This is a genomic window from Pseudobutyrivibrio sp. JW11 (genome assembly GCF_900115355.1).
GTDB classification, from domain to species: Bacteria; Bacillota; Clostridia; order Lachnospirales; family Lachnospiraceae; genus Pseudobutyrivibrio; species Pseudobutyrivibrio ruminis.
The window spans coordinates 57,672-115,342 of record NZ_FOWB01000007.1 but is presented as its reverse complement, the minus strand read 5'-3'; the positions used below and the strand labels follow the sequence as shown (position 1 = coordinate 115,342).

Annotated in this window: 50 protein-coding genes (2 of these 50 cut by a window edge); 49 read left to right on the top strand and 1 reads right to left on the bottom strand. The window is 43.3% G+C overall.

Translation table 11 applies throughout. The features are described from left to right. The 48 genes from leuA to BM102_RS08175 form a co-directional block, all read left to right on the top strand. Positions 1 to 1,376, top strand: partial view of a 2-isopropylmalate synthase gene (gene leuA / locus BM102_RS08410; protein WP_090480922.1) — the 3' portion only. 310 nt of this gene lie to the left of the window's left edge; only the last 1,376 of its 1,686 coding nucleotides appear in the window; its start codon lies off the left edge, out of view; its stop codon occupies positions 1,374 to 1,376. Between the two features lie 39 nt (positions 1,377 to 1,415). Beyond that, a complete protein-coding gene (gene rfbD, locus BM102_RS08405; protein ID WP_090480919.1) occupies positions 1,416 to 2,276 on the top strand; it encodes a dTDP-4-dehydrorhamnose reductase in 861 nt (286 codons plus the stop codon). A 123-nt stretch (positions 2,277 to 2,399) separates the two neighbouring features. After that, positions 2,400 to 3,485 (top strand): dTDP-glucose 4,6-dehydratase, encoded by a 1,086-nt coding sequence (gene rfbB / locus BM102_RS08400; protein ID WP_044938855.1) that lies wholly within the window; start codon positions 2,400 to 2,402, stop codon positions 3,483 to 3,485. A 1-nt stretch (position 3,486) separates the two neighbouring features. Then, positions 3,487 to 4,632 carry a UDP-galactopyranose mutase gene (gene glf / locus BM102_RS08395; protein ID WP_044938851.1) on the top strand — a complete coding sequence of 382 codons (1,146 nt, stop codon included), beginning with the start codon at positions 3,487 to 3,489 and terminating at the stop codon, positions 4,630 to 4,632. Continuing rightward, on the top strand, positions 4,633 to 5,511 hold the full coding sequence (gene rfbA, locus BM102_RS08390; protein ID WP_044938848.1) for a glucose-1-phosphate thymidylyltransferase RfbA: 879 nt from the start codon (positions 4,633 to 4,635) through the stop codon (positions 5,509 to 5,511). A gap of 28 nt (positions 5,512 to 5,539) precedes the next feature. Next, positions 5,540 to 6,121, top strand: coding sequence for a dTDP-4-dehydrorhamnose 3,5-epimerase (rfbC, locus tag BM102_RS08385; RefSeq protein WP_044938844.1), 582 nt, complete (start codon positions 5,540 to 5,542; stop codon positions 6,119 to 6,121). Positions 6,122 to 6,145: 24 nt separating this feature from the next. After that, entirely contained in the window at positions 6,146 to 9,013 is a 2,868-nt protein-coding gene (locus tag BM102_RS08380; protein ID WP_090480916.1) for a GH25 family lysozyme, read from the top strand. Positions 9,014 to 9,023: 10 nt separating this feature from the next. After that, entirely contained in the window at positions 9,024 to 10,406 is a 1,383-nt protein-coding gene (locus tag BM102_RS08375) for an exopolysaccharide biosynthesis polyprenyl glycosylphosphotransferase (protein WP_044938841.1), read from the top strand. Continuing rightward, positions 10,393 to 11,568, top strand: a complete 1,176-nt coding sequence (locus tag BM102_RS08370) for a glycosyltransferase family 4 protein (protein WP_177194937.1) — start codon at positions 10,393 to 10,395, stop codon at positions 11,566 to 11,568. Before BM102_RS08375 ends, BM102_RS08370 begins: the two co-directional genes overlap by 14 nt. A gap of 29 nt (positions 11,569 to 11,597) precedes the next feature. Beyond that, entirely contained in the window at positions 11,598 to 12,692 is a 1,095-nt protein-coding gene (locus BM102_RS08365; RefSeq protein ID WP_090480910.1) for a glycosyltransferase family 4 protein, read from the top strand. Next, the gene (locus BM102_RS08360; RefSeq protein ID WP_177194936.1) at positions 12,664 to 14,106 is read left to right on the top strand and encodes an oligosaccharide flippase family protein; all 1,443 of its coding nucleotides are present in this window, start codon (positions 12,664 to 12,666) and stop codon (positions 14,104 to 14,106) included. The genes BM102_RS08365 and BM102_RS08360 overlap by 29 nt, the downstream gene beginning before the upstream one ends. A gap of 2 nt (positions 14,107 to 14,108) precedes the next feature. Further along, entirely contained in the window at positions 14,109 to 15,536 is a 1,428-nt protein-coding gene (locus BM102_RS08355; protein WP_090480904.1) for a capsular polysaccharide export protein, LipB/KpsS family, read from the top strand. Next, on the top strand, positions 15,529 to 16,509 hold the full coding sequence (locus BM102_RS08350) for an NAD-dependent 4,6-dehydratase LegB (protein ID WP_090395162.1): 981 nt from the start codon (positions 15,529 to 15,531) through the stop codon (positions 16,507 to 16,509). The genes BM102_RS08355 and BM102_RS08350 overlap by 8 nt, the downstream gene beginning before the upstream one ends. A gap of 11 nt (positions 16,510 to 16,520) precedes the next feature. After that, the gene (locus BM102_RS08345) at positions 16,521 to 17,687 is read left to right on the top strand and encodes a LegC family aminotransferase (protein WP_090480901.1); all 1,167 of its coding nucleotides are present in this window, start codon (positions 16,521 to 16,523) and stop codon (positions 17,685 to 17,687) included. A gap of 5 nt (positions 17,688 to 17,692) precedes the next feature. Continuing rightward, positions 17,693 to 18,739, top strand: a complete 1,047-nt coding sequence (locus BM102_RS08340; RefSeq protein ID WP_090480897.1) for a sugar phosphate nucleotidyltransferase — start codon at positions 17,693 to 17,695, stop codon at positions 18,737 to 18,739. Between the two features lie 19 nt (positions 18,740 to 18,758). Beyond that, a complete protein-coding gene (locus tag BM102_RS08335) occupies positions 18,759 to 20,444 on the top strand; it encodes a DUF2142 domain-containing protein (RefSeq protein WP_090480893.1) in 1,686 nt (561 codons plus the stop codon). Positions 20,445 to 20,469: 25 nt separating this feature from the next. Continuing rightward, on the top strand, positions 20,470 to 20,709 hold the full coding sequence (locus BM102_RS08330; RefSeq protein ID WP_044938818.1) for an acyl carrier protein: 240 nt from the start codon (positions 20,470 to 20,472) through the stop codon (positions 20,707 to 20,709). Then, positions 20,709 to 21,122 carry a MaoC family dehydratase gene (locus BM102_RS08325; protein ID WP_090480890.1) on the top strand — a complete coding sequence of 138 codons (414 nt, stop codon included), beginning with the start codon at positions 20,709 to 20,711 and terminating at the stop codon, positions 21,120 to 21,122. Before BM102_RS08330 ends, BM102_RS08325 begins: the two co-directional genes overlap by 1 nt. Before the next feature lie 11 nt (positions 21,123 to 21,133). Then, positions 21,134 to 21,868 (top strand): SDR family NAD(P)-dependent oxidoreductase, encoded by a 735-nt coding sequence (locus tag BM102_RS08320; protein WP_044938812.1) that lies wholly within the window; start codon positions 21,134 to 21,136, stop codon positions 21,866 to 21,868. Between the two features lie 33 nt (positions 21,869 to 21,901). Next, positions 21,902 to 22,525: a NeuD/PglB/VioB family sugar acetyltransferase gene (locus BM102_RS08315; protein WP_090395157.1), complete on the top strand. Its 624-nt coding sequence runs from the start codon at positions 21,902 to 21,904 to the stop codon at positions 22,523 to 22,525. Positions 22,526 to 22,537: 12 nt separating this feature from the next. After that, the gene (locus BM102_RS08310) at positions 22,538 to 23,734 is read left to right on the top strand and encodes a glycosyltransferase family 4 protein (RefSeq protein ID WP_177194935.1); all 1,197 of its coding nucleotides are present in this window, start codon (positions 22,538 to 22,540) and stop codon (positions 23,732 to 23,734) included. 593 nt (positions 23,735 to 24,327) lie between these two features. Then, on the top strand, positions 24,328 to 25,152 hold the full coding sequence (locus BM102_RS08305; protein ID WP_090480882.1) for a glycosyltransferase family protein: 825 nt from the start codon (positions 24,328 to 24,330) through the stop codon (positions 25,150 to 25,152). Continuing rightward, complete coding sequence (locus tag BM102_RS08300) at positions 25,142 to 26,191, top strand: N-acetylneuraminate synthase family protein (protein WP_090480878.1); 1,050 nt, start codon at positions 25,142 to 25,144, stop codon at positions 26,189 to 26,191. Before BM102_RS08305 ends, BM102_RS08300 begins: the two co-directional genes overlap by 11 nt. Positions 26,192 to 26,290: 99 nt before the next feature. Beyond that, on the top strand, positions 26,291 to 27,052 hold the full coding sequence (locus tag BM102_RS08295; RefSeq protein WP_207646569.1) for an acylneuraminate cytidylyltransferase family protein: 762 nt from the start codon (positions 26,291 to 26,293) through the stop codon (positions 27,050 to 27,052). Continuing rightward, the gene (locus BM102_RS08290) at positions 27,052 to 28,215 is read left to right on the top strand and encodes a DUF6077 domain-containing protein (RefSeq protein WP_090480872.1); all 1,164 of its coding nucleotides are present in this window, start codon (positions 27,052 to 27,054) and stop codon (positions 28,213 to 28,215) included. The genes BM102_RS08295 and BM102_RS08290 overlap by 1 nt, the downstream gene beginning before the upstream one ends. Beyond that, positions 28,194 to 29,741, top strand: a complete 1,548-nt coding sequence (locus tag BM102_RS08285) for a ComEC/Rec2 family competence protein (RefSeq protein WP_090480870.1) — start codon at positions 28,194 to 28,196, stop codon at positions 29,739 to 29,741. The genes BM102_RS08290 and BM102_RS08285 overlap by 22 nt, the downstream gene beginning before the upstream one ends. 15 nt (positions 29,742 to 29,756) lie before the next feature. Beyond that, the gene (locus BM102_RS08280; RefSeq protein ID WP_090480867.1) at positions 29,757 to 31,007 is read left to right on the top strand and encodes an O-antigen ligase family protein; all 1,251 of its coding nucleotides are present in this window, start codon (positions 29,757 to 29,759) and stop codon (positions 31,005 to 31,007) included. Positions 31,008 to 31,124: 117 nt separating this feature from the next. Next, positions 31,125 to 32,204, top strand: a complete 1,080-nt coding sequence (locus BM102_RS08275; RefSeq protein WP_044938793.1) for a Gfo/Idh/MocA family protein — start codon at positions 31,125 to 31,127, stop codon at positions 32,202 to 32,204. Positions 32,205 to 32,219: 15 nt separating this feature from the next. Further along, on the top strand, positions 32,220 to 33,185 hold the full coding sequence (locus BM102_RS08270) for a hypothetical protein (RefSeq protein ID WP_143085475.1): 966 nt from the start codon (positions 32,220 to 32,222) through the stop codon (positions 33,183 to 33,185). Between the two features lie 24 nt (positions 33,186 to 33,209). Next, complete coding sequence (locus BM102_RS08265) at positions 33,210 to 34,154, top strand: glycosyltransferase family 2 protein (protein WP_090480861.1); 945 nt, start codon at positions 33,210 to 33,212, stop codon at positions 34,152 to 34,154. Between the two features lie 1,612 nt (positions 34,155 to 35,766). Further along, positions 35,767 to 37,122, top strand: coding sequence for a sugar transferase (locus tag BM102_RS08260; RefSeq protein WP_090395146.1), 1,356 nt, complete (start codon positions 35,767 to 35,769; stop codon positions 37,120 to 37,122). A 167-nt stretch (positions 37,123 to 37,289) separates the two neighbouring features. Next, the gene (locus BM102_RS08255) at positions 37,290 to 38,447 is read left to right on the top strand and encodes an N-acetyl sugar amidotransferase (protein ID WP_090480858.1); all 1,158 of its coding nucleotides are present in this window, start codon (positions 37,290 to 37,292) and stop codon (positions 38,445 to 38,447) included. A gap of 5 nt (positions 38,448 to 38,452) precedes the next feature. Next, the gene (gene hisH / locus BM102_RS08250; RefSeq protein WP_090480855.1) at positions 38,453 to 39,064 is read left to right on the top strand and encodes an imidazole glycerol phosphate synthase subunit HisH; all 612 of its coding nucleotides are present in this window, start codon (positions 38,453 to 38,455) and stop codon (positions 39,062 to 39,064) included. Between the two features lie 21 nt (positions 39,065 to 39,085). Continuing rightward, positions 39,086 to 39,856, top strand: coding sequence for an AglZ/HisF2 family acetamidino modification protein (locus tag BM102_RS08245; protein ID WP_044935133.1), 771 nt, complete (start codon positions 39,086 to 39,088; stop codon positions 39,854 to 39,856). Positions 39,857 to 39,871: 15 nt separating this feature from the next. After that, complete coding sequence (locus BM102_RS08240; protein WP_090480852.1) at positions 39,872 to 41,107, top strand: glycosyltransferase; 1,236 nt, start codon at positions 39,872 to 39,874, stop codon at positions 41,105 to 41,107. After that, positions 41,088 to 41,648: an acyltransferase gene (locus BM102_RS08235; RefSeq protein ID WP_090395142.1), complete on the top strand. Its 561-nt coding sequence runs from the start codon at positions 41,088 to 41,090 to the stop codon at positions 41,646 to 41,648. The genes BM102_RS08240 and BM102_RS08235 overlap by 20 nt, the downstream gene beginning before the upstream one ends. A 12-nt stretch (positions 41,649 to 41,660) precedes the next feature. Then, positions 41,661 to 42,821, top strand: a complete 1,161-nt coding sequence (locus BM102_RS08230) for a glycosyltransferase (protein ID WP_090480849.1) — start codon at positions 41,661 to 41,663, stop codon at positions 42,819 to 42,821. Positions 42,822 to 42,838: 17 nt separating this feature from the next. After that, a complete protein-coding gene (locus BM102_RS08225; protein WP_033152086.1) occupies positions 42,839 to 43,801 on the top strand; it encodes a GNAT family N-acetyltransferase in 963 nt (320 codons plus the stop codon). Next, positions 43,798 to 44,880 (top strand): WaaS/CpsH family glycosyltransferase, encoded by a 1,083-nt coding sequence (locus BM102_RS08220; protein WP_090480845.1) that lies wholly within the window; start codon positions 43,798 to 43,800, stop codon positions 44,878 to 44,880. The genes BM102_RS08225 and BM102_RS08220 overlap by 4 nt, the downstream gene beginning before the upstream one ends. A gap of 3 nt (positions 44,881 to 44,883) precedes the next feature. Continuing rightward, positions 44,884 to 45,711 carry an NAD-dependent epimerase/dehydratase family protein gene (locus BM102_RS08215; protein ID WP_044935147.1) on the top strand — a complete coding sequence of 276 codons (828 nt, stop codon included), beginning with the start codon at positions 44,884 to 44,886 and terminating at the stop codon, positions 45,709 to 45,711. A gap of 10 nt (positions 45,712 to 45,721) precedes the next feature. After that, entirely contained in the window at positions 45,722 to 46,684 is a 963-nt protein-coding gene (locus BM102_RS08210; protein WP_090480842.1) for a glycosyltransferase family 2 protein, read from the top strand. Next, complete coding sequence (locus BM102_RS08205) at positions 46,665 to 48,074, top strand: hypothetical protein (RefSeq protein ID WP_090480839.1); 1,410 nt, start codon at positions 46,665 to 46,667, stop codon at positions 48,072 to 48,074. Before BM102_RS08210 ends, BM102_RS08205 begins: the two co-directional genes overlap by 20 nt. Next, positions 48,071 to 48,742 carry an acylneuraminate cytidylyltransferase family protein gene (locus BM102_RS08200; RefSeq protein WP_033152072.1) on the top strand — a complete coding sequence of 224 codons (672 nt, stop codon included), beginning with the start codon at positions 48,071 to 48,073 and terminating at the stop codon, positions 48,740 to 48,742. Before BM102_RS08205 ends, BM102_RS08200 begins: the two co-directional genes overlap by 4 nt. Positions 48,743 to 48,759: 17 nt before the next feature. Further along, positions 48,760 to 50,319, top strand: a complete 1,560-nt coding sequence (locus BM102_RS08195; RefSeq protein WP_090480836.1) for an aldolase catalytic domain-containing protein — start codon at positions 48,760 to 48,762, stop codon at positions 50,317 to 50,319. 159 nt (positions 50,320 to 50,478) lie between these two features. Continuing rightward, positions 50,479 to 51,042, top strand: coding sequence for a hypothetical protein (locus BM102_RS08190; RefSeq protein WP_090480833.1), 564 nt, complete (start codon positions 50,479 to 50,481; stop codon positions 51,040 to 51,042). A 130-nt stretch (positions 51,043 to 51,172) separates the two neighbouring features. Continuing rightward, entirely contained in the window at positions 51,173 to 52,891 is a 1,719-nt protein-coding gene (locus BM102_RS08185) for a glycosyltransferase family protein (RefSeq protein ID WP_090480832.1), read from the top strand. Further along, complete coding sequence (locus BM102_RS08180; protein WP_090480829.1) at positions 52,891 to 54,513, top strand: glycosyltransferase family protein; 1,623 nt, start codon at positions 52,891 to 52,893, stop codon at positions 54,511 to 54,513. The genes BM102_RS08185 and BM102_RS08180 overlap by 1 nt, the downstream gene beginning before the upstream one ends. Continuing rightward, positions 54,503 to 56,011 (top strand): glycosyltransferase family 39 protein, encoded by a 1,509-nt coding sequence (locus BM102_RS08175; RefSeq protein ID WP_090480826.1) that lies wholly within the window; start codon positions 54,503 to 54,505, stop codon positions 56,009 to 56,011. Before BM102_RS08180 ends, BM102_RS08175 begins: the two co-directional genes overlap by 11 nt. A gap of 38 nt (positions 56,012 to 56,049) precedes the next feature. On the opposite strand, the gene BM102_RS08170 is transcribed toward BM102_RS08175, so the two are convergent. Continuing rightward, positions 56,050 to 57,237, bottom strand: a complete 1,188-nt coding sequence (locus BM102_RS08170; protein ID WP_090480823.1) for a glycosyltransferase 87 family protein — start codon at positions 57,235 to 57,237, stop codon at positions 56,050 to 56,052. Between the two features lie 115 nt (positions 57,238 to 57,352). Between BM102_RS08170 and BM102_RS08165 the strand changes: the two genes are divergently transcribed. Next, positions 57,353 to 57,671 carry the 5' end (the start) of a hypothetical protein gene (locus BM102_RS08165; RefSeq protein WP_090480819.1) on the top strand. It continues 1,160 nt past the right edge of the window, so only the first 319 of its 1,479 coding nucleotides appear in the window; the start codon lies at positions 57,353 to 57,355; the stop codon falls past the right edge of the window.

The following is a 57,671-nucleotide window of genomic DNA, read 5'->3' as shown; positions in this document are numbered from 1 at the left end:
GTGAGGAACTGATTGACCGCACATTCGAGGCTATACAGGGAATACCAAATGTTATTTTCCACATTTACAATTCCACATCAACTCTTCAAAGAGATGTGGTTTTCAATGCAGACAAAGACGAGATTATCAAAATTGCCAAAGCAGGCACACAGATGGTAAAGGACAGACTTGACCGTTACAGCGGCAACCTTCAGCTGGAATATTCGCCAGAATCATTCACAGGCACAGAGGTTGAGTTCGCCCTTGATATTTGTACAGCTGTTCAGGATACATGGGATCATGCAACAGATGCACCTATCATCTTCAACCTGCCAGCCACAGTAGAGATGAACACACCAAACGTTTATGCTGATCAGATTGAATGGATGAGCACTCACTTCAAAGACAGAGATAACATCATCCTTTCAATTCATCCTCACAACGATAGAGGTACAGGCGTTGCTATCACAGAGCTTGGCCTTCTTGCCGGTGCAGACCGCGTGGAAGGTACACTTCTTGGAAATGGTGAGCGTACAGGTAATGTAGATATTCTTACAATTGCTTACAACATGTTCTCTCAGGGTGTAAATCCTGAGCTTGAGCTTGATGATATAAAAGAAATCGTGGAGGTATGTGAGAGAGTCACAAAGATGCCTACCGATGCAAGACATCCTTATGCAGGCGAGCTTGTATTTACAGCTTTCTCTGGTTCACATCAGGATGCAATCAACAAGGGCGTTTCTGCAATGCGCAGTCGCCAGAATATGTATTGGGAGGTGCCATATCTTCCAATCGACCCAGCCGATATCGGAAGAAAGTACGAGCCAGTGGTTCGTATCAACAGCCAGTCTGGAAAGGGCGGCGTTGCTTTCGTTATGGATACAGTTTACGGCTACAAGCTTCCAAAGAAGATGCAGCGTGAATTTGCTGATGTTGTTCAGTATATTTCAGAAAAGCAGGGCGGCGAGGTTACACCTCAGCGCATTATGGAGGCATTCAAGTCTCAGTACTTGGAAAACAAGGAGCCACTCACACTGGAATATGTTGTTATCAAGGACGACAAGGATACCGACGATACAGTTGCTATTCTTGACTTCAGCTACCACGGAGAGAAATTCCACTCAGAGGCTGAAGGAAACGGTCCTATCGATGCTGTTAAGCTTGCAATTAAGCAGTGCGTACCAGAGCTTGACTTCTCACTTATTGACTACACCGAGCATACACTTGCTCAAGCACAGGGTTCTGGAGCAAAGGCTGCAGCATACATCGAGATGCGCGACGAGCGTCATGGCAACACCACATTTGGCGTTGGCGTAAGCTCAAATATTACTCGTGCCTCAATTCGCAGTATGTTTAGTGCTTATAATCGTCTTATAGCGAAAGCTAAAGACATTTAAAATAGCAAATTATTTGCATAAAGTTAAAGAGGAAATAAAATGAGAAAGATTTTAGTAACAGGATGCAACGGCCAGCTTGGTCGTGCCATTCAGAAAGAGTATGGAAATGAAGTAGAATTCATACTCACAGACGTAGTAGAAGGAGAAAAGATTTCTCCACTCAACATTATGGATTTGGAAGAAGTTCTTAGCTTCGTAGAAGATAAGAAGCCAGATGTCATCATCAACTGCGCAGCAGCTACAAACGTAGACGGCTGTGAAAAGGACTGGGATTTTGCTTACAAGCTTAATGCACTTGGCCCTAGAAACTTGGCTATCGCTGCTTCAAAGGTTGGAGCAAAGCTTGTGCATGTCAGCACAGACTATGTCTTCCCTGGCAATGCAACAAAGCCTATCACAGAGTTTGATCAGCCAGCACCAATCAGTGCTTACGGCAAGACAAAATACGAGGGTGAAAAGTTCGTTCAGCAGTTTGCAGACAAGTGGTTTATCGTACGTACAGCTTGGCTTTACGGCGATGGCAAGAACTTCGTTAAGACTATGCTTTCTCTTGCTGAGACACATGACGAGCTTTCAGTTGTTTGCGACCAGCTTGGTTCGCCAACATCTGCAGTAGAGCTTGCCCGCATGATTCATCACCTTGAGCCTACAGAAAACTATGGTATTTTCCACGCCACATGCGAAGGTGATACAAACTGGGCAGATTTCACAGAGGAAATTTTCAAGCTTAAGGGCATCAATGTAAAGGTCAACCACGTTACTAGCGAGGAATACAAAAAGATGAATCCAGCTAGTGCCGACAGACCTCACTACAGCATCCTCGACAACTACATGCTTCGTCTTACAAGCGGCTACAAGATGGCCGACTGGAAGGACGCCCTCCGCGAGTACCTCGCATAAACCGTTAATGGACGCATGAAACCTTTTTCACGCGTTTAGTAAATATATTATTATTAATGTGATTTAAATCGGGCAAATATCATAGAATATCTAGGGGATTTGCCCGCCAAAAAGGAGATTAAAATGAGAACATATTTAGTGACAGGTGGAGCTGGTTTCATCGGCTCAAATTACATTCATTACATGTTTAAGAAATATGATAATGAAATCCGTATCATCAACGTAGATAAGCTTACATACGCAGGTAACCTTGAGAACCTCAAGGACGTTGAAAACCGCGATAACTATACATTCGTAAAGGCTGATATCTGCGATAAGGAAGCTATCCGCAAGATTTTTGCTGAGAACGACATCGATAGAGTTGTTCACTTCGCAGCAGAGTCACACGTTGACCGTTCAATCAAGAACCCAGAAGTTTTCGTACAGACAAACGTACTTGGTACAGCTGTAATGCTTAACTGTGCAAAGGAAGCTTGGGAGCTTGAAGATGGCACATTCAAGGAAGGCAAGAAGTTCCTTCACGTTTCAACAGACGAAGTTTATGGATCACTTCCAGATGATGACAACGCTTTCTTCTATGAGACAAGCCCATACGATCCACATTCACCATACTCAGCTTCAAAGGCTTCATCAGACATGCTTGTAAAGGCTTACATGGATACATACAAGTTTCCTGCAAACATTACAAACTGCTCTAACAACTATGGCCCTTACCAGTTCCCAGAGAAGCTCATTCCACTTATCATCAACAATGCGCTTCAGGGCAAGGACCTTCCAGTATACGGTGATGGAAAGAACGTACGTGACTGGTTATACGTAGAGGATCACGCTAAGGGAATCGATATGGTTCAGGAGCAGGGTGAGCTCTTCCAGACATACAACATTGGTGGACACAACGAGAAGCAGAACATCCAGATCATCCACATCATCCTTGATACACTTCAGGAGATGCTTCCAGAGGGAGACCCACGTAAGGAGCTCGTTTCTGAGAACCTTATCAAGTATGTTACAGACCGTAAGGGACATGATCGTCGTTACGCTATCGCTCCAGACAAGATCAAGGCTGCAGTAGGCTGGTATCCAGAGACATGCTTCGAGGAAGGCATCAAGAAGACAATCAAGTGGTTCTTCGAGCACGAGGAGTGGATGAAGAACGTAACATCTGGCGATTACCAGAAATACTATACAGATATGTATTCAGGAAAATAATATGAAAAAATATGATTATTTAGTAGTAGGCGCAGGGTTGTTTGGTGCAACCTTCGCCTACGAAGCTATGAAAAGAGGTAAGTCGGTTCTAGTAATCGACAAGCGCAACCACATAGCCGGAAATATATATACAAAAGAAGAAGATGGAATCAATGTGCACGTTTATGGCGCACACATCTTCCACACTAGCGACAAAAAGATTTGGGAATACATGAACCAGTTCGCTGAGTTCAACAACTACATCAATTCCCCAGTTGCCGTTTATGGCGACGAGCTTTACAATCTTCCATTCAACATGAACACATTCTCAAAGATGTGGGGCATCAAGACTCCTGCAGAGGCTAAGGCCAAGATTGCAGATCAAATTAAGGAGCTTAACATCACAGAGCCAAAGAATTTGGAAGAACAGGCACTTTCTCTTGTAGGAACAGATGTATACGAAAAGCTCATTAAGGGCTACACACAGAAGCAATGGGGACGTCCATGCGACGAGCTTCCAGCTTTCATCATCAAGAGATTGCCACTTAGATTTACATACGACAACAACTACTTTAACGATAGATTCCAGGGAATCCCAATGGGCGGTTACACTCAGATCGTTGAAAAGATGCTTCAGGGCGCAGATGTTGTACTTGAGCAGGATTTCTTCGATATGGTTGGCGGCGTAGAAAACGCACCAAAGTCTACAGAGGGAACTCTCAACGACGGTAGCCAGGTTTCTTGGAATAAGCTTGTTTTCACAGGCCAGATTGATGAGTATTACAATAGCTGCTATGGCGATTTGGAATATCGCTCAGTTCGATTTGAGACAGAAAAAATCGATTGTGACAACTACCAGGGCAACGCAGTTGTAAACTACACTGCAGCCGATGTGCCTTACACTCGTATCATCGAGCACAAGCACTTTGAGTTCGGCACACAGCCAACCACAATCATTTCAAAGGAATACTCAAGCGAGTGGCAGCCAGGCGTTGAGCCTTACTACCCAGTAAACAACGATAAAAATAATGCAGTTTACGAAGATTACGCAAAGCTTGCATCAAGCGAGTCAGGAGTTATCTTCGGAGGACGTCTTGGTCAGTACAAATACTACGACATGGACAAGGTGGTCATGGCTGCATTGGATTGCGTAAAGGAGGAATTTTAAGTGAAAGGAATTATATTGGCTGGAGGTTCCGGCACAAGATTATACCCATTAACTAAAGCTATCTCTAAGCAGATTATGCCAATTTATGATAAGCCAATGATTTACTATCCATTGTCTACACTTATGCTTGCAGGCATCCGCGAGGTTCTTATCATCTCTACACCAAGAGATCTTCCTGTATTCAAGGAGCTTCTCGGTGATGGTAGCCAGCTTGGCATGGATATTCAGTATGCTGTTCAGGAGCAGCCAAACGGACTTGCTGAGGCATTTATCATCGGCGCAGATTTCATCGGAAAAGACGCTGTAGCACTTGTACTTGGTGATAACATTTTCTATGGCCAGTCATTCTCAAAGGTGCTTCAGACAGCAGCACACCGTACAGAGACAGAGCCAGGCGCAACAATCTTCGGTTACTATGTTCGTGACCCAAGAGAGTACGGCGTTGTTGAGTTCGACGAGAACGGCGTAGCTATTTCTATCGAGGAAAAGCCAGCTCAGCCAAAGAGCAACTACGCAGTTCCAGGTCTTTACTTCTACGACAACTCAGTTGTAGAAATCGCAAAGACTATCAAGCCATCAGCACGTGGTGAGCTTGAAATCACAGCTGTTAACAACGAATACTTAAACCGTGGAAATCTTCACGTTGAGACACTCGGACGTGGATTTGCATGGCTTGATACAGGAAACCACGACATGCTTCTTGCAGCTGCTGAGTTCGTCAGCACATTCCAGAAGCGCCAGGGTATGTATGTATCATGCATCGAGGAAATCGCATTCAAGCGTGGCTTCATCAACAAGGAGCAGCTCCTCAAGCTTGCTGAGCCACTCATGAAGACAGAATACGGTAAATACTTAGTAGACGTATCAAACGGTTTATAAAAAATTAGAAAGAGTATAGATAAAGAAAATGGCAATTACAGTTGAAAAGAACGTAAATGGTATTGAGGGTCTCTGCGTTATCACACCAAAGGTTTTTGGAGATGAGCGTGGTTACTTCATGGAGACATACAACGAAAATGATATGAAGGCAGAAGGACTTGATTACGTCTTTGTACAGGACAATCAGTCTGCAAGCAAGAAGGGTGTACTTCGTGGCCTTCACTTCCAGAAGAACTTCCCACAGGACAAGCTTGTTCGTGTAATCAAAGGTGAAGTTTATGATGTAGCAGTTGACCTCCGCCAGGGATCAGCTACATTTGGAAAGCACTACGGAATTCTTCTTTCAGAGGAGAACAAAAAGCAGTTCATGATTCCAAAGGGATTCGCTCACGGATTCTTAGTAGTCAGCGACTATGCAGAGTTCTGCTACAAGGTTACTGATTTCTATCATCCAAACGATGAGGGCGGTCTTATGTTCAACGATCCAGATATCGCTGTTCAGTGGCCAATCCCAGAGGGTATGACTGAGGCAGATTTAATCCTTTCAGACAAAGATAAGGTAAACGCATCTTTCAAGGATTACTGCGCAGAGAGAAATATCAACGCTTAAGATTTAATTTGGGAGAATTATAAAATGGAAGAATTATGGGAGAGTTTGAAATTCTTTATAGCATCGCATAAGGCGGCCAGTATCGCCGTTGCCAGTGCTGTTGGTGTTACAGCGGCAGGCGCAGGCGGCTATGGTGTTTATAATCTTGTGACTGACGATGAAGAGCCAGTTGAGGTTGTAGAGGTCACAGAGCAGGCTGCCAATAATGATGTCTATATCCCAGAATTTGTTAATGTAAAAATAACAAGTGAATCATTAGAGAAGGATTTGACAATCTACATCTCAGATGAGAACGACAATCCTATCACAGGAATTCCTTTTGAAGTAAAGCTTTTGACTGAGGAAAATGCGGAAAGCCTTCAGTCATATGTTGATGCAATCAAGGATATCGATGCTCAGATTGCTGAGTACACAAAGGATTACGACTTCTCAACAGACACAGAGGAAACAGGTTCTGAGGAAGAAAGCGATGCCCTCCCAGTGGATGGAGAAGAGATTGATTTCTCTAAGGATGATTCAGAAGAATCGGAAGATACTTCAGATGATACAACAGAGACTGCAAGCAATGAGGCAACAGTTACAATACCAACTAACTCATTCCAGATTATGCAGATCCTCCAGGATAGAAACGCAGCAGTCACAGTTACAGATGAAAACGGTGATGTGGTTGAGACTCAGACTGGAGATATCAGCTCAGATCCATTGTATCTTTTATATCTTGATAAAGAGACAGCAGTTCAGGCTTACACAGTAGCTGTTAATGAGGCAGAAGGTACCGTTTATACAGATGATGATATGGACGGTGTAATCACTCAGACAGATATGGAAGCTGGCGACTATGTACTTTGCTTAGTAAACGACTTGGATACAGAAGTTAGCTACGAGCCTGTAACATACACTACTGCAGCCAATGTAAAGGACAAGGTAGAGTACAAGGTTCAGAAGGAAATCACAAAGCAGATTAAGAAGGATGTGGCTTCCGAGGATGGACAGAAGGCTGCCGCTGCAGAGGTTCCAGTAGAGAACAAGCTTACAGATACAGTTGAGTACGTTGAATCTAAGAAGGTTGAAAACGGCTCAGGTGAGGTTAAGCAGGCCGAGGCAGTTGCTCCAAAGAGCACAGCTACAGCAAGCAAGAGCAAGGCAACAGCAAAGAGTGGTGGTATCACAAAGGTAACACACGATGTTGTTAAGACAGCTTCAAGATACTTACGTACAAAGGGCTATGTAGCTGCAGCAAGCAAGCTTGATTATATCGATGCCCTTATGATGAAGGCTACAAAGGTGGCTACCACAAATGATGGTTCATCAGAGGATACTACTAAGACTGGAGAAGATACTTCTAGCAACAGTAATGCAGGTTCTGGAAGTACAGATAGTTCATCTTCAGGTTCATCTAGTAGCGAATCAGGTTCAGGCTCAAGTTCGGAGTCAGGTTCAACAGGTGGAAGTACAGATAATTCAGGATCAAATTCAGGCTCTACAGGTGGAAGTACAGATAACTCAGGATCTAATTCAGGTTCAACAAGTGGAAGCACAGATAACTCAGGATCAGGCTCTGGAAGTCAGACTCCAGCTCCAGCTGAAAAAGCAAAGCATACAATCACTGTTAAGTATGTAGATGAATCAGGAAATGAAATTTCTGGTTACAAAGCATTCACTGAGACAAAAGAAGAAGGTGCAACATACAAATATGATGCAGCAACAATTAATGGTTATACATTAACATCAACAACACCAGTAGAAGGTACAGTTGGAACTAGTGATGTAACAGTTACATTCACATACAAAAAGACAACAACTACCAAAACAACAGAAGAAGCCACCCTCGATATGAGCTATTCAGCTGGCACATTCACAATCAAGGCTTCAGCAAATGTTGGTAGCGTCACAGTAAATGGTACAGCTGTTACAATGTCAAACGGCAGTGGTACTTTCAAGGTTACAAAGGATGGCGACTACACACTTAAAGGTGTAGCAACATTCTCAGACAAAGCAACAGATAACACACTTGCTGTTACATATACAGTATCAGGATACGGCTCAGGCGATTCTACAGAAAAGCTTAAGGACGCAGCTGGCAACCAGCTTTATCTTGATGAGCAGTGCACAAAGGAAGCAACTGCAGCTGATTATGAAAAAGGCAAAAAGTATTATTACAAAGAAGCTAGCTATACATACTATGGTTGGCAGTCAATTGATGGCAATACATACTACTTCGACAAGAACGGCAACAAGGTAACAGGCACTCAGGTAATCCAGGGTGTTAGTTACGATTTTGGAACAGATGGCGTTTTAGCAAACAAGGGAACAGGTATCGATGTTTCTAAGTATCAGGCAAACATCGACTGGTCACAGGCTAAGTCAGCAGTTTCATTTGCAATCGTTCGTTGCGGTTACAGAGGTATGTATGATGGACAGCTCCACGAGGATCCATATTTCTACAAGAATATGTCCGGAGCCAAGGCCAACGGAGTAAGCGTAGGTGTTTACATTTACTCAACTGCCCTCAACGAGGCAGAGGCTGTTCAGGAAGCATCAATGGCAGTAGCTATGGCTCAGAAAGCAGGCGGATGTTCATACCCAATCTTCATCGATATGGAAGATAAGGTACGTGGACAGGGCTCACTTTCAACAGCTCAGCGAATGGCAATCCTTAACGCATTCGTTTCAACAGTTCAATCATCTGGCTATAAGGCAGGTGTTTACTGCAGCAAGAACTGGATGACAAGCTTGATGGATGCAAATTCAGTACCAAGCTCATGCAGCGTATGGATTGCACAATACAATACATCATGTACATATTCAGGAAGAAAGAACATGTGGCAGTACTCTAGCAAGGGTTCAGTTCCAGGAATCAAGGGATATGTAGACATGAATAAGAGTTTCTAGTAGGAGTATTATGAATCAAAACGTAAGAAATATAGAAACTGGCAAAAGAATGTTTCGCTTCGTAAGTAGCGTGGTTTTAGTCGCAGTACTAGCCACGCTCTTTGGCGTTATGTGGTATATGCGTTTACAGATGCTTATGTCACAGCGATTCTTGAGTATCGGTAACTATTTAATGATCGGCCTTTATGTGGTTTTGACAGTTCTCATGATCAACACATTCAAAGGCTTTAACATCGGAAGTGGAAGAATATCAATCCTTACAATGTCTCAGGCCATTGCCATGGGACTTGTAAACATGCTTGAATTTGTAATCGTAATTTTGATGACACGTATCAAGCAGTTGATGTGGATGACATTGGCTTACATCATTGTGCTTACAATTGCAGATGCTATTGCAGTGCTTGTGATTACATATGTCAGCACAAAGCTTTACCGCGCAGTGTTCCCACCTTTCACAATTTTAAATATCTACGGAGAATACGAAAACGACCTTGTTCGCAAGATGAATCGTCGTGCAGACAAGTATCGAATCACTGGCGAAATGAGCTGCATGGAGCCACTTGATAAGATTATCCGTGAGCTTGAAAACTACGACGCAGTTCTTGTAAATGACGTTCCATCGGAAATCCGAAACGACATTGTAAAGGCATGCTTTGCAACAGATAAGCGCGTATACTTCACACCAAAGATTTCAGACATCCTTATCAAGGGCGCTGAGGAGGTTAACCTTTTCGATACACCTCTTTACCTTTGCAAGAATGTTGGAATGGATGGCATTTCAGCTACACTCAAGCGTCTTGGTGATATTGTGATTTCACTTATCGGAATTATTATTTCTTCACCAGTTATGCTTGTGACAGCTATACTTATCCACAATTATGACGGCGGCCCAGTCTTTTATAAACAGACTCGCTGCACTATAGGTGGAAAAGAATACAAAATCATGAAGTTCCGTTCGATGATTACAGATGCGGAGAAGGATGGAAAGGCACGTCTTGCCAGCGAAAACGACGATAGAATCACCCCAATTGGACATTTTATCAGAGCGACTCGTATTGATGAGCTTCCACAGTTCTTCAACATCCTCAAAGGTGAGATGTCAGTTGTTGGCCCTCGTCCAGAGCGTCCAGAAATCATTGCAGAATACATAAAGGATGTGCCAGAGTTTGCATTCCGTACTCACGTAAAGGCCGGCCTTACAGGCTATGCTCAGGTTTACGGCAAATACAACACCACATCTTATGACAAGCTCAAGCTGGATATGATTTACGTTGAGAAATGTTCAGTATTCTTGGACATCCAGCTCATCCTTATGACCCTTCGTGTTATCTTTACAAAGGATGCTACTGAGGGCGTTGCTGAAGGCGAGGTTAATGCAAATGTCCGCAAGTAAAAAAGCTTTAATGCATGCACACACTGCATACATGGTGACTCAATTCAATATTGATAATATTAAGATTTTGCAGGACCTTGGCTACACAGTGGACGTAGCTTGTTGTTGGGCAGATGATGATAGCGCACTTTCTCCCGAGGCTATGAAGGCTCGCAGAAAGATGCTTGATGACCTTGGCTGTCGCGTGATTGAGACAGCCAGCCTTAGAAAGATTTTCAACATTTCAGAGCTTTCCAAGGCATATAAGCAACTAAAGCACGAGGTGGAGACAAACAGGTATGAAATTGTCCACACCCAGTCGCCAATCGGCGGAGTTATCTGCCGCCTGGCCTGCAGAAAAGCTAGAAAGCTTTACGGTACAAAGGTTATTTACGCAGCGCATGGTTTCCATTTCTTCAAGGGAGCACCACTTAAGAACTGGTTGGTGTTCTACAATGTGGAAAAGTACTGCAGTAAATTTACCGACCTGTTGATAACCATCAATCAGGAAGATTACAAAAACGCTCAGAAGTTCAAGGCCAGGGAAGTGGTTTACGTACCAGGCGCCGGCGTTGATACAAACAAATTTGTAGCTAGCGCAGACGGTCGCGAAAGAATCAGAAAAGAGCTTGGTATCGATGATGAAACAACCGTTTTATTGTCGGTGGGCGAGCTGATTCCTCGTAAGAACCACATGGAAGTTTTTGAAGCCTTGAAACAGATGAAGGATGCCGGCAAAGATTACAAGATTAAATATCTTATCGCCGGAAGAGGCAAAATCGCTGAGGAGCTTCAGAACAAGATTAACGAGCTTGGTCTTCAGGAGCAGGTTCAGATGCTTGGCTTTAGAAGTGACGTAGCGGATGTTTTTGCAGCAAGCGATATTTACGTGTTCCCATCTCATCAGGAAGGCCTTCCGGTTGCACTGATGGAGGCAATGTCAGTTGGCATGCCAGTTGTCTGCAGCCGTATCCGAGGAAATGTGGATTTGATTGAAGAAGGCGTTGGTGGATATCTTTTCGATTCCAAGGATGCTTCCACACTAGTGACAGCCCTTGACCGCATGATGGCCAAAGCTGAAATCGACCGCCGAGCAATGGGTTCACACAACGTTGCCGTGATGGAAAATTTCGACAAGGCTCACGTGAATACAAGAATGAAAGAAATATATAGTAACCTATAAACGTAACTTTTTGCGGGGGTAGAAGTACTATGAAAGTTTTACATGTTTCAAAATCATCAACATACAGTGGAATGGAAAACGTTGCCATTAATATTATCAACGCCATGCCAGAAGATATTCACAGCGTGTATCTCACAGCCACAGGCTCTGTTGAGACAAAGCTGCTGGAGCATAACATCGAATATATCGGTGTGGAAAAGGTTGATGAAAACGCTATTAAAGAGGCTATTGATGATGTAAAGCCAGATATCATTCATGCCTATGAATATGACTGCAGCCTTATGTGCACAAAGGTGACGGACACTATTCCAATCATCAGCCACATCTATTCTGTGCCAAAATGGGTTCAGAAAATTGGCCCTAAATCCGTAATTTACGGCGGAGCATGTAAAAACTTTACAAAGATAATTATTCCAAACAAAATCGTGGAAGAGAAGGCATGGTTCAAGGACAAAATGGCAGGTAAAACTGTGGTCCTTGGCACACCTTTCAACGCTGTAAAGATTTTTGAAAAGGGATATTTACCAGGCACAGAGATGTCAAAAGACAAGCTGGAAAAGTATAAGTCTGACCTGCTTTTCGTAGGATATCTTACAGATGACAAGAACCCTTACGAGTTCGTAAGAATTGTTAAAGAGGTCAAGGAAACTCATCCTGATATCAAGGCCATTATTGTTGGTGGTGGCGATTTGGGTAGCGAGTGCCTTGAATTAATTGGAAAATACAATCTTTCCGACAATATAACGATGGTCGGCCTTCAGCACAATCCATACATCTACATGAATCAGACCAAGATTCTTGTGGCCCCTTCCAAGTTCGAAGGCTTCGGTATGGCAGCTGTGGAAGCTATGGCCTTTGGCAAGCCTGTGCTTGCCAGCAGAGTTGGTGGACTTATCACCACCGTCAATGATGATTGTGGAAAACTCTGTGGCACAGACAAGAAGCCTGTGGATAGAGAGGCATTTGTTTCCAACATCAACGAACTTCTGGACAACCAGGAGATATACAGAATGAAGTCTGATGGTGCCAGAAGACGTGCCAAAGACTTAAATAATTTTGAAACATACATGGAAGAAGTAAAGAAGATTTATGAGGATGCTTACCAAACTGCTAGAAAAAATTAAAAGTGCAGATTTCATATTAGTGACTATGTCCACAGTTATCTGCTCGGGAATATCATTTATTTTCAGCGTATACTCAAAGTCTCTTGTTCCTGTAACACCACTGGGTATCTACAGCACTTGCCTGTTGGCCCAGACCTATATGAACTACGCCCAGTTTGGTGTGCTCAACGCCTACAACAGGGATTATCCTCAGGCCCTTGGCCGCAAGGATTATGAAACAGCAAACAAACTGAAAAACACAGCAGCCACATTCATGCTGATGGTTTACCTTATCATCTTTGTGGTATTTGAAGCCTGGGTTTTCTTTTACTATCGCGGCCGCGTTGGTGTTGATCAGTATCAGGCATATTATGCCTTTGGTTACGCCATGTGCCCAATCATGATTCTGCTGAAAAGCTTCGACGATATGTCAAATGCCACAGTTAGAATGAATGGCAAATACAATTATTCCGCAGCTATCGGATTCCTTCGTACAATCATTGCCTTTGGAATCGGCGTTGCTGCACTTAACCTGGTAGGCTACTACGGCCTTTATGCCATGACAATGTCATCAGCGTTACTTGGAATTATCCTGTTCCGCAAGAACGCACTTAAGGGAGTGCGCCTCAGCTTTGACTTCTCATATATGAAAGTCATGATTATCGGCGGCCTTCCACTTTTAATCAACAGCTTGATTTGGACATTGGTTCAAAGCGTGGATAAATTCGTTATCCTTGGATTTTTGACTACTGACGACTTGGGAGTTTACTCAGTTCCATTGATGGGATTCACCACTATGGTGCTTGTCCCACAGACAATCTCCCAGGTGTTTTATATAAAGGTCTCACATTTGTATGGGGCCAATAAAGATGAAAAGCAGCTCCTTGAAAAGGCCAGCTACTTCACCAACATCACATCAGTTATTTCCGGAGCAGCATGTGTTTGCGTATTCTTCATCATGCCAATCTTCGTGCAGATGTTTATGCCAATGTACACAGATGGAACTCCTGCAACTCAGATTCTTATCATCGGCGTTGCAATCTATTCCACAACCATGCTTTTCGGAAACATTTTCAGCGTACTGAAGCTGAACAAATCACTGATTGCAAACTCAGTTGCGCTTTGCATTTTTAATGTGATTTTCTCAACCGGTTTGGTTGTTTTTGTAGAGCGAAGCATCAACATGGTTGCCATCGGCACCGGAATGAGCTACGCCCTTTATTCATTGCTTTTGATGATTAAGCTTTCAAGAAAGTTCAACTACTCATTCTTGAAATTATTCGCCAACAGCTGGCTACCACTTTTAGCCATCGTCATCCCTGGCATACTTTATTACATGCTCATAGAAAACATCTATGTTGCCGCAGCTTTGGCTTTGTTTACCATACTAGTGGTCTGTGGTATACTTACTAAGTTAATTTTCTTTAGGAGATAAAAATGTTTAACTTATGTTTTATGGGGCGCGAGGCCTTCCTCGACTACACCCCATTGATATTTAAGGATATAAAAGAAAAACACGATAGCGAGGCCAATGGCGTAATTGTTGTGCTGGATTCCAAGGAGAAGCAGTACGTTGAAAGCAAATACGGCGATGCTGTTACTGTTGTGGTTCTTTCAGAATTCATGAACGCCCATTGGGACGAATTCACTTTGGAAAAGCTTTGCGAGTACGAGAAAAAGTACGATGCCGCTCCAATGTGGAAATACATCTATACAGATAGATTTTTAATCAACCGTGATTACGATTATTGCGTGCACACAGCCGCAGGCTTGTTTGCATTTTGGGAGTATGTGTTCACCACATACAAAATAGATTTTTACTTTGATGAGGTTATCGCCACACTTTTCACCTATGCAGCATACCTAGTTGGAAAGAAGACAGGGGCGAAGTTCTATTCATTGCTTTTGATGCGTTCAGTTGGAATGGATTTAACTCATCACTACATCTTGAACGACCCATTCGAGATGATTTACAACATGCCAGATGATTATCTGGACAGAAGCTACACTGACGAGCAGCTCAAGCAGGCAGAGGATTATCTCAATTCATTCGAGGAAAAGCATTCAAAGCCAGCATTCATGAACTTCTCTGGCAAGGTGCCAAAGTTCAAGCCAAGCTTTTTGATTTTGCCACTGTTTTGGATTCGTCAGAGATTTTTCAATCCGCACACATTGGACAAGGGCAACTACATGTACTACAAGGACTACGAGACAGCCTTTGATCCATGGAAATTTTATAGAAGATATAAAAAGAGCAAGAAGTATTACAACAAGGCAGATTTATCAAAGAAGTTTGTTTACTATCCTTTGCATCTTCAGCCAGAGGCATCCACAATTGTCTGCGCTCAGAAATATGAAAAGCAGCTTTTCTTCCTGGACAATTTGGCCAAGTCAGTTCCAGCTGACACATTGATTTACGCAAAGGAGCACTATTCATTCCTTGGCAGCAGAGACAACAGCTTCTACGAGGAGCTGAAGAAATATCCAAACATCGTCCTTATCGACCCATGGGAGGATTCCTTCGCACTCATCAAAAACTGTCAGTGCGTTGCAACACTTACTGGCACAGCTGGTCAGGAAGCCATGCTTCTTCGCAGACCAGTCATCATGGGTGGCGACATTCTCTACAAGAATGCACCAGGCATCATGCGCATGGAAGATATTTATGACAATTATCTTGAGGCCATGGCAAACTGGAAACAGCCATCTCGAGAGGATGTTATCAAATATTTAGCAGCCTATATGAGCTGCGCTCGCGTTGGCAACACATACGTGCTCAGCGCCGATCGCTTAAAGCCAGACAACATTTCACTTATAGCAAAGTCTATGTATGATTATTTTTTAGAGGTAAAAGAAAATGAGTAAAGTTTTAGTTACAGGTTCAGATGGATTCATCGGTTCACACTTAGTAGAAGAGTTAGTAAAGAAGGGCTACGAAGTTCGTGCATTCGTTTACTACAATTCATTCAACAACTGGGGATGGCTCGACACACTTCCAAAGGATATTATGGATCACGTTGAGGTATTCGCTGGTGATGTTCGCGACCCTAATGGTGTTCGCGAGGCTATGAAGGGATGCGATGCAGTATTCCACCTTGCAGCCCTTATTGCAATTCCATTTAGTTATCACAGCCCTGATGCTTACGTTGACACAAACATCAAGGGTACTCTTAATATTTTACAGGCAGCCAGAGACCTTGGCACAGCCAGAGTATTAGTTACTTCTACATCAGAAGTTTACGGAACAGCACAGTACGTTCCAATCGACGAGAAGCACCCATACCAGGGCCAGTCTCCATACTCAGCTACAAAAATCGGTGCAGATAGACTTGCAGAGTCATTCTATCGTTCATTCGACTTGCCTGTTACAATCGTGCGTCCATTCAACACATTCGGACCACGTCAGTCAGCGCGTGCCGTTATCCCTACAATCATCACACAGCTTCTTGCTGGCAAGGAGGAGATCAAGCTTGGCTCACTCACTCCTACACGTGATTTCAACTACGTAAAGGATACAGCTCACGGTTTCATCGCTATGTACGAAAGCGACAAGACAATCGGCCAGGAAATCAACATCGCAACACAGAAGGAAATCTCTATCGGACAGCTCGCTGAGGAGCTCATCCGCCAGATCAACCCTAATGCAAAAATCATTTGCGACGAAGATCGCCTTCGCCCAGAGAAGTCTGAGGTAAACCGTCTCCTTGGAAGCAACAAGAAAATCCTTGAGCTCACAGACTGGAAGCCACAGTACACATTCGAGCAGGGCCTCGCGGAAACGGTAGCATTTTTGCGAGAGAACATGGATAAATATAAAGTGGATATATATAACATTTAGAGGTAATAGAAATGTCAGATGAATTTATTGCGTTATCTGTTCCAAATCTTAAAGGTAACGAGCTAAAGTATGTCACAGATGCAGTTGAGACTGAGTGGGTATCCACAGCGGGCCCATATGTTTCAGATTTTGAGAAGAAGATTGCAGAGTATGTAAAGGCTCCAGGTGCAGTCAGCACCCAGAATGGTACATCAGCCCTTCACATCAGCTTACTCCTCAGTGGAGTTACTCGTGAAGATGCAGTCATCGTTCCAACTCTTACATTCATTGCAGCAGTAAACCCTACAAAGTACATCGGCGCCGAGCCAGTATTCATGGATTGCGACGATAGCCTTTGCATGGACCCAGTGAAGCTTCAGAAGTTCTGCGAGACAGAGTGCGACTTCACAGATGGCAAGCTTATCGACAAGCAGACAGGCCGTCACATCAAGGCTATGGTAGTAGTTCATGTCTTCGGAAACATGGCCGACATGGAAGCCATCATGCCAATAGCTGAAAAGTACAACATCAAGGTTGTAGAGGATGCAACAGAGGCTCTTGGAACATACTACACAGAGGGCAAGTACGCTGGAAAGTTTGCCGGCACAATCGGTGATATGGGTTGCTATTCATTCAACGGAAACAAAATCATCACCACAGGCGGTGGCGGAATGATTGTTTCAAATGATGAAAAGCTTCTTGCTCACGCAAAGCATTTGACAACTCAGGCCAAAGCAGACCAGGCCAACTTCATCCACGATGAAATCGGCTTCAACTACAGAATGACAAACCTTCAGGCAGCTCTTGGAATCGCTCAGTTAGAGCAGCTTGAAGATTTCATCAAGACAAAGACTACAAACTATCATTTATACAAGGATGCTATCGATAAAATGTCAGGACTTCACGTTCAGGATTTCAGAGAAGGTATCCGCAGTAACTACTGGTTCTACTCAGTAGTATTTGAAAATGACGAGAAGGGCCGCGACCAGCTCATCGAAGCATTAAAGGAAGCACACATTCAGTCTCGTCCAATCTGGGGACTTATCTCAGATCAGCTTCCATATCAGGGAGCTCGCACATTCGAACTTGAAAAAGCACCATGGTACTGGAAACGCGTTGTAAACGTACCATGCTCAACAAACCTCGACGAGGCCGGCGTACGCCGCGTACTCGACGTGGTAAAGACTTTTGCGGAGTAAATTCTATGGAAAATGTATTTATACATGAGGAAGATTCTGTGCTTCAGGCTATGCGTACTTTTGACGCTAGTGGCCGCCGCACTGCCTTCATTGTCGATGAAAACAATAAGCTAATAGCTGCACTATCCGAAGGAGATGTAAGAAGATTCATTCTCTCAGGCGGAGATTTAAATGATGAAGTGCGCACAATCGCAAACTACAAGCCTCGTAGTCTCAAGGCCGATGAAAAGGAGGAGGCAAGAGATTTCTTGCGCCGCCACAATATCGAAGGCTTGCCAATCGTAGATGAAAATGGCGTTGTTATCGACACAGTCTTCTGGAGTGAAAATCATTATAAAAAGCAGAGCGAGTTATCTTGCCCAGTTGTCATGATGGCAGGTGGCAAGGGCACTCGTCTTTACCCATACACACGCATTTTGCCAAAGCCACTTATCCCAGTTGGGGAGAAGCCAATTGCAGAGCTCATCATGGATAGCTTCGCGGAGTATGGCATTGGCAGAATGATTCTTGTAGTAAATCACAAGAAAAATATGATCAAGTCATACTTCGGTGAGGTTGAAAAGCCATACACAATCGAGTATGTGGATGAGGACAAGCCACTTGGTACAGGCGGCGGCCTTTCACTTCTCCGTGGCAAGGTTAATGAGACTTTCATCCTTACAAACTGCGACATTCTTATCGAGGAAGACTATTCCAAGATTTACGCTCACCACAAGGCTGAGGGCAACATGATTACCATGGTTTGCTCACTTCGCAACTTCCAGGTTGCCTACGGTGTCGTTGAATTTGGCGAGCACGGCAACATCCTTGATATGAAGGAAAAGCCAGAGTTCAGCTTCTTCACAAACACAGGCATCTACATCGTAGAGCCAGAGGTTTTGGACTACATCAACGATGACGAATTCATCGGCTTCCCAGATATCATCAACCGCTTGAAGGACGATGGTAAGAAGGTTGGCGTCTACCCAATCAACGAAAACACTTGGATGGACATGGGCCAGCTTGATGAGCTTGGCAAGATGGAAAATCGCTTACGTGGAATTAACAAATAATAGATAGAGAGGATTATCCTTGGAAAAATTAAAGAGTTTCTTTTATCCAATGACAATGGATAAGGCGTTTAAACTGGGGACAGTTTTAGTCAGCGCATTTGGAATCATCTTTTCAATTGTGTTCTTCTGCCTCAACGCATTCGACACTACAAAGACAAAATTTTACAACGGTTATTTCGCCCTAATATTGATTGTGATGATAGCTCTCACTATCTACCTTGCAAGATTTTTGCTTCTAGATAAAGAGTGGAGTTACTCAAAAATCTATCTGGTTTTGGCAATCGGCTGGAGCATCTGCATGCAGTTCGTTATGCCTCCTATTTCCGGAGCAGATGAGGTTCAGCACTTCTACAGCGCATACCATTGCTCCAACATTTATCTAGGAATAAAAGACCACGACTTCGACACCACTCCAGGCAGCTACGGCAACTGGATTGAAGGCACATCTTACTTCTACATGCGTGCAGAAGACTACTACAAGCTGCCTTACATCGATGTCACATTCCCATATCAGTATCAGATTTTGGCCGATGGCAACTGGTTCCACACAGATGACGATATGAAGGAATTGGTTCAGTGCTACACCAAGCCAACTCAGGCAAGGCGCTACTTGCTTTCCGGTCTTGGAATTGCAATCGCCCGTCTCCTAGGATTCGGATTTTCCGGTGTAGTTTTCATGGGTCGAATCATGAACAGCTTGACCCTTGTGCTTGCTGGCTGGATTTGCATCAAGCTGCTTCCTGTTGGAAAGCTGCAGCTACTGATGTTTTCACTTTTTCCAACCACCTTGCAGCTTTGCTCATCATATTCATACGACAACATGAGCATCCTGTTTTCATTCATTTTGCTGACTACTTGCCTATATCTCAGCCAGGAAAATGTGAAGCTTCATGCTTGGCACATATATTTGATAGCCATCATCGTGGTGATTCTCATACCAAACAAAATGGTTTACACACTGTTTGCCGTATGGTTCTTCGCCATCCCACTTAAGAAATGGTGGACAGATGTTGGCAAGAGCAAGAAATGGTACGAATACACATTGGCAGGCGCATTCATCGCAGGAGCACTTCTTGTGGTAAAGAAATTCGCCGGCAAATACATATACATCCTTTACGATATGTTCGTGCTTGCTCACAATCACGCAACCATCGAGCAGGATGCCAGCCGTGCAGCATACAGCATGTACGATGTTTTGGATGACCCAATCGGCACACTTCAGTTTGCCTGGGAAGGAATCAAAGTCGATTTCTGGTACAACATCCATCACGTAATCGGCTCCGAGCTTGGCCACATCAAGCTCAACGCAACAGTACCTATGGCTTGCGTAGTTACAATGCTTATCGTTCTCATTTTGGGATTGATAATAAACAAAGGAAAACGCCTCAAGAAATGGCAGTACGTAATCATCGGCATAGGTCTTTTGGTTTGCGTAGTTGCAATCTTCGCAGGCTGCCTTGTACGTTTCACACCTGCAGAGGGTAGTGAGCGTATCCAGATTTCTTACCGCTATCTGATTCCAGTCTACATGTGCATGTGCATCGCCCTTGGAACAGATGCAAAGGAAGACAAAAAAGCACTAGCTTTGATTTTGATTCAAAACGTAGCCCTTATGGTTGGCCTGTGCGGCACCATCTACTTTTTACTTCACTTGAGAGATGGCATGGCAGCACCAGAGATTTTGAACGCAATTGGAATATACTAATTAACTGATTTTGGAGGAATTAATAATGACAAGAGAAGAAGTATTCGCAACATTAACAGATATTTTTAGAGATGTATTTGACGATGATGATATCGAACTCACAGATGCAACAACAGCTGACGACATCGAGGATTGGGACTCACTTGAGCAGATCAACCTCGTAGTAGCTTGCGAAAAGAAGTTCAACGTTAAGTTCGACATGAAGGAAATACAGGCCCTCAAGAACGTAGGCGAAATGGTTGATACAATCGTAGGTAAGCTTTAATGAATAACTATAAATTTGATGAATTAACTGTGGGGATGACAGAAAGCTTCAAGGTTTTGATAACTGAGGAGATGCTCGATGCTTTTAAAGGCATCACAGGGGATGTCAACCCACTACATAATGACGAGGAGTTTGCAAAGGCAAAGGGCCATCCAGGCCGCGTGGCATATGGCATGCTCACAGCAAGCTTCCTCTCTACATTAGCTGGTGTCTACATCCCTGGTGAGCGCAGCCTCATCCAGCAGGTGGAGACAAAGTTCGCAAAGCCAGTCTACATCGGCGACGAGCTTACAGTCACAGGCGAAATCACAGAGCTTGTGGAAAGTGTCCAGCGTCTTGAATTAAAAGTAACCATCACAAATCAGGATGGAAAAAAGGTACTGCGAGGAACCATGGGTATCCTCGTGGTATAGAGGTAGATTAGATGAGAGAAAACAAGACATTATTCGTGACCGGTGCGTCCTCTGAACTAGGAACTGCACTTATTGAATTGGTGGCTGACAATTACGATACCATCGTGGCTCACTATCGCAGCAGCGCCTCACGTCTTCTTCCATTGGAGGAGAAGCTTGGGGAAAAGCTTGTTATGGTACAGGCTGATTTTGCTGATGCAATGTCCGTGAGAAAGATGCTTGATTTTATGGCTGAAAGAGAACTCAAGCCTGATCACGTGGTACATCTTGCGGCAGCACCAATGGAAAATGAAAAATTCAAAAAGCTCGGCTGGTGTGATTTTGCAGCAGCAACCGAGACTGACCTTCGTCCAATAGTTGATATACTGGGCGATTTTTTGCCCTTTATGACAAAGCAAAAATATGGCAAGGTTATCTTCATGCTCACATCATGCACAGTTGGCATGCCACCTAAGTACAAGAGCGTCTACACTACTACAAAATACGCTCTTCTTGGCCTTATGAAGTCACTTGCTGTTGAGTATGCAGATAAGGGAATCACAGTCAACGGTGTCAGCCCAGAGATGATAGAGACTCGCTTCCTTGACAATCTTCCAGATCTTATCAAGGAAATGAATGCTGCAGATATGCCAATGGGCAAGAACCTCACAGTAGACCAGGTTGTGCCTACACTTGCATTCCTTCTTTCTGACGGCGCAGATATGATCAGCGGCCAGAATATTGCTATCACAGACAGCAAGCACTAATTAACTTTAGTAGAGAATTGAATTGGAGAAAATATGAGAAACTTAGTTATTGCAGGAACAGGCGGTGCCGGCAAAGAGACAAAGTGGCTGGCAGAGCGCATTAATGCAGTAAATCCAACATGGAACATATTAGGTTACATAGATATTGAACCAGGCGAAGGCGTAGTTGGCGACGATAGCTTCGTTACTGAGGCTACCGAGGATTTAGACGTAGTCATCGCCATGGGTTCAATGGAGCGCAGAAAGTTTTTGTACGAGCTTTATAAAAAGAATCCTCATGTGCACTTCCCTAATCTTATCGACCCATCTGCAACTTTGTCAGATAGCGTTGAAATGGGAGAGGGCAATGTTATCTGCGCCGGCGCTATCCTTACAGTTGATGTAAAAATCGGCAACCAGAACCTTATCAACTTCAACTGTACCGTGGCCCACGACAGCACACTTGGTGATTTCAACACCCTCAACCCTAATGCCAACATTTCCGGAGCTTGCACACTTGGCAACCTCATCGAAGTTGGCACTGGCGCCCAAATCGTACAGGGCAAGACCATCGGAGACGAGACCCACATTTGGGCCGGCTCTTGCGTTATCAAAAACACGAAGGGAAGATGCGAAGTCGTCGGCGTCCCAGCCAAAACCGTACGCCGTTTCGACTAGCGAGAGATAAATTTGAAAAAACATATATTGATAATTTGCCAGTATTTTTATCCTGAGCAATTTAGGATAAACGACATGGCCTTCGAGTGGGTAAAGCGTGGCTACAAAGTAACTGTAGTCACAGGAATCCCAAATTACCCAGAGGGTAAATTCTACCCAGGCTATGGCTGGTTCAAAAATACAAAAGAAACAATAAATGGCGTGGAAGTCCACCGCATTCCTCTCATCGCTAGAGGAAAAGGCAAGTTTGGATTGGTAATGAATTACTTCAGTTTTCCATTCTTTGGCTTTTGGTGGAGCTTGTTCACAAAGATAAAGGCTGATGAGGTGTTCATGTTTGAAACATCTCCTATGAATCAATGTAAGGTGGGAGTGAGATATGCAAGAATGCATCACATCCCATGTTATTTGTATGTTCAGGATTTATGGCCTGACAACGTTGAAATGATTACTGGAATCCACTCGCCACTTGTGCTTAAGCCAATTGAGCGAATGGTTAGAAAAATCTATAAAGGCTGCACTCACATCTGGGGCACCAGCCCAAGCTTCGTCACAGAGATTCGCAAGCTTGTAGATGAGGATGAGCAGGATAAGGTTTCCTTCTGGCCACAGTACGCCGAGGAATTTTATCAGCCTCAGCCAAAGAAGGAGCACAAAGGCTTCAATGTAATCTTCACAGGAAACATTGGCCAGGCTCAGGGCTTGGAAATCCTTCCATTTGCAGCTAAAAAGATTCGCGACGAGGGAATCAAAAATATCAGATTCACTATCGTTGGCGATGGTAGAGCTAGAAAGTCATTTGAGCATTCCATCACTCAGCATGGTGTGTGGGATATGTTTGAGTTTGCAGGCAGAGTAAAGCCAGAGGAAGTTCCAGCACTTCTTGCAACAGGCGATGCAGCCTTCATCTCATTCGCTGATGATGAGCTTTTTGCAAAGACAATCCCAGCAAAGCTTCAGTCATACATGGCCTGCGCAATGCCAATCATTGCCTCAGCCCGCGGCGAAACAGCCCGTATCATCAACGAGGCCGATTGCGGTATGTGCTCAGACATCGGAGACGCAGAGGAGCTTGCGGTAAGTATTATCGCCATGAGCAAGCTTTCACCAGAGCGCCTTACTCAGCTTGGCGAGAACTCTCGCAACTACAACAAAGCCCACTTCGACAAGAAGACTCTCATGGATCAAATGGACGAATATGTAGGGTAAGGCTGGATGTTTAAAATTATTTAATACTTGAAGCTTAAGAAAATAATAGGCATAGATATAAAATCAGCTGAAAGTCACTTTTGGTAGCCATAAAGTTAGATAAATAAAAATATTTAACTAATATAGCCTCTGTTATGAAATGTTGAGGTGAAATGTAAAAGTGAAAGTATTGATTTTAAAGAAAATGGAATTTTAATACTTGAAAACAAGAGATTTCATTTAAGTACACATCCTTCAAGTATTAATAAAAGCATATAGGTTAAATTAATACTTCAGGTCTTTTAAAATAATAGGCATAGATAACGTTATGGTTATTTACTCTGTTGCCCTGGGTATTAAAATTTTAAAATAGCAGGTTTTAATACTTTTAAAATGACCAGAAGATTAAAAACAGAGGTTACAAAGTATTAATAATCAATTTTAGTAAAAAGTAATACCTATGAAGTCTCTAGAAGAGTGTAAATAAAAGATTTCAAAGTATTAAAAGTTAGTTTCAGTGCATAACAATACTTTTTATAAAAAAATAGGCATAGATAAAGTGTAAAATGATTACTCTGTTAACAAGAGTAATACATTTTCAAGAGGTAAGCAGTATGAAAGCTGTTTTAGGGACAGTTATATACAAGCAGGCAGAAGTTTTCCTCCAGGATTTACTCACATCCGTGGATAATCAGCAGGATAAAGACTTCGACTTGTTGATAACTAATGACAATTACACAGATGAAGATATTGAGCGCCTAGACATAAAGAATAAATGTGATTATTATCTCAACCTGCGTCCATTGGGCTGCACTATCGCCCAGACCCGCATAGAGATGATTAAGAAAGCCAAGGCGCTAGGCTATGATTTACTGGTGGTTTGCGATGCTGATGACACATTCGTGCCAACCAGAATCGGGGCATTCAAGGAGGCCTACCAATTAGACAAATCATATGCTTTCTACTATAATGGATTAGTTACAGAGGATGGCAAAACCGTCCTTGAAAACATGCCTAAAACAGTTGATAGTGCAAGGCTTATTTCCCAGTCCAACTTCATTGGAATGGGCACCACAGCAATCAATCTTCGCATGCTGACCGACGATTTCATCGCCACACTTTCAGAGGGAGATTGCCCAGTGTTTGACTGGTATTTCTTCACAAGGCTTCTCATGGACATTGGCCCAGGTAAGCTTGTTGATAATGCCGACACCATTTATCGTATTCACGATAGCAACCAGGTTGGCACCACTCACAACGTGGAGCAGGAGTACCAGGTAAAGCTGACACACTATAAAAACTTGGCAAAGAGATATCCATACTTCGAGCACCTGTATCAGGATTTGCAGAGGCTGGATATTGATTCAATAGATACAAGCCATGACCGCAACGGTTATTGGTGGAGCAATATTTTAATGGAGGATTCCTATGAGATTTAATTATCAGGATATGGTAGCAGGTGGCAAAAAGCCATACGTAATTGCAGAGCTTGGAGCAAATCACAATGGTGATATGGAGCTTGCAAAGACAATGATCAAGACAGCAAAGGAGTGCGGTGCTGACTGCATCAAGCTTCAGTCTTTCACAAAGAGCAATGTATTCTCAAAGAAGAATTACGACGACAACTATTTCTTAGGCGATGACTATCGCAACAGAACAGACTATACACTTGAGTCAATCGTAGAAGCTTACGCCCTTTCAAAGGAGCAGCATTACGAGCTTAAGGCATACTGCGACGAGCTCGACATCGACTTCACATCAACACCTTTCGACAAGGCAGGCGTTGATCTTCTTGTTGACGAGCTTCACGTTCCATTCATCAAGGTTGCTTCTATGGACGTTGAAAACGTACCATTCCTTAAGTACATCGGAAGCAAGGGCGTACCAGTAGTTATCTCAACAGGTCTTACAGGCATGGATGATGTTGTTAACGCTATCGCAGCTATCGAGGCAGGCGGATGCCACGAGATCTGCGTACTTCACTGCGTATCAATCTACCCACCAGCAGACGAGCAGGTTAACCTCAACAACATCGATATGTATCGCATGGCATTTGGATATCCTACAGGATACTCTGATCATACATTTGGTGTGGTTGCACCTATCATGTCTATTGCAAAGAATGTTTGCATCATCGAGAAGCATTTCACAATGGACAAGAACATGAAGGGATGGGATCACAAGATCTCAGCAAACCCAGAGGAAATGAAAATTATCTGCGACGCTGCAGAGCAGGGCTACAAGATGATGGGAAGCTTCCGCAAGGTTGTAAACGAAAGCAAGCACCAGCGTGAGGAGTACAAGCGCTCAATCGTAGCAGCTCACGACCTCAAGAAGGGCCACATCCTCACAGAGGAGGACCTCGACTACAAGCGCCCAGGTACAGCCATCTCACCTAAGTTCTACGAGATGCTCATCGGCAAAGAACTCAAGCGTGACATCGAAGCCGACGAATTATTCCAGTGGGGTGATTTCTAATGGTAGATTCTACTTCGTAGAATCTCTTATTAGGTTTTTTGAAAGAGTAAGCTAGTAACTATCAAGCTCTGAGTGTTGCTGAATGAGACGTGTTGTCGAATGAAGCAATATCTCAGGCTTGAGAGTGTAACTAGCGTAGGTTATAGAAAGAGTGAAGTGATGATTGCATTTATTCCAGCCAGAGGGGGTTCTAAGGGAGTCCCAGGCAAAAACATTAAAGAGATTTGTGGCAAGCCTCTTATCGCATATACGATAGAAGCAGCCAAGAAAGCTAAGGGCGTAGATCGCGTCATCGTCACCACAGATGATGAGGCTATCGCTGCAGTTGCGCGTGAGTACGGAGCAGAGGTTCCATTCATGCGACCAGCAGAGCTCTCAAGCGATACAGCATCTGCCATCGATGTTTATCTTCATGCAACAGAGTTTGTCATGAATGAAACAGGCGAGCAGATTGAAAAGTTCATGGTGCTTCTTCCAACAGTGCCTCTCCGTACAGAGCAGCACATCGATGAGGCATTGGTGCAGTTCAAAAATGATGGTGCCACTACACTTATTTCCTTTGCAGAGGCAGAGGTTCCAGCTAGCTGGTATCACAAGCTCAACGAGCAGGGCCGTGTTGAAAACGCAGGTTTTGGCCAGGGAATCACTATGACAAATCGCCAGAACAATGAAACATACATCGTGCCAAACGGAGCTATCTACATTTTGGATTACAAGCTCCTTAAGGAAAAGCGTACATACTACTGCGACAACACAGTTGCATACATCATGAAGCGCGAGGATTCAATCGACATCGATTATCCAATCGACTTTGAATTTGCAAAATGCCTTTTACAAAAAAGATTAGATGAGAATAAATAATGATTTTAATTAGAGCTTTAGCCTTTCTGCTACATTTCACGCTCGTGCCTGTAGCAGTGGGCAGACTAATTACATACAGATCGCAAAACCATATTTTAAAATCACCTACAGTTAGATACGTCACTGGTTTCTTTGGCGCCCAGGCTATTTTCTTTTTGCTGAATTTTGGCTTCCTCTGGTACCAAAACAAAACCATGACTACCCAGCTGGTTGTAGGCGGTTTCCACAGATTGACTATCACATACTCAGTGATTGTGGCAGCTTTGGTAATCTTGTGGCTTGTTCTTGATTTCAAGACATTCAAAAAAGATATCCTTGCCTATAGAATTCGCATCAGCACTATGCTTCACGAAGTAAAATACAACAAGCTTACTACCGTATATGCGATAATCTTTACAATCCTTGTTGTGCTACAGCTTTATGCAGCATATCGATACGAAGTCAACGAATGGTCTTACGACGATTACGATTACGTGGTTACTTCTGTGGATGATATCAATAGCGATATGATCACAAATGTAAACTTCATCACTGGCGAGGCGCCATACACATCACCAAAGCGCGCTGCTCAGTCATGGACCACATACATTTCGTACCTTGCTGTTGTTTCGTCTTTTGATGTCACAACAGTTTGCCATACAATTTTGCCAGTCATCCTGCTTTTGGTGGCATACGGCATCTATTTTTACATGGCCAAGTTTCTGTTTGCCAAGGTAGAAGATAGAATGATTTTCATGGTCATCCTAGCCGCGGCATACATCATGGGAATGTTTTCACACTATTCCCCAACCTTCCGCCTGCTATGTACATTGTGGCAGGGCAAGGCAGTCCTTACTGCCCTGGTTGTCCCATTTTTGATTTGTTTCCTCTCGCGAGTTTTCGCCAGCGAGCTGGACAATAACGTAGCTTTCGCCATCGCATTTATATCCCTCGGCGCATGCTCACTTACAGTTTCTACAGTGTTTGTAATGGTGATGACAGTCCTTGGAATCTTCATTTCCATGTCCATTTATCACCGCAAAATATACGGAGTGCGATATCTTCTGGCAGGCCTCTTTGGTCCCTTCGTCCAGTCGATTGTCTACATCTGCGTTGCACTGTTACTTCAGAGACAATGGGAGCCTAAATTCTTTATAAATTTATGGAATGGATTAATATCATAACCGGCATTTCAGCCACCTTCTGGGGCAAGCTTGCATTTGCGCTGCTTTTCGTGGTTGCTCTGGGGCTGATAATGCACTTTGAAAAAGAAAAAATAAAACGATACACCTTCCTGTGGTACACAGGCCTGGTGCTAGTTTTCATATACAATCCACTGACCCTTATCATAGGAAAATGGATTCTAAACGACGGCACATTCGAGCAGTACTATCTGCGCCTTTACAGTGCCCTTCCGGTGCTGATTATTGTGGCATACGGCCTCACACTTTTCGTGATGAGATTTGAGGGCAGGAAAAAGCTGATTGCACTTCTTGCAAGCCTTGCAGTTGTTTGCATTTGCGGCAGCTGCCTTTACACCCAGGATTGGTTCACAAAGGCAGAAAATCGTAACAAGGTTCCACAGGATGTAATCACCATCAGCGATATTTTTGCTGACTACGAAGGCGACACCATCCGCATCATGGCACCTCAGGATGTGGCCATTTATTTGCGCCAAATCGACAGCAGATTTTCAATGCCATACGGCCGCGATATTCCGGATGAGGCGTACGAGCTTACAAACCCAACACCTGATCCAGAAATCGTTGCAGATTATTGTGCCGAAAACAATGTTGATTATGTGGTTGTTTCAGCCGTTGAAGATATCCTTAACACATATCTCAACTACGGCTTCAAGCTTTACGGCCGCACCACTTACTACGCAGTTCTCACTCCAATCTACGGCGATTGGGTTTTGACAGAATATGATGATGGCTCTGATTTGCAGTGTATGTGCTACACCATGTACAACAAAAATGATGGCACACTCATCGTCATCGATGGTGGTCATGGTGAAAACGATGACACACTTCGCCAGAACATCAAAGCCTTGGGCGGAGAGGTTGATGCCTGGATAATCACTCATTATCACATGGACCACATCGACGCCTTCAACGCAATTTATGAGGACCCACAGGGCATCACCATCGACCAGGTTTACATCACACCGCTCGACGCTGATTTGTTCTACAGCGTGGCTCAGGAATGGGATGATGTTGATTCCTTCAACAAGTTCCAGGAAATCACAGCGGAGGCGGACAACATCAACTATGTGCAAAGAGACGATGTTTTGACCTTCAGCGACGATTTGACTATTACTTTTTACAACGCTTTTGATGATGTTGTTGTAGATTGTGCCGAGGATATTCCAAATAACGATTCATTAGTGTTTAAAATGGCTACACCAAACCGCAGTATACTTATTTGTGGAGATTGCCACAGTGAGTACATGGCCAAATATTTGGTGGAGACTTACGGCGATGAATTGAAGGCAGATATCCTTCAGTGCGGACATCACGGCAACAACAGCATGCCTACCGAAACAGGCTTTTATGAGTTGGTCGACCCAGAGGTTGCTATCTTCGATACAACCGATGCAATCATGACTAGTCCTAACTATACAGCAGGCGCCTTGGCAGCTTACCTAAGCGAAGCCGGCGTGCGCTTGGTTTGGTTCAAATCTGCGCCAAACACATTTGTTTTTGATTAACTATTGGAGATTTAGATGGATAAGATTTACAAACATAAACGACTTATATCCATAATAATTGTGGCAGCCATCGTGTACGCTAGATGTGACCTTGGCATCGCCCTTGGAATGCAGTACGTGCTGGCCAATGTATTTGCAAATGCCCTTGGAGTAGCATGGTGCCTTGCTCTTTTCGTAAAAGACAAAGCCACCACCAAAAAGGCTCTGCTCAATCCAGCCATGGCATGGGCTCTTGCATTTTCGATTTTAGTGTTCATTTACGGACATTTTAAATTGGGAGTTTACACTGACATGTACAGCCGTCAGTACCACATCCTCACAGTGGTTCCGGCCATCCTAATAATGGTGATTCTCTTTCATCATAAGGATGATATGCTTGATGTGATTTCAAAGGCAGCCTGCATCGTCATTCCACTTACACTTGTTACAAGCTTGCTTTTTGATCCAGTTTGGAAGCAGCTTTTCATGGGCAACGCTTACCGAGTTGGAGCAACGCCAGCAGGCACTTGTGTGGATACAGGAAATCTTTTGCTTATCATGCTGATACCACTTATGTATCAGCTCATCATAAATCGCAAGTTCAAGGCTTACCTTTGGGCAGCCATCCTTGCAATCGGACAGATTTTTGCATCCGGTTCCAAATCATCGGTGCTTCCAATCATCCTGGTATTTGCAGTGATGTTACTTGGAGCAGCCAAGGACAAAAAGACAATCCGAAGAAACATCATCATCCTTGTAATTATCGCCGTTTGTGGCTCAGTAGCAGTCATGGTTATCCCTGCACTCTACAGCATCATCGGCGAGCGAATCGTGGAGATGATTTCAGGTGTTGGCTCTACAGACTACGATTTGCACACTAGCACAGGCCAGCGAATGGCCGTTATCGCAGCGGTGAAGGAGCACTTCTGGGAGCATCCAATTTTCGGACACGGCTTCTACGCATTCAAGCAGATGGCATACTCACAGCTTGAAGAGTACCGACCAAACGATGGAGTGGAAATTGCCTACCGCAACATTCACACTCACATGAATTACTTGGAGCTTTTGTTCTCATTCGGAATCTTCGGTTTTGTAATGTACTACTGGTTCCCGGTTTACTTAATCATCAAATCTTTCTTTACCAAAAACAAAATGGCAAAGTTGATTATATTTTCATTTATGATTTCATTTGTGTTCATGGATTTAGGCATCGATATGTTCTATAAATACATGACACCGTACTATACGTATCTCGTAGCGTATAGTCTTTTAAAAAAGGAAAGCTAGGCTGATTTCTAGCTAACAAGCTCCTAGTGCTCTTTTGTAGAACGTTTCATAGTTCAAAAAAGAGTACAAGGGCTTGTGAGCGTAAGAAATCATCACAGCATAAAGGAGGAAATAGTAATGAGATATGCAATTATTGGATGCGGAAGAATTTCGCCAAACCACGTAGTAGCATCACAGAAGACAGGCCTTGATTTAGTTGCACTTTGCGATCTTGACCTTAAAAACACAGAGGACAAAATCAAGAAATTTGATCTTGATGCTGATTATGTTAAGCAATACACAGATTACAAAAAGATGCTCGAGGAGATGAAGCCAGAGCTTGTAGCCATCGCTACAGAGTCAGGCAAGCATGCACAGATTGCCCTCGATTGTATCGAAGCTGGTTGCAATGTCATCATCGAAAAGCCAATCGCACTTTCACTTGCAGATGCAGATAGAATCATCGAGGCAGGTCACAAGAAGGGCGTTAAGGTTTGCGCTTGCCACCAGAACAGATTCAACAAGTCAATCCAGATGATTAGAGAAGCTCTTGAAAAGGGCAGATTCGGTCGTCTTTTATACGGTACAGCTCACATCCGTTGGGCTCGTGACCACGAATATTATGACCGCGCTTCATGGAGAGGCACATGGGAGCAGGATGGTGGTGCACTTATGAACCAGTGTATCCACGATATCGACCTTCTCCGTTGGATGATGGGCGACGATGTTGTTCGTGTTGTTGGTATGACTGACAGATTAAAGCACGACTACATCCAGGCAGAGGATCTTGGTATCGCCCTCGTTCAGTTTGCAAACGGCAGCTACGGTATCATCGAAGGAACAACTGACGTATTCCCTAAGAACCTTGAGGAGACACTTTACATCTTCGGCGACAAGGGTACAGTTAAGGCCGGCGGCGATGCTGTAAACCTTCTTGAGGAGTGGAACTTCTCAGATTACATCGACGAGCCAGAGCAGGTTAAGAAGGAATGCTCAGAGCTTCCTCCAAATGTATACGGATTTGGTCACACAAAGCTCTACCGCGATGTTATCGATGCTATCGAAAACGACAGAGAGCCATACGTAAATGGTGAGGCAGGTCGCCGCGCCCTTGAAATGGTTCTTGCTATTTATAAATCAGCTGCAACAGGCGAATCAGTTGAATTCCCAATGAAGGATTGCAGCACAATGGACTTCGTAGGAAGATTCGACAAATAATTGGAGGATAAAAAGTTGCGAGAATTCGGAGGATGTCTTCCACTTGAATTAAAGAAACTGAATACAGACTTCTTCCCAGGTTTCGACTACGTAGCTTTAAACTCTGGAAGAAATGCTATTGCCTACGCTGCATTAGCTGGCGGTTTCAAATCCTGCTACATTCCTTACTACACTTGCAAGACAGTGGAGGCAGGATTGCAGGAAGTTGGCATTGAGGTTAAATACTACAACATCGATGAACAGCTGATGCCAATCGAGCCAGAGGGTGGTTTTGATGACAGAGCTCTCTTCGTATATACGAATTACTTTGGCATCATGACTCACGTAATGCAGCAGGATATTATCGCAGAGCACAGCCACGTGCTTTTCGATAATACCCAGGGCTTTTTCACAAAGCCAATGCGAGGCACCTACTCAGCATACAGCTGTCGCAAGTTCTTCGGTGTGGCAGATGGAGCCTACCTTGTTGGGGATAAGCTTCAGCGCTTGGATATTCCAACAGGTGAAAGTGCTGATGCAGCAGGCTTTTTATTAAAGGCAATCGAGGCTGGCCCAAATGCAGCCTACGCCATGTCAAAGGACAACGAAGAACACATCAAAGTTGAAGGCATGGCCTACATGTCAAAGCTTACAGAGGCAATGATGGGCGCCGTTGATTTGGCATCAGTCAATGAAAAGCGAATTGCAAATTTCAACAAGCTTCATGAGTTATTGGGAGAGCTCAACGAACTAAAGCCGGTTTTGGAAAATGGAGCACCTATGGTTTATCCATTCTTGTTTGAGAAGGAAGGCCTAAGGGAGATGCTTGTTGAAAACAAGATATACGTTCCACGTTGGTGGAGATGGATTGAAGAATCCAAAGAAACAAACAGCTTTGAGAAGAAGCTTTCTAAGTATTTGGTGCCACTACCAATTACTCAGACATATGACACAGGGGACATGGATTATATAGCAGGGGTTTTACTTAGACACATACAATAATGCTAGAATGAGACTGGAGTGTATATGGAAAAATTTGAAAAGAAAATATCCTTCGTAATTCCGTGCTATCATAGCGAGCATACAATTGAAGCGGTGGTAGACGATATTTGTAAGGAGTTTCCTTCCGAAGAGTACGATAAAGAAATTGTATTAGTAAACGATGGTTCAAGAGATGGCACATATGCCAAGCTTCGTGAGCTAGCTGATAAAAATTCAGAAGTAGTTGCCATCAACCTATCCAAAAACTTCGGCCAGGATGGCGCTACAATGTGCGGCCTTTCTCAGGCAACTGGCGAATATATAATAGTCCTTGATGACGATGGACAGAACCCTCCATACGAAGCTCACAAGCTTTTGGAGCAGATTGAAAAGGGTTATGATGCGGTCTTCGGAAAGTATCGCACTAAAAAGGATACTCTCTTCAAGAAGTTTGGCCACGACATCAACGATATGATGGCTACATCATTTATCGGAAAGCCAAAGTCACTACAGCTCAACAGCTACTTTGTAATCAACAGATTCGTCCGTGACGAAATGCTTAAATACAAAGGAGCATACCCATACATCTGGGGGTTGATCCTTCGCTGCACAGACAACACAGCTAATGTATACGTTGAGCACAAGGCTCGCGAGGAGGGCAAAAGCACTTACACACTCAGTAAGCTTTTAAACCTTTGGTTCGATGGATTCATTTCCTTCTCTGTAAAGCCACTTCGCCTTACATCATGCCTTGGCTTCGTATCCTGCATCATGGGCTTCCTGCTCACTGGTGTAATCATCATAAAGACTATCCACCACGGCGATGTCCCTGGCTGGCCAACAATGATGGCTGCCACACTTGTCCTCGGTGGCCTTCAGATGCTGATGGTCGGAATCGTCGGCGAATACGTTGGCCGTATCTTCATCAATGGCAACCACTCACCACAGTTCGTTATCCGCGAAAAGTATCAAAAGGAAGAACAGGAATAGAATATCTGGCGCCCTTCGGGGCGCTTTTTTGTTGTAGTGGAGTCGCTGTGCTGCTGTGATAGCTAATTGAAGGGGCTGAGGCTTTCTCTAGTTTTCTGGCTAGCCTGAAGAGTTTGTTTCAACCTGCTAGCCACAGCATATCAGCCTTCGGTCCAGCGTCAAGAGCAAGGCCTGCGGCGCTACGCCTCTTGACTCTAGCCCTCCGACTGATATAGGGTGGTCAAGCAGGTTTGAAACTGGGACTGTGGCGAAGCCACCAGTACCAAGCGGGAGGCGCAGACACGAAGAACTGCTGGAAGGCTGAGTTTTCGTGTCTGGATTGGAGTGAATTGAAACTAGAAAATGGCATATTCATGTGTAGATGAGGGGCAGTGCTGCTGTGATAGCTAATTGAAGGGGTTGAGGCTTTCTCTAGTTTTCTGGCTAGCCTGAAGAGTTTGTTTCAACCTGCTAGCCACAGCATATCAGCCTCCGGTCCGGCGTCAAGAGTAAGGCCTGCGGCGCTACGCCTCTTGACCCAAGCCCTCCAGCTGATATGGGGTGGTCAAGCAGGTTTGAAACTGGGACTGTGGCGAAGCCACCAGTACCAGGGAGGAGGCGTAGACACGAAGAAATGGATGAAGCTTTAATCTTCGTGTCTGAAATAGAGGCGATAGACACGTAGATTCGGGAAAACCAGGGATTTTCGTGTCTGAAATAGAACTGCTAGACACGTAGATTCGGAGAAGTCAGCGATTTTCGTGTCATTTTCTTAAGTGAAAGACACGAAGAATAGAGAAAAACAGATATTTACGTGCCTATAAAAGAGAAAAATGACACGAAGATTATGCAAATATCGAGATTTACGTGTCTGAAGAGGAGATTCAAGACACGAAGAATAAGAGAATCCTAGTATTTACGTGTCGATGGGGTATAAATTTGACACGAAGAAATGGAGGTTGGCTTATTCTTCGTGTCGGGGCAGTGAAATATAGACACGCAGAAATGCAGAATTGCAAAATCTGCGTGTCGAAGGATTAGTGGGAGACACGCGGAAATGGAAAAAGTGAAAATCTGCGTGTCTTCTAGAAGGGCGAAAAGCACGCGGAAAAGAGAAAACGACGAAAGCGCGTGTCTAATAGAAGAGAGGAAAACACGCGGAAATAGAAAAAGTGTTAATCCGCGTGTTTGGAAGAGGAAGAAAAGACACGCCAAAAGAGAGAAATTGTAAAACGGCGTGTTCAAGCAGCCTAAAATTGACACGCGGAATTGAAGTTATAGCAAAAGCGCGTGTCTCTGGCCTCCAAAACAGACACGCCGAATTAAAGAAAGCTCCAATCCGCGTGTCGCCATCTACTCATAGACACGTGGCTCTGCCACAGTCCCAGTTTCAAACCTGCTTGATTACCGTATACCCATCAAAAGGCAGTGTGTCAATGACGCGAAGCGCCGAAGGGCATCATTGACTCGCTGACTGGATGGGTATCCTGTAACAAGCAGGTTGAAACAAACCCTGGGTTTTCCATATTAATAAAATGAGCATTTTAGCCCAGATAATGGTATAATGTTAAGGATTGCATTTTGTAATAAATTTATATAGACTACTGAATGTTGTTTCTAGGAGAAATAAGGTTTGAAGAATAAGAATACTATAAGAAAAATAGAGAGCGTTATAGAGCTTGCCATCATGGCAGTTGCATACTATTTCGTTTGGAAATACATGATTTTTGATAGGGAGTATTTCTTCCCATTCCTGGGCCGTGGAAAGTATGTGCTGATGGGAATATACTTCATACTGATGCTGGTAATCATTCATCTGTGTGAAGGCTTCAAATATGGCATTTTAAAAATTGCCGATGTGTTGTTCTCACAGTGGATTGCAATCTTTATCGTAAATGCGGTTACATACTTGCAGCTCTGCTTGATGGCAAACATCATGATTCCAGTGAAGCCAATGCTTCTTTTAACAGTAGGAGATTTCCTCCTCTCTGGAATCAGCGTATACATCTTCTTTGCAATATATGAGCGCCACTCAAAGGCCAGCAAGCTTTTGATGGTGTACGGAAATAAAGAGTCTGTTGGGCTGAAGCTCAAGATGGACACCAGAGCAGATAGCTACAACATCAAAAACATCGTCAGCATTGACGAGGGCATTGATAAGATTTGCCAGATGCTTGCTGACTATGATGGTATCGTAATTTCGGATGTTAGTGCTGAGCAGAGAAACGATTTGTTGAAGTACTGCTACATGCACGAAATCGAGACATACATCACTCCAAAGATTTCCGATGTTATCATCTCTGGTGGTGAGGGCATTCACCAGTTTGACACTCCACTTGTGATGATCAACACAACAGGCCTCACACCTGAGCAGGAAATCGTAAAGCGAATCTTTGATGTGATTCTTTGCGTCATTGCCGCAGTGGTTCTTTCACCACTTATGCTTATCGTTGCACTTGCAATCAAGCTTGAGGACCATGGCCCTGTTTTCTACAAGCAGGCCCGCGTCACAAAGGATGGCAAGGTATTCGATATCCTGAAGTTCAGAAGTATGGTTGAGGATGCAGAGCAGCGCCCAGCCACAGATGACGATGATCGCATCACAAAGGTAGGACATGTAATCCGTGCAACTCGTATCGACGAGCTTCCACAGATTTTCAATATTATTAAGGGCGATATGTCAATCGTTGGCCCTCGCCCAGAGCGTACCGAGCATGTGGAGAAATACACAGCAGCCATCCCTGAGTTTGAATTCAGAAACAAGGTAAAGGGAGGCCTCACAGGCTACGCTCAGATTTATGGCAAGTACAACACATCAGCTTACGACAAAATCAAGCTCGATTTGATGTACATTGAAAACTATAGCTTTTTACTTGATTTAAAACTCATCCTCATGACTATCCGCATTGTCTTCAAGAAGGAAAGCACAGAAGGCTTCGACAAAGTGGTTAGCGCCGACGAAATATTGGATGAAATAAACCGTAATTAAATGGTGAAATAATTTAGATGAGCTGATTCTTTATAGTAAAGAACATCAGTAGGTATAAAGCTCTGACTCTTGCTCAAGCGAAACATGTTGTTGAGCGGAGTAAGATGTCAGGCTTGAGACCGTAACTGATGCACACAGAGTAGAGAATCAGCGGACTAGAGGTATTTATGGCAATTTATATTCCTAAGATTAAGAGAGAATATCAGCGTTGCACTCAGTGTGTGATGGACACAACTGATTCAATGATTGAGTTCGATGAGCAGGGGGTCTGCGACCACTGTCGCAACTTCGAGAAAAACATCAAGCCATACTGGAATCCAAACAAGGAGAACAGGGAAGAGCTTGAAAAGGTAGCAGCACAGATTCGTAAAGACGGAGAGGGCAAGGATTACGATTGTATCCTAGGTATGTCAGGCGGTGCAGATAGCTCGTACCTTGCGTATATCGCAAAGGAAGTTATGCACCTTCGTCCACTTATCTACGTTGTAGATACAGGATGGAACCTGAACGTAGCCGTTGAAAATATTGAAAAAATCGTCAAGGGCATGGACCTTGATATGTATACAGATGTTATTAACTGGAAGGAGATGAGCGACTTACAGCTTTCTATGTTTAAGTCAGGAATCAGTAGCTGCGATGCGCCACAGGATCACGCAATCTTCGCATCCCTTTACAACTATGCTGTAAAGCATGGCATCAAATGGGTGCTCACTGGCTCAAACAACAGTACAGAGTTCGTTCGTCCACCAGTAGAGTGGATTTACATGAACGACCTTCGTATGTACAAGGATATTCACAAGAAATTCGGCAAGCGCCCACTGAAGACATATCCAACCTGCGGTATTCTCAAGTATCGTTTGCTCTACAAATATGTCTACGGAATGAAGCGTTTCTATCCACTTGATTACGTAGTGTACGACAAGGCAAAGGCAGAGGAATTCTTGCACGAGAAATACGGCTGGACTAAATACGAAAACAAGCACTATGAAAACGTATTTACCAGATTCTTCGAGGGATATTATCTTCCATACAAATTTGGATTCGACACTAGAAAAAATGTATTCTCAACTCAGATTTTAGCTGGCACAATGACTCGTGAGGAAGCTCTTGAAAAGCTTAAGACAAACCCATACGACACAGACCAGATGGAGCAGGATAAGGAATACATCGCAAAGAAGCTTGGCATTTCAACTGAGGAATTCGATGAAATCATCAACTCCCCAGCCCACACCCCAGACGACTACAAAAACTCTATGTGGATGATTCGTCTTGGTGTAAAGATTTGCCAAATCCTTGGCATTGAAAAGAGGAACATGAGGTTTTAAATAATATGGTAGCAATTATAAATTATGGCCTGGGCAACTTAGGTTCCATTGCCAATATGTTAAAAGTAATTGGCGAGAAAAGCGTCATTACTGCGGACCCAGAGAAAATCAAGGCAGCAGACAAAATCATCTTGCCAGGCGTTGGTGCATTCGATGCCGGCATGGGCAAGCTCAATGAAACAGGCCTTGTAGATTTAATTAAAGAAGAGGCGAGAAACGGCAAGCCAATCCTTGGTATCTGCCTTGGCATGCAGCTCCTTGGAAATGGTTCCGAGGAAGGTCAGCTCCCTGGCCTTGGCCTTATCGATTTCAGCTGCAAGCGCTTCGACATCCCTGCAGAAATGAACCTCAAGGTTCCTCACATGGGATGGGACATCGTGGAGTTCAAAAAGGACGTGCCACTTTTAGATGGAATCGAAGGTCGCCAGAGATATTACTTTGTCCACACATATCATGCTGTTTGTAAGAACGCTGAGGATGTGATGATGACATGCGACTACGGATATGAATTCGCCTGCGCAGTCAACAAAGGCAATGTGTACGGCGTCCAGTTCCATCCGGAAAAGAGCCACGACTTCGGAATGAGACTATTAGAAAATTTTACTAAGAAGTGTTAGCAATAGCCAAAAGAGGTAATTATGTTTAATAGACCAAGAATCATCCCAGTTCTTCTTATTGATGATAGGGATTTGATAAAGACAATAAATTTCAAAAAGCCAACATACCTTGGTGACCCAGTCAACGCGTTGAAAATCTTCAACCGCAAGGGCATCGACGAGATGGCAGTGCTTGATATTTCTGCCAGCAAAAAGGGCTTGGAGCCAGACTTCGAGCTTCTTACAGATATGGCATCTGAAGCATTCATGCCACTTTCATATGGCGGCGGCATCAAAACTTTGGACCAGGTTCGCAAGCTTCTTGCAATCGGCTATGAAAAGGTGGTTTTGAATACCAGCCTTGTAGAGGATGAGCAGCTTGTAAAGGATGCAGTTGCGCTTGCAGGTTCCCAGTCGGTGGTTGCTTCCATCGATGCTAAGGTGGTAAATGGTCAGTACAAGTGCGTCATCTGCGATGGCACAAAGGTCATCGACATGAGCCCAGTAGAGCTTGCAAAGCATGCCGAGGAGCTTGGAGTTGGCGAAATCTTCCTTAACTCAATCGACCGTGATGGAATGATGGAAGGCTACGATATCGACCTTGTAAATCAGGTGGTTAACGCCGTAGATATCCCTGTTACAGCATGCGGCGGCGCCGGCGGCATTTCTGATCTGAAGGATGTTATTGAAAACGGCCATGCCCACGCAGCAGCAGGCGGAAGCATGTTCGTATACTATGGCCGCCTCAAGGCAGTCCTCATCACAGCTCCTACCGAAGAAGAATTGACTGATGCAGGAATTTACTCTGAGTAAATCAAGGACGAAACCATGAAGATTCTTTTATTAGATGTTAACTGCAAATACAGCTCCACAGGCAAGATAGTGTATGACCTTTATCGTCGCCTCAACGCTGATGGACACGAGGCTCGTATCGCCTACGGCCGTGGAGATGTCATAGATGAACCAGGCATTTACAAATTCGGTCTGGACTGGGAGACAAAAAAGCACGCCCTGCTTGCTAGAATCACTGGCAAAAACGGCTGCTACTCACCAAAGTCCACAGCAAATCTTATCCAGTACATCAAGGATTTTAAGCCGGATTTGATTCACATACACGAGCTCCACGCGTACTTTGTAAACATCACAGAGTTGCTGGAGTTCCTCAAGGAGCAGCAGATTCCTGTCGTGTGGACCTTCCACTGCGAATATATGTACACAGGCAAATGCGGCTTCGCATACGAGTGCCAGGGATATAAAAGCGGATGTGGCAACTGCCCATATCTTCGCCAGTACGTAAGCTCACTGGCAATCGACAAAACAGCTCAGCTCCTTGCTGAGAAAAAGGCTGCCATGGATGGCCTGAATCTTAAGGCAATCGTCACACCTTCCAAGTGGCTGGCTGATAAAACAAAGGAAACATATCTGTATGGCAACAACATCCAGGTCATACATAACGGAATAGATACCGACGGCATTTTCTACCCACGTCCAAAAGACGACGCCATCCGCAACCAGTTCGGCATCCCAGCTGATGCAAAGCTTATCCTTGCGGTTGCGCCAAACATCATGGATGTCCGCAAGGGCGGCCAGATGGTGGTAGATTTGGCAGAGACTATGCCGGACACACATTTCGTGCTGGTAGGGGCCGATGAAACAAAGCGTCACTCAGCAAATGTGCAGCTGATTGCCCGCACCAAGGACCAGGACGAACTGGCTCGTTGGTATTCTGAGGCAGATTTGTTTATAATATGCTCGAAGGCTGAAAACTTCCCAACCACCTGCATCGAGGCATTGTGCTGCGGCACACCTGTTGTAGGATTGGATGAGTGCGGCACCAAGGAAACCGCGCCAGAGCCTTACGGCACCTTCGTCCGCGTGGATATCGCTGGCGACGCAGATGTGAAATATGCCGCCACATTGGAGGCATTGCAAAAAGCCATCGGCACACAGCTTAGCCGTGGCCTCACTGCTGACGAAATCCGCGCATACGCCGTAGAGCACTATGACAATGCGGTAATGTATAGAAATTATTTGGAGATTTATAATGGAATTTCTCAAGAATAGATTACGAGATGTACGTGACTTAGTTAACTACATCAGATACTTCCACAAATTCAAAAAAGTAGGCAAGCGCTGCGTCATGTCCAAGCCTCTAAGACTTACCAACTTGCAAAACGTTGAGCTTGGCGAGAAAGTTTACATCCTCCCAGGCCTTCGCATGGAGACTTTGGAATACAAGGACGGAGTGCAGTTCAACCCACTCATCAAAATCGGCAATGGCGTCACCATCGGCCAGAACGCCCACATTTTCTGCGCAAGCGGAATCACAATCGGCGACAATGTTGGAATCGGTGGCAATGTCATGATTAATGACTGCGCCCACGGCTACGCAGATTTGGATGCTCCAATCCAGGACCAGCCAATCTCTACCAAGCCAATCGAAATCGGAGAAAACACACTTATCGGCAACAATGTGCTCATCCTTCCAGGAGTAAAAATCGGGCGCAATTGCTGCATCGGCGGCAATGTTGTCATCGCCAAAAGTGTTCCAGATTATTCCGTGGTATCAGCCCCACGCCCACGTGCCGTGGTAATGCCACATTAATAGGAGTTTACAATGAAAGTTTTACACATAGGAATGCCGTCCCACTTTACAGAAGGGATGCTTTACCAGGAGAACATGTTAATTGCCATGAATCGTAAGGACGGCCACGATGTTACAATCATCACCGACGTCTATCACTACGAGGGCAGCAAGCTTGTGAAGGGCCCTGAGGAGGACAGAATCCTCGACAACGGCGCCCGCCTTATCAGATTAGAATATGACCGAGTTTTCAATAGCGACCTTTGGACAGAGAAAATCCAGAAGTGCCGCAAGCTCAAGAAATATCTCAAGGAAATCCAGCCAGACACCATCCTTTATCACGGTGTGTGCGGATTCGAAATGATGGATGTGGCAGATTACTGCAAGCACCATCCAGAGTGCCTTTTCTTCATGGATAGCCACGAGGATTACACAAACTCAGCTATGACACCACTCAGCAAGGCATTCTACAAATTCATCCATGGCCACTTCGTTCACAAGGCGTTGCCACAGGTTGATAAGATTCTCTACCTTGGCGTGCAGATGAGAGATTGGCTCAAGGATATCTACGGTATTCCAGATAACAAGATGGAGTTCATGGCCATCGGCGGAATCATTTATTCTACCGAGCAGCAGCGCGAAGCTCGCCAGAACATCATCAATAAATACAGCCTTCCACAGGACGCCATCATCATGGCTCACTCAGGAAAGCTTTCAGCAGGCAAGCGCACAGCCGAGCTTTTGCAGGCATTCACACAGGTTAGCGACCCACGCCTTGCACTGTTTGTATTCGGTTCCATTCCAGAGGATATGGAATCCACCCTTCGCCCACTTTTGGAGTCAGATAATCGCATCCGCTTCATGGGCTGGAAGGTCAACAAAGAAATCGAGGAATTCCTTGCAGGCGTTGATTTGTACTGCCAGCCAGGTGGCCAGTCATCCACATTCGAGACTGCCATGTGCTGCGGCTGCGCCAACATGACATATCCACACGAGACCTACAAGGATGCAACATACAGCGATTGCAACGGCGAAAACTACTTCTTCGTGGAGACAGTAGAGGATATGGTAAACGTATTCAAGAGCATCACAGAAACACCGCTTCTTTTGGAGCAGACAAAGGCCAAGTCATTTGCATTCGCAAAGCTTCAGTTTGATTACGAAGTAATCGCAAGAAGAATCTACACAGCTTAAAAGCTAAAGAGGATAAAATGAGTAATAAAGAACAGTTTGAAAAATTTTGCCAGGACAATTACGTGTGCATCTATTCAAAGCCATGGTGGCTCGATGCAGTAGTAGGCCCTGAAAATTGGGATGTATGGCTCTACGAAAAGGGCGGCCGCATTTGGGCTGCTATGCCATATTATCTCGAACAGAAAAACGGAATAAAGCGTATCACCAAGCCACCTCTCACACAGACAAATGGCTTGATTGTCAGCTACCCAAAGGACCCACAGTCCCTTGCAAAGCGCGCTAGCTACGAGGAAGAAATCTGCGACGCTGCCATCGAGTTCATCGAGAGCATGGGCCTCGATATTTACGAGCAGCAGTTCCAGTACAAGTACCAGAACTTCCTTCCATTTTTCTGGCACAGATATAGCGTAATCCCTCGTTACACATACGTTATCGAGGATACATCCGATATGGAGCAGGTTGATAAAAATATCAGCAGCAAGTATAAAAACATGATCCGCAAGGGTGAGAAAAACGTCCACCACTTCGGCACCATCGATGCTGATACATTCTACACCGAGCATGAAAAGATTTTCGCTCGCCAGGATTTGCCAGTTCCATTTTCAAGAGAGCAGTGGCATCGTATATACGAAGCAGCCTACGCCCACAATGCAGGCGAAGTTTTTGCAGCACTGGGAGAGAACGACGAAGTTCTTTCACTTAGCTTTTTAGTTTGGGACGAGGAAAGCCTCTATCTTGATGCAGGCGGCCCAATCCCAGAGCATTCAAGACTTCAGACATACGACGCACTTGTCCACAAGTCAATCGAAAAGGCCCACGACCTTGGCCTCAAGTTCGACTTCGAAGGCAGCGTTGTAAAGCAGATAAATCACAGCTTCCGCGAGTACGGCGGCAGACCAGTGGAATACTATCGTTTCCGCAAGGTCTTTAATCCAGAAATCATCCGCAAGGAAGCAGAGGAAACTATTGCAAGATTATGATGAACACAGAGTTTGATTACAAAGTAGATTTAAAATCCAAGAACATTCTTATTATCATGCCAAAGTTCTACGCTTATCAGAACGAGATAAAGAAGGACTTGGTGGCCCGCGGCGCCAACCCTCATTTCTACGATGAGGAGCCTGAAAAGACAAAGTTCTTGATTATGAAAAATATCGAGAGCATCTTCCACAAGCCAAACATTTTTGATAGGTTCAACAAAAAGCTTACCAATCAGATTTTGGCAGAGATGCCGGCAGGCGGATATGACTATTTACTTGTCATCCGTGGCAATGTTTTAAATGAATTGACTATCCACGAGCTAAAGCTCCACGCCCTCAAGGCCAACGGAAAATCCATCTATTATTCATGGGATTCCTTTGAAAACATGCGCCACAAAGGCGAGCTTGGCCGTCTTTTCGACTGGAGAGGCACATTCGATTCCGTGGACGCAGCTAATTCCGATATGGATTACAAGCTCCTTCCACTTTTCTATTCAGATGAATTTGATGCAAACAACATGGATGAGGTGCAGGAATACAAGTACGATTACGTTAGTGTTTCAGCCTTCTTCCCATTCAGATACAGATATTTCAAGGCATTCAAGGAAGCAAACAAGGATAAAAACCTTTGCCTTAAGCTCTACCTGAATCCTAGCGTATATCGCGGCAAAAAGCTGAAGGACCCTAAGCTTGTAAAGAACCTTGATATGGATATCGTAAGCTTCGAGCCATTCAGCCCAGACACCATCCGCGACATGGTGAAGCATTCCAAGGCAGTCATCGACCTCGCCCATGAAAAGCAGCAGGGATTGACAATGCGTACAATGGAAACCCTTGGAATCAAGCGAAAGTTGGTAACAAACAACATTTATTTACGGGACTATGAGTTCTATAATGAAAATAATGCGGTGGTTCTCGAAAACCTACCTGCAAAATGCGACGAAGCCGAGGCATCCGGTGATTACTCAGCCTTCGTATTGCCAGATGAGCAATGGCTTGATAGCCCATATGTTGAAAACGAGCAGGTACGCCGCCGCTATTCAATACATTCATGGATTGATAATTTATTTGAGGTATAAAAAATGAAATATTTAATAACAGGTGCAAATGGATATATAGGTCAGGGAGTTGTGAAGACTATGCTTGATCTCGGCGCTGAGGTGGTGGCCACAGATTTTCACACAGATGACGTGGACCCACGTGCAAAGCGAATCGACGCAGATCTTTTCACACTTGAGGACCCATATGGATATTTTGAAAAGCCAGATGTTGTAATTCACTTGGCTTGGCGCGACGGCTTCCGCCACGCTTCAGAAAATCATATGAACGATTTGCCACATCACTATGATTTCATTTCAAAGATGTGCCGTGCCGGCATCAGAAAGATGTGTGTCATGGGCACCATGCACGAAATCGGCTTCATGGAAGGCTGCATCAAGGCAGACACACCATGCGCACCACAGTCACTTTACGGTATTTCAAAGAATGCCCTTCGCCAGGCTACCATGCTCCTCTGCAAGGAGACAGGCGTGAAGCTTCAGTGGCTCAGGGGCTACTATATAGTTGGTAACGCTCATAAGGGCTGTAGCATTTTCTCTAAGCTCACAGCTGCAGCAGAGGCAGGCGACACCACATTCCCATTCACCACAGGTCAGAATCAGTACGATTTCACAGATTACGATTTATTCTGCGAGCAGGTTGCTAAGGCAGCTATGCAGGATGAAGTGCTGGGAATCATCGAGTGCTGCACAGGCAAGCCAATGAAGCTTGCAGACCGCGTAGAGAAATTCATCGAAGACAATGGGTTCTCTATCAGCTTAGCTTACGGCACATTCCCAGATCGCCCATACGATTCAAAGGCAGTTTGGGGTGATAGCTCGAAAATTGATAAAATAATGGCTTTATATTAAGGAGATTAGAATGAAACCAGTACTTTACATAGTAATTCCATGCTACAACGAAGAAAAGGTATTGCCTATCACAGCTCCAATGTTCTTAGATAAAATCAAGGAGCTTGTATCAGCTGATAAAATCGATGATAAGTCTCGTGTAATGTTCGTAAACGATGGTTCAAAGGACACTACATGGGAAATCATCAAGGATCTTGCAAAGCAGGACGAGCACTTCGTAGGCATCACACAGAGCCGCAACCGTGGTCACCAGAACGCAGTTCTTGCAGGACTTATGGAAGCAAAGGAGCTTTGTGATATCACTATCTCTATCGACTGCGACGGTCAGGACGATATCAATGCTATGAACGAAATGGTAGATGCATATTTGGACGGATGCGAAATCGTCTATGGCGTTCGCAACAGCCGTGCTACAGACACATTCTTCAAGCGCTTCACAGCTGAAAGCTTCTATAAGCTTTTAAATGGCATGGGTGCAGAGGTTGTTTTCAACCACGCTGATTACAGATTAGTTTCAAGCCGCGTGCTTAACGAATTCGCAAACTTCAAGGAGGTCAACCTTTTCCTTCGCGGAATGTTCCCACTTGTAGGGTTCAAGAGCACTAGCGTTTACTATGCAAGAAACGAGCGTATCGCCGGCGAGAGCCATTACCCACTTTCAAAGATGCTTTCCCTTGCATTCGACGGCATCACATCCCTTAGTGTTAAGCCTATCCGCATGATTACAGGCTTCGGTATTTTTGTGGCTTTCATCAGCCTTATCTTGCTTATATATTCAGTGGTACAGCACTTCCTTGGCAATACAAACGCCGGATGGTCTAGTATCATGGTGGCAGTCTGCTTTCTTGGCGGCATCCAGCTCATCTCACTTGGTGTAATCGGTGAGTACGTTGGAAAGACCTACATGGAGACAAAGGCTCGCCCACGTTATATCATTTCAGAGAGAACTTACGATGAAAGAACCAACGATTGAGAACTTCCTCGCCTTCGAGCGAGAGCACAAATGTAACCAAATAGAGATTGAAGGCATGCATGCGTGGGCTTTGTATCGATACGAAATCCACAATGCCATCAAGGCCGAGACGGTGGGCCGCACTGAGGGCGATGCCCAGGGGTTCACCAAGTCGGAGCTCATCAGGATGGCTATCAATGCCCTAAAGCCTTTCACTTATAAAAATGTGGATGTGCTTTTCATCGGAAACGGACGTCGTACCAAGAATGCCGACACTGGCATCTACGAGGACATCTATTGCGATGAGATAGCAAAGAAGTACAACAGCGTAATTCTTGAACATCCAGAAAACCACGGACATTGCACACCTAACGGAATGGACAATGTCTATTTTACTGATAGGGTGGCATTCCAGACCAACCTTGCAGTAAAGCTATCAAAGAAATTAAATACAAAGAAGCGCCAGCAGCGCACAGCTGCCGTTACAGAAAAAATCGGCCCAATCCTTGATGCAATCAAAACAGAGTTTGGCCCGGATTTAAGAGAAAAGCTTATTCCTGATATCGTTGATAGAATGTACTACATCGATATCACAAAGAAATATTGTGGCAAGATTTTGGACAAGGCTAACCCAAAGCTCATCATCGAAATCTGCTACTACGCAATGGAAAGCTACGCTATGAGCATGCTTGGCCACGAGAGGGGCATCCATACCGCGGAATACAGCCACGGATTTGCATTCCCTACTCACACACCAATGCAGTACAATCCAGAAGACCATCTCACAGAGCTTCCGGACGACGAGCTCATCTACAGCGAGACACAGCTTCCAATTGTGCACCTGCCTGACAATGTAAATATGATTACAGTCGGCTTCCCATTCTTCGAAAAGCAGAGAGCCCACTACCAGGCAGAAAATCCAAAGGATGACAAAACCATCTGCTTCATTTCCACCCTTGCAGAGGGCGAGCAAATCAGCAAGGTGGCAGCAGCGGTGGCAGATATGATTGGGGATGAATACCACATCATCTACAAGCTCCATCCACTGGAGTTTGGCTACTACAAAAAGCGTTATCCTTGGCTTGTAAACGACAATCTGGATGTGATTGACAACAATGAAAATCACATCTTCAAATACCTTGCCGCATCAAGCGTGGTTGTCAGCACCCGTACAGCTTCAGTTTGGGAAGGCATCGGCTTCGGCTGCGACACCATCCTCTTAAACTATGGTGACACCGCCGTAAATATGGAGTATTTTATAAAAGAAAAGAACGTGCCGCTGGTTGACTCAGCAGAGCAGGTTGTGGACCTTATCAAAACAGGCCGCGCCGGCAAAGTGGATCCAGATGGCATGTTTGAACCTAACGCATTTGCGAATATAAGTAACTACATAGAGAGGTATATAAAATGAAAACAGTAGCATTCGTACCTATAAAAATGAACAATGAGCGCCTTCCAGGCAAGAACACAAAGTGTTTTAGCGACGGCACACCCCTTGTGCGCGTTATAACTGAAAAGCTTGCAGCCCTCAAGGGTGATTGCATCGATGAAGTTTACTGCTATTGCAGCAACCCAGCCATCAAAGAATACTTGCCAGAGGGAGTAGAGTTCCTTGAGCGCCCTACATTCCTTGACGATAAGTTCTGCAAGGGCCGTGCAATCTACGAGGAATTCGTAAAGACGGTAGAGGCTGATGTTTACATTCTCTGCCATGCCACAGCACCTTTCACTACTACAGAGCACATCAAAGAGTGCATCGAGGCAGTACAAGCTGGCAAGGCATCATCTGCATTTGCAGGCCAGAAGCATCAGACATTCTTCTGGAAGGATGGCAAGCCATTCAACTTCGATTTGAGCAACCCACCACGTACACAGGATATGGAAGCATTCTACACAGAGAACCCATCTCCATATGTATTCACAAAGGAGTGCTTCGCAGAGACACACGCAAGATGCGGTCTCAACCCATACATCGTTGAGTGCGATGCAGCAGAGTGCGTAGATATTGATAATGCTGACGATTTCGAGTTGGCAGATGCAGTATACACATTCCTCAAGTCAAAGGGAAAGTTAAAGTAAGAAAGTAAGGTTTTTTTATGGAACAGCATATCAGACTTTTAGACTGTACTCTCCGTGACGGTGGACACATCGTCCAGGGTAAATTCGGCGAGTCAGTTATCAAAAACACAATCAAAGGATTGGTAGAGGCAGGCGTAGATATCATCGAGGTTGGTTTCCTTTGGGACAGCGTCAATGACAAGGACACAGCTCGTTTCTACACAATCGAGGATGTTAAAAGAATTTTGCCAGAGGATAGAGGTCATTCTCACTTCTCACTTATGGCAGATTTCATCGATTTGGAGCACTTGGAGCCATGCGACGGAACTATCGAATACATCCGTCTTTCATTCAAGAGATGGCGCCTTGACTGGGGTCTCAAGACAGCCCGCATCCTTATGGATAAGGGATACAAGGTCTTCATCAACCCAGTAAACAACAACGTTTATTCAGACAAGGAATATATCGAGGTTCTTGAAAAGGTTAACGAGCTTCACCCATACGGTTTCTCAATCGTAGATACCTTCGGTGTAATGCGTGTTAACGACCTTTCACACAGATATTATTTGGTGGAGAACAACCTTCTCCCAGATATCACAATCGGCGTTCACTTACACGAGAATCTTGGTTTGGCTTACAACCTTGCGCAGCATGTAGCACAGATTGCCAACCCAACACGAAACATCGTTATTGATGGTTCACTTCTTGGAATGGGCCGTGTGCCTGGCAACCTTTGCATCGAGCAGATTGCAGATTACATGAACGAGCAGTACGGCACAAGCTACGCCCTCGAGCCAATCTACGATGTAATCGACGACTACATCGCACCAATCAAGGCCCGCGAGCCATGGGGCTATGCAATCCCATACGCCCTTTCTGCAAAGTACTACCTACACCGTACATACGCAGAGCATTTGATCAATAAAAAGCGTCTCAAGACAAAGGATATCCAGCGTATCCTTTCGCAGGTGGACCCTTCTGAGGCAGAGACCTTCAACGAGGAATACATCGACAAGCTCTACATGGAGTACATGGATGTTAAATACGATGACAAGGCAGATTTAAAGAATCTTTCAGATATCCTTGCAGGCTACAAAAACATCCTTGTTATGGCTCCAGGCGAGAGCCTCAAGACATCTGCAGATAAGATTGCAGCAGCAAAGACAGCCGACACATGCACTATCGCAGTAAACTTTGTGCCAGAGGCAGGTGCCGATATCATCTTCCTTACAAACACAAAGCGCTACGATAGCATCAAGGACAAAAAGGGCGATAGCAAGCTTGTTATCACTTCAAACCTTATGCGTGATATTGAAAGCTACGATGCAGCAATCGCTTACAATGAGCTTGTATATTTCAACGACGAATACAATGACGATTCCACATTGATGCTTATCAATCTTCTTGTAAAGCTTGGCGTCAAGGAGCTTAGCTTCGCAGGCTTCGATGGCCGCAAGAATGGCAAGCTCAACTTCGTGGACAATTCACTTGACGGCCACCAGGACAACCCTGAGCGCAGCCAGAACACAAAGCGAATCTTAGATAACGTATTTGCGGATGTGAAAAAGACTTTCATTACTGAGAGTGAGTATAAGTAAACTAGACTCCATTGCCTAAAACTTTAGGTAATGGAGTTTTTTATTCATCAATTGTTCAGAAATTATTCTTGATTTCAACATGCTTATGGAGTAGACTCGAATTAGAATAATTCCATAAAATAGGGAAATGGGGTTAAATTTAAAAGGAAGGTGTCTATTATGAAGAGATTCAAGATTGCAAAGGTTCTCTCTCTTGCACTTGCTGCAGTATTTGCAGTATCAGTATTCACTACTAGCGCATCAGCTGCTAGCCGTGCAGATCAGTACAGAAGAGAGCTTACTACTGAGGAAGTTCAGTGCCTCTATTCAATGTTTGATGCTAAGTTCTATGCAAGCGCAAATGCTGATGTAATGGATTATTATGGATTCGATTACTACACAACAGATTGCGACATGACATTGTTTGCTCACTTCTTAGCATGTGGCCTTTGGGAAGAGCGTCAGCCAAACGCACAGTTCAACGTAGATGTTTATGCTACTAGAAACGTTGATCTTCGTGCAGCTTATGGCGATGACATCGTTGCATACTATGTTCACTATGCAACACATCCAGAGGAAGTTACATGGCGTGTAACACCAACACTTGGTGATGCATTCAGAAACGGTATCACAGTATACTCTGTATACGATATGGTGCTTGGTTCAACATCAGCTGTTAAGGCTGGAGCACTTCCAGTACAGACAGTTAATTATGCACCAGTACTTGGTATCGGCGTTAAATAATTAATTGATACTATTTGCAGAGAGTTGGCTTTTATAGTCAACTCTCTTTATTTATGTTAAAATAATTCCCATGATGTGTACTTTACGCAATTAAAATGCATTAAGTATAGGTGGGATTGGAGTAATAATAATGGAACAAAATTCTAGGGTGGCAAAACTTTTTAAAGCGATAGTTGTTATCGGAGTAGTCGCTTGGGTAGCAATTACCTTAAACACCGGATTTTACGTGGATGAAAATGGTCTGCTTACAATATACAAGGGTATATATCAAGGACAACATATGTTTACAGACAGCTGGGAGTCACTTCAAACAGGTGGTTTTTTAGCTTGGCCTTTGTTGGCTTTGTATTACCAGGTGTTATCGCCATTATTTGTATCAACAGGTATTAATATTGGCCTGGTATTGTATATGCGAATTATGTATATGGTAGTGCGCGGATTGATTGCATTATATCTTTACTACACCATTCGAAAAACAAAGTTCGAAAATAGTGCATATTATGCAGCATTGTTTTATTTTATGTTTGTTGTCACTTGGAAGAATTTTTCATACAAGTCATATTGTGAAATGGCAGTTATGATGATTATCTGTTTCTTGATTAGATACTATGAAACGGAAAAAGTGCGATATTTCGTATTGGTAGGTGTGGCTTGTTGCGTGGCAATACTTGGTTATCCAACCATGATTATCCTGGCATTTTTCCTAGGTGCAATGATTTTGTTTGGCATGTATCATGGCCAGTTAAATGCAAAAGCGCTAATAGCATTTGTTGTTACATGCTTTGTGATTGGTGGAGCTTTTATTATTTATCTACAAATAACTACAGGACTTCCTCAAATGATATCCGAGCTTCAGTATCTTGGTGATCAGGATTACGAAGAAAGTGTTATTGTTCGTTTAGGAAAGATTTTGCTTAGTTATGCAGCTCTTGCGATAGTTGCATATTTCCCAATTGTAGTTGTGAACCTTGTTAGAAAGGCTCGTCAGTTTTCAGATTACGCCGAAGGGGTTCTTCTTACAATTTATTGGTTTGCATTTTTAGCAGGTATTTGCTTGATTAAATGGGATAGCGTATCGAATTCACGATTTGTATACGCTTGTATTATCTTATTTTTCTGGGTTCCATACTTCCTTAGAGATAGAGAAGATAAAACATACACTAGAATCGGCGCCTATAACAATACTCTTTCAAATGACAAGGGCGTACTTTGGATGATGTTTGCAATCTCCATAGCAGCACAATTAATTTGGTCTGTATCTACGAACCAAGATATCTCCGTGCCAGGCCATATGGCGGTATACGGTGTGATAGCATTGATAATAATAATCTCTGATGAGGATTCTGAATTAGAGATGTTAGGTCTTACAAGGCTTATAATATTATCAGCAGCATTCTTCCTGTGCTTCTGGGTGGCAGAAGGAAATGGAGGATACTCAGATATCACAAAGGAACGATGGATTGTAACAGAAGGTGAGCTTAGGGGAATAGCACTTTTGCCAGAGGACTACGAGGCAAATCAATCTGTATACAACTTGGTTAGCCAGTACGTTGGCGAGGATGATTATCTTTTAGTGGCATTTGGTAGCAACAGCACTGGTTACTTGAACAGCGTTGCACAACAAGGTACATACTCTGTATACGCTAGAACACAAAAGAACACTAAGCTTCTGGATTTCTATACATTGCATCCAGAAGATATGGCCGATTATGTTTTGATTGATCAGTCAAATACAAAGTATGAAGCCTTCCGTGAGGGAGAAACTGGATTATATATCCTGGAAACATATACAAATGAAATTGCTACAGATGGCAATTTTGTATTGCTTGGACGAGGTGATGTTCAGTAATGAAAAAAATGATAAACAAAAATAATATATTTATAGCCCTGGTTTTACTGGGGCTTATATTTGTTGCAAGCCTTCCTGCTTTTAGAAGCGGAATATATCAGGGACATGATTTAAGCTTTCATTTAGGGCGTATTCAGGCTATTGCGGAGGAATTAAAAAACGGTCAGTTCCCTGTGCGGTATGAATCAAATGCATGGTATGGCCACGGCTATGTTAGTACCACATTCTATGGAAATATATTTCTCTACATACCAGCGCTTCTTTACATGGCAGGACTTCCTGTGTGGAGAGCTTATAATGTGTATGTGATTCTTGTGAATGTATTCACGGCACTGATTGGATACTATAGCTTCAAGGGACTACTTAAATCAGATAGATGGGGACTTGTTGCAACAGGGATATATATGTTGGCTGGCTACAGATTATCAAATCTATACGTCCGCACAGCTCTTGGCGAATACACAGCCATGATATTTGTTCCTCTTGTTATTTACGGAATATATCGTATTTACGTTAACAAAGGGGAATACAGCACTATCAAATTGATATTGCCACTTATTATCGGCACAACCGGCTTAATAGAAAGCCATATTCTAACTACAGAGCTAATCGCTGTATTTGTATTTATTTATGCCCTTGTAAACATAAAAAGAACAATTGCTTGCATAAAAGAATTGCTAATAGCCATGGCAGCTATCCTTGGTATAAATGCATTCTTCTTGATTCCATTTATAGATGCATATACATCTATGGATTTGTATATCAATACAGAACTGAGTCAAACTAGTATCAGGTCAGATGGCTTGTATTTAAGCCAATTGTTTGGAATATTGACTACAGGTAAGGGCAGCAGCTACCCTTGGACTACAGAGGGAGAGGGATACCTTAATGTGGGGATTGTAGTTATTCTTTGCATCGTGGCAGCACTTGTCCTATTAATTAGAGACATCATTAATAAAAACGCCAACAAGAATTATATAATTCTATTCGTCTTTGGTTTAGTTGCAGCATGGATGGCAACTGTATACTTCCCATGGGATGCATTTGCCGGAAACGGTTCATTGGATCAGCTGATGTCAAGCGTTCAATATCCTTGGCGTTATGTCTTGATACTTACGATATGCTTCACCATTTGCGGTGTCTATGCAATAAGCCAACTTTTAAGCAAGATAAATTTTGCAATCGTCTTTTGCGTCATAGGCGCTATTGCCGTCCTGACCACTGGAGTATTCGATTACACTCTTTCATGGGGCAACATTACGGTAGCTAATCAGGATGCAGATGAAACTTGGGCGGATAAGCTTTATCTGCCAGTGGGTACAGACAGAGACAGCCTCAGCAACACAGAAATTATTAAGGATAATGAATCTGGAACAGTAACACTTCCTGTTCTTGCATATGATAATTTGCATGTATATGACAGCCAGAATAATGAAATACAGTGGACTGTAGGGGATAACAATTGCATTCAGGTAACTTACGATGGCGATTACACAAAGCTTTATACAAGGTTTGTGGAGCCTTTATGGTGGAGAGTAAGTGAAGTTATTAGTGCGATTAGCATAGTAGTATTAGTGGTTATTTATCAGAAAGAGAAAAGAACTAAGAATAATGGAAAATAAAATAGAAAAAACGTTAATTAGAATATTATTGGTGCTATCCATTGGAATGTATTTATTTTTGTTTGGATTCTCGTTTTTATTTAGCTACGTAAATACGGTATTAGAAGATGAACATTTAACACGTGTTACAGATTCTATAGTGGTAAATGCTATAGCTGTAGTATTGGTAATTTTGGTTATATACCTAGTAAATAGGTTTACTAGGGAAAAGCTATTAGCGATTAAAACGGAAAGATTAGCGCTTATACTTTCGGTGCTATCATCGATTATTGCTCTGTGGTGGGTGTTTGCAAGTGGGGCAGCGCCTCAGGCGGATCAGTATAAAATATGTTACGCTGCATCGCAGCTAAATGCAGGTGATTATTCATCTTTGGAAAAGGGAGGATATTTGGCTGAATGTCCCCATCAGTTAGGTATTGTTACGTTTATACGTTTTTTATTTTTCGTTTTTGGAGATGGTAATTATAAAGCTTTTCAAGGCGCTTCAGCATTGTCAGTTGGGTTGATGGTACTGTGTATATATAAAATTACGGTTATATTATCAAAAGATAATCACATTGCTGAAATTATTAGTTTAATATTTGCTGTGACATGTTTTCCACTATATTTCTATTCAGCATTTGTGTATGGAGAAATAATATCAACCATGCTTATAATGTGGGGTTTCTATTTCTTTTTGAAGCTAAATGAAAAGTTTAATTATAAAAGGTTAGTGGCATTTGCATTATTAACAGGGTTAGCAGTTTTTATCAGACAAAACTCTATTATTGCAGTAATAGCAATGCTAGGGGTGGCATTTGTTAAAATGCTACTTGAACGAAATAAAAAGACTATTATTATTCTAATTGCATTAATACTTGGAGTATTATTTCAAACAGCAACAACAAAAATAATATATAGCACACATACCGCCGATGATGCGGAAGCTATTCCTAGTATTCTTTATATTTCAATGGGAATGAATGATGCTGGAAGATATGCTGGCTGGTATGATGGATCCAATTTTGAAATATTTGAAAGAAATGATTGTGATTCGGAACTTGCAGCAGCTGAGGGAAAAGAGATAATTAGAGATTTTATTTCATCAGCAAAGCAATCTCCTGTGTCATGCGTAAACTTTTATTTGCGTAAAATCCTTCAGCAATGGAGTGCTCCAATGTACCAATCTATAGTAATGAACAACAATATTGAGGGAGAGCAATCATCGATAGTGAAGAGTCTCTATGAACCTGATAAAACGTGGAGCTTTTTAGATGGTTGGATGAATATACATCAATTATTGATATATTTATCAATCCTCGTTTTTTTGATTTGTAGTTGGAGAAAAAGTAGTAATTTAGTAGATTTTGTAATCGTAATTGCGATATTTGGTGGATTTCTGTTTTCGATATTATGGGAAGCAAAGGCTAGATATGTATTCCCTTACTATTTGATGATGATACCAATTGCTGGAATTGGTATCGAAAAGATATTGGATATATTAAAGAGGAATAAATAAAGAATGGCTGCCGATTTTATATCGGCAGCCATTTCTTATTAATTGGATGAACTATGTTTGATAAGATTTTTGTTAAGAATAATCATGTATGAAACATAGAAAACAAAATTGATTACAGCTAAGAACCATTCGTTCACAGTGTTGTTGAAAAGATATACACCATAAGTTGTTAACGACAAGCAAGTAATACCAATTAACAACGGAATTGTTTTGATTTCTATAAATACAATTACGATAGCCAGTATCTCAAAAATGAAACCATATCGCTCATGCATTGCAGGTAAGAATGTGATGGTCGAATATGTGAGAATAAAGGCGATGAGGATAATATTAACGTTGTTAAGGTTTATATTATTTCGTATCCACATATACATAAAGGAACCAAGGATTACAACTGTAAGAGCCATTGCAGCATATTTAAGGAAAGTGTAACCTTCAGCTCCGGTACCATCGTTTAATAATCTCCAGAATGTTGGGAAACCATTAGAGATTGATGTATGTAGGCTTGTGTTGTCAGTATATATATGTATCATTTCACTGATTGTACGACCTTGAACTAATGATGGAAGTGCAAGTATTGTCATTGTTACAGGAATCAAACCAAAGTGAAGAACGCTAAATTTGCGTTTATAAAAATAATAGAAAAGGAAAAATGGCAGTGCAAATACGGACTGGAATTTGAAAGCAAAGCCTACTCCATAATATATAAATGCAGGAATATATTTTTCTTTTCTAAGGAAAATTATAGAAAGTACAACCCAAAATGTATAAATGGAATCACATTGCGCCCATGCAGCAGAGTCCATAAGAACTACAGGTGAGCAGCTTACCATAATAAATGATAATAAAGTCTTTTCGAGTTTATTATTTTCTACGATATCATATACTAAATAAGCAACAGCTCCAGCTAATAAATAATCAAAAATGCAGCTTAGTATTTTGTATGCATATAGTGGTTCGATTGGTAGATAAGTCATTAATGCTATTAATAACTGGTAAGTGAAGCTGTAATTAAGACCTTCGACTGGTTTTCCAAGTCCTAGAAGTCCGCCATTATCCTTAATAGCGTTGTACCAAGGTATTAAACATAAATCAGCATCGGTGGTATAAAAGTTACGTAAGAAATATCTAATAGCGATACTGAGAATTACAGCGGCGGCAAATGCTAGTGCCAAAATATGTTCGTTCATCCATTTGAGAATTCGTTCTTCAAACTTGAAAATCATTGTAATCTCCTTAATTTTTGTATTGAAAAAAACTTTGTGATATAATTTTAAATACTTATGTGATTATATATTAATTTCAAAAAGTTTAAAAGATATAAAGTTGGAGAACACACAGATGAACGTGCTTAAAAATAACAAATCTAAGATAATAATTGGGGTTTTATATTTCATTCTATTTATCCCTGTTTTTTATTCAATATATTACTCTGTCCCTGCTAGCGATGATTTTGCAATGGCCCTTGGCAGAGATGCATACGGAAATGTAGTTAGTGAATTTATTGCAGCAGTTGTTTTCTTTTGGACCAAAAGAGGTGGCACAATCTGTAGCTTTGTAGCTGAATATCTTATTAATCCACTTAATTTGCATGTTCATCTAGGCCATTGGTATGGCATCTATATGATAATTGCATTTATTATTTGCATGTTCTTGATTT

Excerpts from the sequence above, each read along its gene's own strand:
- BM102_RS08350 (WP_090395162.1), top strand. The coding sequence starts at position 15,529 with ATGAGTAAAGTTTTAGTTACAGGTTCAGATGGATTCATCGGTTCACAC.
- hisH (WP_090480855.1), top strand. The coding sequence starts at position 38,453 with ATGGTAGCAATTATAAATTATGGCCTGGGCAACTTAGGTTCCATTGCC.
- BM102_RS08360 (WP_177194936.1), top strand. The coding sequence starts at position 12,664 with ATGCTTACCAAACTGCTAGAAAAAATTAAAAGTGCAGATTTCATATTA.
- BM102_RS08290 (WP_090480872.1), top strand. The coding sequence starts at position 27,052 with ATGATTTTAATTAGAGCTTTAGCCTTTCTGCTACATTTCACGCTCGTG.
- BM102_RS08265 (WP_090480861.1), top strand. The coding sequence starts at position 33,210 with ATGGAAAAATTTGAAAAGAAAATATCCTTCGTAATTCCGTGCTATCAT.
- BM102_RS08280 (WP_090480867.1), top strand. The coding sequence starts at position 29,757 with ATGGATAAGATTTACAAACATAAACGACTTATATCCATAATAATTGTG.
- BM102_RS08255 (WP_090480858.1), top strand. The coding sequence starts at position 37,290 with ATGGCAATTTATATTCCTAAGATTAAGAGAGAATATCAGCGTTGCACT.
- BM102_RS08325 (WP_090480890.1), top strand. The coding sequence starts at position 20,709 with ATGAATAACTATAAATTTGATGAATTAACTGTGGGGATGACAGAAAGC.
- BM102_RS08340 (WP_090480897.1), top strand. The coding sequence starts at position 17,693 with ATGGAAAATGTATTTATACATGAGGAAGATTCTGTGCTTCAGGCTATG.
- BM102_RS08220 (WP_090480845.1), top strand. The coding sequence starts at position 43,798 with ATGATGAACACAGAGTTTGATTACAAAGTAGATTTAAAATCCAAGAAC.
- BM102_RS08300 (WP_090480878.1), top strand. The coding sequence starts at position 25,142 with ATGAGATTTAATTATCAGGATATGGTAGCAGGTGGCAAAAAGCCATAC.
- BM102_RS08305 (WP_090480882.1), top strand. The coding sequence starts at position 24,328 with ATGAAAGCTGTTTTAGGGACAGTTATATACAAGCAGGCAGAAGTTTTC.
- BM102_RS08320 (WP_044938812.1), top strand. The coding sequence starts at position 21,134 with ATGAGAGAAAACAAGACATTATTCGTGACCGGTGCGTCCTCTGAACTA.
- rfbB (WP_044938855.1), top strand. The coding sequence starts at position 2,400 with ATGAGAACATATTTAGTGACAGGTGGAGCTGGTTTCATCGGCTCAAAT.
- BM102_RS08205 (WP_090480839.1), top strand. The coding sequence starts at position 46,665 with ATGAAAGAACCAACGATTGAGAACTTCCTCGCCTTCGAGCGAGAGCAC.
- BM102_RS08200 (WP_033152072.1), top strand. The coding sequence starts at position 48,071 with ATGAAAACAGTAGCATTCGTACCTATAAAAATGAACAATGAGCGCCTT.
- BM102_RS08355 (WP_090480904.1), top strand. The coding sequence starts at position 14,109 with ATGTTTAACTTATGTTTTATGGGGCGCGAGGCCTTCCTCGACTACACC.
- BM102_RS08190 (WP_090480833.1), top strand. The coding sequence starts at position 50,479 with ATGAAGAGATTCAAGATTGCAAAGGTTCTCTCTCTTGCACTTGCTGCA.
- BM102_RS08170 (WP_090480823.1), bottom strand. The coding sequence starts at position 57,237 with ATGATTTTCAAGTTTGAAGAACGAATTCTCAAATGGATGAACGAACAT.
- BM102_RS08210 (WP_090480842.1), top strand. The coding sequence starts at position 45,722 with ATGAAACCAGTACTTTACATAGTAATTCCATGCTACAACGAAGAAAAG.
- BM102_RS08295 (WP_207646569.1), top strand. The coding sequence starts at position 26,291 with ATGAAGCAATATCTCAGGCTTGAGAGTGTAACTAGCGTAGGTTATAGA.
- rfbC (WP_044938844.1), top strand. The coding sequence starts at position 5,540 with ATGGCAATTACAGTTGAAAAGAACGTAAATGGTATTGAGGGTCTCTGC.
- BM102_RS08365 (WP_090480910.1), top strand. The coding sequence starts at position 11,598 with ATGAAAGTTTTACATGTTTCAAAATCATCAACATACAGTGGAATGGAA.
- BM102_RS08215 (WP_044935147.1), top strand. The coding sequence starts at position 44,884 with ATGAAATATTTAATAACAGGTGCAAATGGATATATAGGTCAGGGAGTT.
- BM102_RS08285 (WP_090480870.1), top strand. The coding sequence starts at position 28,194 with ATGGAATGGATTAATATCATAACCGGCATTTCAGCCACCTTCTGGGGC.
- BM102_RS08235 (WP_090395142.1), top strand. The coding sequence starts at position 41,088 with ATGGAATTTCTCAAGAATAGATTACGAGATGTACGTGACTTAGTTAAC.
- BM102_RS08245 (WP_044935133.1), top strand. The coding sequence starts at position 39,086 with ATGTTTAATAGACCAAGAATCATCCCAGTTCTTCTTATTGATGATAGG.
- BM102_RS08315 (WP_090395157.1), top strand. The coding sequence starts at position 21,902 with ATGAGAAACTTAGTTATTGCAGGAACAGGCGGTGCCGGCAAAGAGACA.
- glf (WP_044938851.1), top strand. The coding sequence starts at position 3,487 with ATGAAAAAATATGATTATTTAGTAGTAGGCGCAGGGTTGTTTGGTGCA.
- BM102_RS08275 (WP_044938793.1), top strand. The coding sequence starts at position 31,125 with ATGAGATATGCAATTATTGGATGCGGAAGAATTTCGCCAAACCACGTA.
- BM102_RS08185 (WP_090480832.1), top strand. The coding sequence starts at position 51,173 with ATGGAACAAAATTCTAGGGTGGCAAAACTTTTTAAAGCGATAGTTGTT.
- BM102_RS08240 (WP_090480852.1), top strand. The coding sequence starts at position 39,872 with ATGAAGATTCTTTTATTAGATGTTAACTGCAAATACAGCTCCACAGGC.
- rfbD (WP_090480919.1), top strand. The coding sequence starts at position 1,416 with ATGAGAAAGATTTTAGTAACAGGATGCAACGGCCAGCTTGGTCGTGCC.
- BM102_RS08175 (WP_090480826.1), top strand. The coding sequence starts at position 54,503 with ATGGAAAATAAAATAGAAAAAACGTTAATTAGAATATTATTGGTGCTA.
- BM102_RS08195 (WP_090480836.1), top strand. The coding sequence starts at position 48,760 with ATGGAACAGCATATCAGACTTTTAGACTGTACTCTCCGTGACGGTGGA.
- BM102_RS08230 (WP_090480849.1), top strand. The coding sequence starts at position 41,661 with ATGAAAGTTTTACACATAGGAATGCCGTCCCACTTTACAGAAGGGATG.
- BM102_RS08225 (WP_033152086.1), top strand. The coding sequence starts at position 42,839 with ATGAGTAATAAAGAACAGTTTGAAAAATTTTGCCAGGACAATTACGTG.
- BM102_RS08330 (WP_044938818.1), top strand. The coding sequence starts at position 20,470 with ATGACAAGAGAAGAAGTATTCGCAACATTAACAGATATTTTTAGAGAT.
- BM102_RS08370 (WP_177194937.1), top strand. The coding sequence starts at position 10,393 with ATGTCCGCAAGTAAAAAAGCTTTAATGCATGCACACACTGCATACATG.
- BM102_RS08345 (WP_090480901.1), top strand. The coding sequence starts at position 16,521 with ATGTCAGATGAATTTATTGCGTTATCTGTTCCAAATCTTAAAGGTAAC.
- BM102_RS08375 (WP_044938841.1), top strand. The coding sequence starts at position 9,024 with ATGAATCAAAACGTAAGAAATATAGAAACTGGCAAAAGAATGTTTCGC.
- BM102_RS08180 (WP_090480829.1), top strand. The coding sequence starts at position 52,891 with ATGAAAAAAATGATAAACAAAAATAATATATTTATAGCCCTGGTTTTA.
- BM102_RS08380 (WP_090480916.1), top strand. The coding sequence starts at position 6,146 with ATGGAAGAATTATGGGAGAGTTTGAAATTCTTTATAGCATCGCATAAG.